The sequence below is a fragment of the Bradyrhizobium sp. IC4059 genome (genome assembly GCF_020193615.1).
Classification (GTDB): domain Bacteria; phylum Pseudomonadota; class Alphaproteobacteria; order Rhizobiales; family Xanthobacteraceae; genus Bradyrhizobium; species Bradyrhizobium yuanmingense.
In genome coordinates this window covers 728,991-779,569 of sequence record NZ_JADYVH010000002.1, presented here as the reverse complement: position 1 = coordinate 779,569, position 50,579 = coordinate 728,991, and the positions used below count along the sequence as shown (strand labels likewise).

The window sequence follows — 50,579 nt, the reverse complement described above, 5'->3', positions numbered from 1 at the left end:
CGCAGTTCTCCGCCATGCGCAAGGGCGCGCTCGATATCAGCCTCTATCCGATGCCCTATGCCGGCGGCGAAGTGCCGGAAACCAATATCGGCCTGATGCCGGGCCTCGTGACCAACTACGACCAGGGTCTGCGCTGGAAGAAGGAGCCCGTCGGCAAGGCGCTGACCGACTTCCTGGCCGACAAGGGCATCATCCTGCTCACCTGGGTCTGGCAGGCCGGCGGCGTCGCCAGCCGTTCCAAGCCGATCGTCGTCCCGGAGGACGCCAAGGGCCTCAAGGTGCGCGGCGGCTCGCGCGAGATGGACATGGTGCTGCAGACCGCCGGCGCCTCGGTGTTGTCGGTCCCGTCGAACGAGATCTACGCGGCGATGCAGACCGGCGCCTGCGATGCCGGCATCACCTCCTCGACGAGCCTGATCTCGTTCCGCCTGGAAGAGGTCGCGAAGTCGCTGACCTCGGGCGCGGGCGCCTCCTATTGGTTCATGCTCGAGCCGCTGATGATGTCGAAGGCGATCTTCGACAAGCTGCCGAAGAACCATCAGGACATCCTGCTCGCGGTCGGCACCGAGCTCGAAGCCTTCGGCCGCAAGGGCGCGCAGGATGACGACGTCGAGGTCGCCAAGGTCTATGAGAAGGCCGGAGCCAAGGTCTCGGCGCTCGACGCCGCCACCGTCGGAAAATGGCGCGACATCGCCCGCGACACCGCGTGGAAGGACTACAGCGCCAAGACCGCGACCGCCGCAAACCTGCTCAAGCTCGCCATCGACGTCGCAGCATGAGCCACGGTCCGCTTCCGGATCGTGACGACCGGACGAGCGTTGCCGCGGGGACCGGCCCTGCGGCGGCGATCGATCGCGGTCTCGCCGTCCTCAACAGCATCATCGTCGTGTTCGCCGCGATCGCACTTGTCGCGGCCTGTGCAATCCTGAGCTACAGCGTGCTCAGTCGCGCCTTATACAAGGCGGCCAATTACTGGCAGGACGAGGCCGCCGTATTCCTCCTGGTCGGCGCGACCTTCATGACGGCGGCCTATGTGCAGCAGAACCGCGGTCATATCGGCATCGAGGCCTTCGTCGGCCTGCTCTCGCCATTCGCGAACCAGGTCCGGCTCTGGCTGGTCGATGCCGCCACGTTCCTGTTTTGCGCCTTCTTCACCTGGAAGTCGTGGACACTGGCGCACGAAGCCTATGTCGACGGCCAGGTCTCCAACTCGATGTGGTCGCCGCCGCTCGCCATCCCCTACTCGCTGATGGCGCTCGGGATGAGCCTGCTCTGCCTCCAGATCCTCGTGCAGCTTGCGCTGCCCTTCACCGGAGCCAAGCGGCCATGAGCGTTTTCGGTATCGGCGTCGCCTACGGCATCGTGACGCTGCTCGTGATGTTCTCGGGCATGCCCATTGCGTTCGCGCTCGGCGCGGTCGCGGTGGTGTTCATGGCCATCTTCATGCCCTCGGCCTCGCTCGATACGGTGACGCAGAACGTCTACGAGGAGATGGCCTCGATCACGCTGTTGTCGATCCCGCTCTTCATCCTGAAGGGCGCGGCGATCGGCAAGTCCCGCGCCGGCCAGGATCTCTATCTGGCGCTGCATGCCTGGCTGCACCGCGTGCCCGGCGGCCTCGGCGTTGCCAACGTGTTCGCCTGCGCGCTGTTCGCGGCGATGGCGGGGTCTTCGCCGGCAACTTGCTCGGCGATCGGCTCGGCCGGGATCCCCGAGATGCGCAAGCGCGGCTATTCCGGCGGCTTCGCCGCCGGCATCATCGCAGCGGGGGGCACGCTCGGCATCCTGCTGCCGCCCTCGATCACGATGATCCTGTTCGCGGTCGCCGCCGAGAAGTCGCTCGGCCGCCTGTTCCTCGCCGGCATCGGTCCCGGCCTGCTGTTGGTCTTCCTATTCGGCGCCTATGCCGTCGTTCGCTTCCGCCAGGAATATGCCGCCGCCGAGGTGGCTTACAAGAACGGCGAACCGGAGGCTCCGATCTTGCATCGTGACGAGTACACGCTCGCCGAACGCTTCAGCGTGCTGCCGCGCGTGATCCCCTTCGTGCTGCTGCTCACCGGCGTCATGGTCGCGCTCTATGGCGGCTACGCCACGCCGTCGGAGACCGCGGGCCTCGGCGGCCTCCTCGCGCTGGCGCTGATCGCTGCAATTTACAGCGTATGGCGGCCGAGCGACCTCGCGCCGATCATGAAGTCGACGATCCGGGAATCGACCATGCTGATGATGATCATCGGCATGTCGCTGCTCTATTCCTACGTGATGAGCTATCTGCACATCTCGCAATCGGTCGCCGAATCCATCGTCGCGATGCATCTGCCGCGCTGGGAGCTGCTGTTCGCGATCCTCGTCATGGTCGTGGTGCTCGGCTTCTTCCTGCCGCCGGTCTCGATCATCCTGATGACGGCACCGATCATCCTGCCGCCGCTCCGCGCCGCCAATTTCGACATCATCTGGTTCGGCGTCGTCATGACCATCGTGATGGAGATGGGGCTGATCCACCCGCCGGTCGGCCTCAACATCTTCGTCATCCGCAACGTCGCGCCCGATATTCCCCTGCGCGAGGTGATCTGGGGTACGCTGCCCTTCGTGCTCTTGATGATGCTTGCAGTGCTGCTGCTGTGCCTGGTGCCGGGGATTTCGACCTGGCTGCCGGACCTCGTGATGGGGCCGGACGGAAGCAGGTAGAAGCGATCGCCGGCCTGTAGGGTGGATTAGCCGAAGGCGTAATCCACGTCTTCTGTCGCAGCGGAGACGAACAGCGGTGGGTTACGCCTTCGGCTAACCCACCCTACGATTTCTCCTTCCGCCGCGACTTCGGCGCGTTCGCCACCACCTGCAGCAGGTCTTTGCGCACGGCCTCGATGTGCCGCTCCAGGAAGCGGCAGGCCTCCTCTACTTTCTGCGCACGACAGAGCGCGATCAGATGGGCGTGCTCCTTTTCGGCAATGCCCATCGCCTTGGTGTTGGATAGCTGTAGCCGCGTGTAGCGGTCGCTGGTCTGCAACAGCGACAGCACGATCGCGCGCGTGCGCGGCTGCGGCGCGTGGACGTAGAGCGCCATGTGGAAGTCGGCATTGAGCTGGCCCCACTCACTGACGTTGCGCGCCTTGATCGCCTTCTCGAAGCTGCGGTGGATGTCGTCGAGCCCATCGAAATCGTCTGAGGTGAAGCGCGGCGCCGACTGCGCCAGCAGCCGCGGCTCCAGGATGCGGCGCAGGTCGAACACGTCGTTGATCTCGTCCAGCGACAGCTCGGAGACGATGGCGCCCTTCTGCGGCACGATGCGCACCAGGCCTTCCGCCTCGAGCTGGAACAGCGCCTCGCGTACCGGGATGCGGCTGACGCCATAGGCTTCGCCCAACGCGTCCTGGCGCAGCTGCGATCCGGCCGGATAGGTGCCGTCGAGGATTGCCTGGCGGAGCTGGTCGACGATCGCGGCCGACAGGGTGCGATGCTTCAGAGGCTGTTTCATCTGATCGTCCGTTGTCCTTCCCGACTCGTGCAGCCGACGCGGTCCCTGTCTTGCATGTCGAGCTATCAGGCAAAAGCCAGGGCGCCACAAGCAAAGTGCCCAGCAAACGCGCGCCCTGCCGCCGAAATGACCGCAAACTCCGTTTGACTCCCAAAATGTATAAATTATACATTTGGCAATCGCACGACAAATCTTCAGGGGGTTGGGGCCTCTTTCATGATCGAGCAGACCATGCCGGCCACGCGCGCACTCAGCCTCCGACGCATGATCGTCCGGATGTCGAGTGCCCTGCTGGCCTGCGAGCGGCTCGCGCTGATGGGCCTGATGTACCTGCTCACCGGTCTGATCCTGGTGAACGTCGTCACCCGCTACTCGCATTTCCCGATCTACTGGATCGATGAATCCGCCGTCTATTGCGTGGTCTGGCTGACCTTCATCGGGGCATCCGCGATGACGCGGCTGCGGCTCGATTTTGCGGTGACGATGCTGACGGAGCGATTGTCCGCTCAGCACCAGAAATTTGCAAAAGTGATCTCGGCCGGCCTCGTCGTGGTGTTCGGCGTCGCCCTGATCGTCACCTGCGTGCTCTGGATGGACCCGGTGGGCCTCGCCCGCGCCGGCTTCGACGGGCGTAAGCTCGCCGCCGAGACCTTCAACTTCCTCTACACCGAGCGCACGCAGACGCTGAACTGGCCGACCTGGGTGCTCTATCTGACGCTGCCGATCTTCGCGGTGTCGATGACCGTACATGGTCTCGCCAACCTGCTGGAAGATCTCGAGCTGGTCCCGCGCACGCCGCCGAAGGGCTTCCAGCTCTCCGAGCGCGACGGGGTCAATTGATGATCACGTCAGCAGCCTTCATGGCCTTCATGCTGGTCGGCGTGCCGATCGGCCTCTGCCTCTGCCTCGCCGGCCTCGTCTACATCGCCGCCTCGGGCAACCCGGTGCTGTTCCAGTCCTATCCGCTGCAGCTGTTCGGCGGCGTCGACAGCTACGGCCTGATCGCAATCCCGCTCTTCATCCTGATCGGCGAGATCATGAATGGCGGCGGCATCACGCGGCGCATCGTCGACATGGCGATGGCCTTCGTCGGCTCGCTCAAGGGTGGGCTCGCCTACGTCAACATCCTCGCCAACATGTTCATCTCGTCCATCCTGGGATCGGCGACCGCACAGGTCGCGATCATGGCCCAGATCATGGTCCCCGAGATGGAGAAGAAGGGCTACGACAAGACCTTCGCAGCGGGCCTGACCGCCTATGGCGGCATGCTCGGTCCGATCATCCCGCCTTCCGTGATGTTCGTGGTCTATAGCGTGCTGGCGCAGGTCTCGGTCAGCGACATGCTGATCGCCGGGATCGTGCCGGGCGTCATCCTCACCGTGATGTTCTGCCTCGTCATCGCGCTGATGGGGTACATCTACAACTATCCGCGCGCCGACCATCAGACGCCGCGCCAGCGCGTCATGACCATCCTGCGGACCTCGCCGACGCTGCTGATCCCGATCGTCATCGTCGGCACCATCCTCGGCGGCCTCGCCAACGCGACGGAATCCGCGGCCGTCGGCGCCGTGGCCGCGGCCCTGGTCGGAAAATTCTGGACCAAGGAATTCAAGTTCTCGCAGCTGCCACAGATGATGCTGCGCAGTGCGATCTATTCGGCGATCGTACTGTTTCTGGTCGCAGCCGCCGCGGTGTTCTCCTGGGTGCTGATCTTCGGCAAGGTGCCGCAGGAGACCGCCGCCTGGATCCAGACCGTCGCCAAGGATCCGGTCAGCTTCATGCTGATCTGCAACGTCATCCTGCTGCTGATCGGCACTGTCATCGACGGCATTCCCGGCTTGATCATGACGGTGCCGATCCTGCTGCCGGTCGCAACCGAGATCTATCACATCGACCCCCGGCAATTCGGCGTCGTCGTGGTGATCAACCTCGTGCTCGGCCTTTTGTCGCCGCCGGTCGGGCTTTGCTTCTTCGTCGCGGCCGCCGTCACCGGCGCCAAGCCCGGCAGGATGTTCATGGTGACGCTGCCCTTCTTCGTCATCGCCTGCATCCTCCTGGTGCTGCTCTCGCTCTATCCCTCGCTCTCGCTGATCCTCGTCAAATAGACCCATCCGAAAGGAGCCGACCATGCCGCTTTCACGCCGCCACTTTCTCGCCGCCAGTGCCGCCGCCTCGGTGTTCGCCCCGTCGCTGGCGCTCGCCCAGGCCAAGGAATTCCGTCTCGGCCTGATCACGCCGAACGGCCATTCCTGGAACAAGGCCGCGCTCAAATTCGGTGACGAGCTCAAGGCCGCCACCAACGGCCGCCTGACCTTGACCGTCTTCCACGCCGGCCAGCTCGGCAACGAGACCGCGATGATGCAGCAATTGCAGTCCGGCGCGCTCGACATGGGCTTCATCCAGGCCGCCGAGCTCGGCTCGCGTGTGCCGCACATCGCCGCAATCAACGCGCCCTACATCGTGCGCTCGACGCCGGCGGTGGCCAAGTTCGTGCGGCATCCGGCGGCGGTGAAGCTGTTCGAGGTGCTGCCGCAGGAGACCGGCACGATCGGGCTCGGCTGGGGCATCACTGGAATGCGCGCGGTGTTCTCCTCCAAGGACCTGAACACGCTCGCCGACATCAAGGGCATGAAGCTGCGCATCAACCCGACCCCGGTCTATCGCGACTTCTATTCCTCGCTCGGCGCGGCGCCGACGCCGATCCCGACGCCGCAGGTGTTCGACGCCATGGCCAACGGCCAGGTCGACGGCCTCGAAGCCGATCTCGAGTTCTCCTGGAACCAGCGCTTCGACAAGGTGTCGAAGGTGATCCTGCAGATGAACGCCGTCTTCATGCCGATGGCCGCGGTCGTCTCCGGCCGCGTCTGGCAATCGCTGCCCGCCGCCGATCGCGAGCTGGTCACGAAAACGATCAAGACGACGCTGGACGCGCAGATCGACGAGCTCGCCGGCAACGAGCCCACGCTGATCGAGAATTTCAAGAAAGCACCGATCCCGATCCGCCAGGTCGACGCCAAGGACACCGAGGCCGTGATTGCCGAGTTCGACAAGATCTGGCTGCCCAAGGCCCCCGTCCTCGCCGAGCTGCGCAAAGTCGGCGCGACGCTCTGACCCCGTTCCCCATCCCTTTCACAAGAGCCGGCGGCTCCAGCCCCCCGCCGGCATATTTACCTGGAGTCAAACCATGAGCCGCCGCGTTGCCTGGGAAGGCGTCTTCCCGGCCGTCACCACCCAATTCCACGACGATCTCTCGCTCGACATCGACGCGACCGCCCAGGTCATGGACGGCTTGATCCGCGACGGCGTCTCCGGCCTGATCGTCTGCGGCTCGGTCGGCGAGAACACCTCGCTCGAGCGCAAGGAGAAGGTCGCGATCATGGAAGCGGCGAAGTCGGTCGCGAAGGGCCGCGTGCCCGTGCTGTGCGGCATCGCCGAATTCACCACCGCGTTTGCGGTGGAGACCGCGCAGGAAGCCGCACGCGTCGGCATCGACGGCGTCATGGTGATGCCGGCGCTGGTCTATTCCTCCAAGCCGCACGAGACCGCCGCGCATTTCCGCGCCGTTGCCTCCGCGACTGACCTTCCCGTGATGCTCTACAACAACCCGCCGATCTACAAGAACGACGTTACGCCCGATATCCTGGCCTCGCTCGCCGACGTCGAGACCGTGGTCTGCTTCAAGGATTCCTCCGGCGACACGCGACGCTTCATCGACACCCGCAACATGGTCGGCGACCGCTTCGTGCTGTTCGCAGGTCTCGACGACGTCATCGTCGAGAGCGTCGCCATGGGCGCTGTGGGCTGGGTCTCCGGCATGTCCAACGCCTTCCCGCGCGAGGGCGAGACCCTGTTCCGCCTCGCCAAGGCCGGGCGCTTCGCCGAGGCGATGCCGCTCTACGAATGGTTCATGCCGCTGCTGCACCTCGATGCCCGTCCGGACCTCGTCCAGTGCATCAAGCTGTGCGAGCACATCGTGGGCCGCGGCACCGCCCTGACCCGCCCGCCGCGCCTTGCGCTGCTGCCGCAGGAAAAGGCCGAGGTCGAGGCCCTGATGGCCAAGGCGCTGAAGAACCGCCCGCGCCTGCCGGATGTCGGGCTGAAGGCGGCTTGAGGGAAAAGTTTCGTAGGGTGGGTTAGTCCTACGGCTGCGCAAAGCGCAGTCGCAGGGCGTAACCCACCACTTTCGTCTCCGCGGATACCAAAGAGGTGGGTTACGCCGAGTGATTGCGCCTCGCGCAATCACAGGGCTAACCCACCCTACGAAGCTACTTCGTCGCCCGCTTCTTCTTCGCGTTCAGCGCGGAGGCCACGCGGCTCACGGGCGGCTTGCCCAGCACGACGCTCATCTCGTTCGTCGCCGCCAGCAGCTTCTCCATATCAACGCCTGTCGTGATTCCCGTGCCTTCGAGCATGTAGACGACGTCTTCCGTTGCGACGTTCCCCGTCGCGCCCGGCGCATAGGGACAGCCGCCGAGCCCGCCGGCAGCGGCGTCGATGACGCGGACGCCCTCCTCCAGCCCTGCATAGAGGTTGGCGAGCGCCTGGCCGTAAGTGTCGTGGAAATGCATCGCGAGCCTGGCTGCGGGAATGTTGGCGGCAACCGCGCGCAGCATCTCCTTGGCCCTGGCTGGCGTGCCGACACCGATGGTGTCGCCGAGCGAGATCTCATAGCAGCCGAGATCGAACAGCGTGCTCGCAAGATCCGCCACCGCCTTCGGCTTGATCTCGCCATCGAACGGACAGCCCAGCACACAGGAGATATAGCCGCGCACCTTGACGCCATCCTCCCTGGCGCGCGCCAGCACCGGCTTGAAGCGCTCGATGGACTCCGCAATCGTGCAGTTGATGTTCGCCCGGGAAAACCCCTCGGAGGCCGCCGCGAACACGGAGACCACTTTCGCGCCCGCGGCACGCGCGGCGTCATAGCCTTTCTCGTTCGGCACCAGCACGTGGAATTCGGCGCCCTTCACATGCGCGACGCCGCGCAGCACGGCATCCGAGCTTGCCATCTGCGGGATGGCCTTGGGCGAGACGAAGGCGCCGACCTCCACGGTATCCAGCCCGGCCGCCACGAGCGCCTCGATGAAGGCGATGCGCGCCTCGACGCTGACGGCGGTCTCCTCGTTCTGGAGGCCGTCGCGCGGCCCCATTTCGATGATGCGGACCGGATCGCTCATCTCATTCCCCTGCAGGTTCGACCATAGCGAGCTCGACGCCCTCCTGCACGATATCGCCGACCTTGCACTTGATGGATTTCAGCACGCCGGCATAGGGCGCGCGCAGCGTCTGCTCCATCTTCATGACTTCCAGCGTGAGGATCGGCGCGCCCTTCTCCAGCTTGGTCCCCTCCTCTGCCAGCACGGCAACCACCGTGCCGGGCAAGGGCGCTGCGATCTTGTCCTCGCCGACATGCTCCTCGCTCTCGCCGCCGAACGGATCCACCCAATGCAGGTCGAAGCGGCCGTTGCGCGTGCGCAGGTACAGCTCATGGCCATCGATGACCGCTGCCACTGACGATTTGACGCCGTCGAGCGTCAGGTCGAAGCCGCCATCCTTCGCAGCGATCGTGAACGCCAGCTCGCGCTCGCCGATCACCAGCGTCGACGGTCCGCTGCCATAGTTCAGCGCGATCTTCTGCTCCGGACCATGGCCGACACGGAAGGCAAAGCTGCGCTGGCGGCGACCGACCGGCTGCCAGCCGAAGGTCTGCCACGGCGAACTCGCCTCCGCATGCGCGGTCTGCCGCTCCTCGTTGACGATGGCGGCAACTGCGGCGCAGAGCTCGAGCTCTCCGGGCGCCGGCGCCGCGGCGGTCAGCACCGCCAGCTCGCGCTCGATGAAGCCGGTATCGATCGCATTCGCCCGCACCTTCGGATGCGTCATCAGCGCCGACAGGAACGGGATGTTGGTGACGATGCCGCGGACGTCGGATTCCTCCAGCCCGCGGTTCAGCCGCTCGATCGCGACGTCCCGCGTCGGCGCCCACGCGATCACCTTGGCGAGCATGGCGTCATAATACGGCGAGACCGTATCGCCCTCGCGATAGCCGGCGTCGATGCGCAAGCCCCCGGTCTCCGCCGGCAACCGCCAGGTCGAGATCCTGCCGACCGACGGCATGAAATTCTTGGTCGGGTTCTCGGCGTAGACGCGCGCCTCGACGGCATGGCCGTTGAGCCTGATCTCATCCTGCTTGAGCGGCAGCGCCTCGCCGAAGGCAACGCGCAGCTGCCACTCGACCAGGTCGATGCCGGTGATCAGCTCGGTGACGGGATGCTCGACCTGCAGGCGCGTATTCATCTCGATGAAGAACACGTCCTTGCCGTCGGAGACGAACTCGATGGTGCCGGCACCGACATAGTTCACCGCGCCCGCCGCTTTTCGCGCGGCGGCGCAGACGGTTTCGCGCTGCGCAGCATTGAGCGTCGGTGATGGCGCCTCCTCGATCACCTTCTGATGCCGGCGCTGGAGCGTGCATTCGCGCTCGAACAGCGAGAGCAGATTGCCATGGCTGTCGCCGATGATCTGCACCTCGATATGCCGGGGATTATCGACATATTTTTCAATCAGCATGCGGTCGTCGCCGAAGGCGGCCTTGGCCTCGCGCTTGGCGCTGACGATCGCCGGCGCCAACTCATCGGCGGACCGCACGATGCGCATGCCGCGCCCGCCGCCACCGGCGGAGGCCTTCACCAGCACGGGAAAGCCGATCTTGTCCGCCGCCTTGGCGAGCGTCGCCTCGTCCTGGGCCTCGCCGTGATAGCCTGATACCAGCGGCACGCCGGCCTTCTCCATCAGCTCTTTCGAGCCGGATTTCGAGCCCATTGCCGTCATCATCCCGGCGGTCGGCCCGACGAAGACGAGGCCGGCGTCATAACAAGCCTGCGCGAACTCGGCATTCTCGGAGAGGAAGCCGTAGCCGGGATGCACGGCCTCCGCTCCGGTCTTGCGCGCGGCCTCGATCAAGCGCTCGATATTGAGATAGCTGTCGCGGGCGCGGGCGGGCCCGAGCAATACGGCCTCATCGGCGAGCGCGACATGCATCGCCTCGCGATCGGCCTCGGAATAGATCGCGACCGTGCGCAGGCCCATCGCACGGGCGGTGCGGATAACGCGGCAGGCGATCTCGCCGCGGTTGGCGACCAGGAGCGTGCGGAAACGCCGGTAGAGTTTTGAGCGGTCCATCACATCACATCCTGAACAGGCCGAATTTCGTCGGCTCGAGCGGCGCATTCGATGCCGCCGAGAGGCCAAGGCCGAGCACGAGACGCGTGTCGGCCGGATCGATCACGCCGTCGTCCCACAGCCGCGCGGTCGCGTAGTACGGGTGGCCCTGGCTCTCATATTGCGCGCGAATGGGCTCGCGGAACTTGTCTTCCTCTTCCCTGGACCAGCTGTCGCCCTTGGCCTCGATATTATCGCGTCGGACCTGGCTCAGCACCATCGAGGCCTGCTCGCCGCCCATCACCGAGATGCGCGCGTTCGGCCACATCCAGAGGAAGCGCGGCGCGTAGGCACGGCCGCACATGCCATAATTGCCGGCGCCGTAGGAGCCGCCGATCACGACGGTGAATTTCGGCACCGACGCCGTCGCAACCGCCGTGACGAGCTTGGCGCCGTCGCGCGCGATGCCGCCCGCCTCGTACTTCTTGCCGACCATGAAGCCGGTGATGTTCTGCAGGAATACCAGGGGAATGCCGCGCTGACAGCACAGCTCGATGAAATGCGCACCCTTCAGCGAACTCTCGCTGAAGAGAATGCCGTTGTTGGCGATGATGCCGACCGGATAGCCCCAGATATGGGCGAATCCGCACACCAGCGTCGTGCCATAGAGTTTCTTGAACTCGTCGAACTCCGAGCCGTCGACGATGCGCGCGATGATATCGCGCACGTCGAACGGCTTGCGGCCGTCGACCGGCACCACGCCGTAGATTTCCTCCGCCGCGAACAGCGGATCGCGCGGCTTATGCATGTTCAGGTTCGGCCGCACGGAAGGCTTGAGCGTGCCGACGATACGCCGGGCGATGCCGATCGCATGCGCATCGTTCTGGGCGTAGTGATCGGTCACGCCGGACTGCCGCGAATGCACGTCGGCGCCGCCGAGCTCCTCCGCACTGACGACCTCGCCGGTCGCGGCCTTCACCAGTGGCGGGCCGCCGAGGAAGATGGTGCCCTGGTTGCGCACGATGATGCTCTCGTCCGACATCGCCGGCACATAGGCACCGCCGGCGGTGCAGGAGCCCATCACGATCGCGATCTGCGGAATGCCCTGCGACGACATCTGCGCCTGATTGTAGAAGATGCGGCCGAAGTGCCGCTCGTCCGGAAAGATCTCGTCCTGCAGCGGCAGGAAGGCGCCGCCGGAATCCACCATGTAGACGCAAGGCAGATTGTTCTGCCGCGCAATGTCCTGCGCACGCAGATGCTTCTTCACCGTCATCGGGTAGTAGGTGCCGCCCTTGATGGTGGCGTCATTGGCGACGATCACGCATTCGCGGCCCGAAATGCGCCCCACCCCCGTGACGACGCTCGCCGAATGCACATCGCCGCCATAGAGGCCATAGGCCGCGAGCGGCGACAGCTCCAGGAACGAGGTCCCGGGATCGACCAGGAGGTCGACGCGCTCGCGTGCCAGCATCTTGCCGCGCGCGGTGTGGCGCTTGCGCGAAGCCTCGCCGCCGCCGCCGGCGACCTCGCTGAGTTTCTCACGCAAGTCCGCGACGAGGCCGCGCATGGCCTCGGAATTGCGTGCAAAATCTGATGACGACGGATCGATGCTGGAATGAAGCGGCATGGTGTTTCCAATGGGGTGAAGGACTTAAGCCGTCTCGGCCATCAGCTCGCGGCCGATCAGCATGCGGCGCACCTCCGAGGTGCCCGCGCCGATCTCGTAGAGCTTTGCATCGCGCCACAGGCGCCCGACCGGGAATTCGGAGGTATAGCCGACCCCGCCCAGCGCCTGGATTGCTTCGCCCGCCATCCACGTTGCCTTCTCCGCGGAATAGAGGATCGCAGCAGCCGCGTCCTTGCGCAGGGTGCGCGCGTGGTCGGCGCGGTCGCAGGCGCGGCCCACCGCATAGACATAGGCGCGCGTGGCCTGCCAGGTCGCATACATGTCGGCGAGCTTGCCCTGCATCAGCTGGAAGTCGCCGATCGGCTGGCCGAACTGCTTGCGCTCGTGCATGTAGGGCACCACTGCGTCCATGCAGGCCGCCATGATGCCGAGCGGCCCGCCCGAGAGCACCGCGCGCTCATAATCGAGGCCGGACATCAGCACCTTGACGCCCTCGCCCACCTTGCCCATCACATTCTCCTCCGGCACCTCGCAATCGTCGAAGAACAGCGGATAGGTGTTGGAGCCGCGCATGCCGAGCTTGTCGAGATGCTGGCCATGGGTGAAGCCCTTGAAGCCCTTCTCGATCAGGAACGCGGTCATGCCGCGCGGGCCGGCCTCCGGATCGGTCTTGGCATAGACCACCAGCACGTCGGCATCGCCGCCGTTTGTGATCCACATCTTGGAGCCGTTGAGCACGTAGCGGTCGCCGCGCTTGTCGGCGCGCAGCTTCATCGAGACCACGTCGGAGCCGGCGCCCGGCTCGGACATCGCGAGCGCACCGACATATTCGCCTGAGATCAGCTTCGGCAGATAACGCTGCCGCTGCGCGTCATTGCCGTTGCGGCGGATCTGGTTGACGCAAAGATTGGAATGGGCGCCGTAGGAAAGGGCCACGGCCGCCGAACCGCGCGAGATTTCCTCCATGGCGACGATATGGGCGAGATAGCCCATATTAGAGCCGCCATATTGCTCCGGCGCGGTCATGCCGAGCAGGCCGAGGTCGCCGAAGCGCTTCCAGAGGTCTGCGGGGAAAAGATTAGCCTTTTCGATCTCGGCGGCACGCGGGGTGATCTCCGCCTCCACGAACGAACGAACGGTGTCGCGCAGCAGGCTGATGTCTTCGCCCAGATCGAAATCGATGCTCGGGATGTTCAAGGCGAGTCCTCCGTATTTTGGGCTCCGAAACTAGCCCGGTCCCGGCCCTCTTGCAGTCGAAAAGGTTGCATTTTCCGCCAAACTTGGCGAGGATTTCCGAAAGGAATTCCGATGCCTTTTCAAGCCGCCACCGCGATTCCGCGCCGCGCCGTCACGCCCGCCGCCTTCGTCCGCGGCGTGGTGGCCGCGTACGAGCATTACGGCCGCGATCCCGCCGAAGCCTTGAGCCGGGGTCAGGTCGCGCCGGAGCTTGTGAATTCTCCTGATGGGCGTGTGACCGCGGCCCAGTTCGAAGCGCTGGCGGGCCATGCCATGCGCGAGCTCGATGACGAGGCGCTTGGCTGGTTCTCGCGCCGGCTGCCATGGGGCACCTATGGCATGCTGTGCCGGGCCTCGATCACCGCACCGACGCTGCAGGTCGCGCTCAAGCGCTGGTGCCGGCATCACCGCTTGGTCACAGAGGATGTGCTGCTCGATCTCGAGGTTGGCGAAGAGACCGCCGTCGTGTCGATCCGTCAGCTCCGTGACCTCGGACCCTTCCGCGAGTTCTGCCTCGTCACGCTGTTCCGCTACGTGCTCGGCTTCTCATGCTGGGCTGTCGACTCCCAGATCGCGCTCCGCGCGGCTGAGTTTCCTTACTCAGAGCCCGGCCACGTCTCGGTCTATCCGACCATCTTTTGCCGGAGCGTCCGCTTCGACGCGGACCGCGCGGCCATCGTCTTCGACAAGCACTATCTGTCGCTACCGCTGACGCGCAGCGCGGCCGATCTCGACAACATGCTCAAGGGCGCGCTCCGGCTCACCGTGCTGCCGTACCGGCGCGACCGCCTGCTGGTCGAGCGCGTCCGCCGCGTGCTGCGAGAAGCGCGCGGACGGGTCCTCGGCGCCGAGGACGTCGCGCGCGAGCTTGCGCTCTCCACCCGCACGATGCATCGCCGTCTGCGCGAGGAGTCCACCTCGCTGCGCGATCTCAAGGAGGAGACGAAATTCGAGCTGGCCAAACAGGAGCTGATGCGCGGCCGCACGCCGATCAAGCGCATCGCCGAGATCGCCGGCTTCCGCAACGAGAAGAGCTTTTCGCGGGCCTTCCGAACCTGGACCGGCACCTCCCCGCGCGAGTTTCGGGGGCGGTATCGCTGAGGCGCTTTTCTGAGATTCAGACTTGATCGTGGAATATTCGGAGCCCTACCCCGCCGGCTCTGCCACCGCGACCTCCTGCAATGGCAGCGGCACGTCCTTGGCAACCCCGAGCACGGGGAAGCTGCGCACGTTCTTGACGTTAGGCATCGCGGCGAAATGCAGGAGCTGCTGCCGCATACTCTCGACACTCGGGGCCACGCATTTGAGCAGATAGTCGGTGTCGCCGGAAATCCGCCAGCATTGCTGGATGCGCGGGATTGCGGCGATCGAGCTCTCGAACGCCTCCAGCACCGGCTGGGCCTGGCTGCCGAGCTGGATCGAGACGAACGACACCACCTCGTAGCCGAGCAGCCGCTCGTCGATCACGGCGCGAACCGCCCGGATCACGCCGCGGCTGAACAGCGACTTCAGCCGCCGCAGGCAGTTCGGCGCGGACACGCCGACGCGCAGCGCCAGCTCGTTGTTGCGAACCCGCCCGTCCTGCTGCAGTTCGGATAGGATTTTCAGATCGACGCCGTCGAGCTGGTCACGCCCCGCCATCCCCCACCTCGTCCTGGTCGTGTCATGCGAGGCAGCGAAGCACGGGGCGGAATTGGTGCCAAGGGTTCTCAGGCGCGGGCGACCAGCCGCTCCCTTCGTCATGGCCGGGCTCGTCCCGGCCATCCACGTTCTTCGTCTACCGCCAAAAACGTGGATGCCCGGGACAAGCCCGGGCATGACGGCACTTTGGATGCTTCGGGTGAGAATGGCCCCTCAATGCGTCCAGGGTTCGCCGCGGCGGAACGAGAAATTGTCGGCATAGGCAACCGGCCGGCGGATCGACTCCTTGGGCTCGATCACCTGGTAGGCGATGCCCTTGCGCTCGCAATAGGCGATCGCCTCTTCCTTGCTGTGGAAGCGCAGCGTTATTTGCTGCTTCATGTCGGCCGACGAGGTCCAGCCCATCAGCGGCTCGACCGAGCGCGGCTGCTCCGGCTCGTAATCGAGCTGCCATTCCCTGGTCTTGGACCGGCCGGATTGCATCGCGTTTTTGGCGGGCTTGAAAATGCGTGCGGTCATGACTGGTCCGGGCCTCTTGGTCTTTCCGTTCGATTTCGATGCGTCACGGTGGCAGTTGGTGGAAATCTCGGGGATAGTATAGAGAAGCCGGTTGGGAACTGATCCTGATTCCGGCCCCGGCAACCCTCGCCAACGGTATAGTCATTATGCTGCACCGTGACAATTGCGTACCCGCGTTTCATCCTCGGACCCCGTTTGGCGGCCCGGTTTCATCGATCTCCGTGCTTCTGTCCTCTCTGAAAGCTCCCGACGCATGGCCTTCCTGAACGTCAGCGCCACACTTCCCGACAAGGGTCGCGACCTCCGGCTCGACCTGTTTCGCGGTGTCGCAAACTGGGCGATCTTTCTCGACCATATCCCCGACAACGTCGTGAACTGGATCACGACCCGCAACTACGGCTTTTCCGACGCGGCCGACCTGTTCGTCTTCATCTCCGGCTACACCGCCTCCTTCGTCTATGCACGGATGATGCTGGACCGCGGCTTCATCGTCGGTGCCACGCGGCTGACCAAGCGGGTCTGGCAGCTGTATGTCGCCCACATCATCCTGTTCGTGATCTACATCGCATCAATCAGCTATCTCGCGCTGCGCTTCGGCGATTCCGAGATGATCAACGAGTTCAACGTCGCCGGCCTCGTCGACAACGCCACCGAGACGCTGCGCCAGGGCCTGTTCCTGCGCTTCAAGCCGCTCAACCTCGACGTGCTGCCGCTTTACATCGTGCTGATGGGCCTGTTTCCGCCGGTGCTGTGGTTTATGCTGCGCAAGCCCGATTTGACGATGATCATGTCGATCGTGCTGTGGCTCGCCGCGCGCCATTACGGCTGGAACCTGAACGCCTATCCGGCCGGCCAGTGGTACTTCAACCCCTATTGCTGGCAGGTGCTGTTCGTGTTCGGCGCCTGGTGCTCGATGGGCGGCGCGCGGCGCTCGGCAACGCTGATCAATTCGCCTGTTACGCTGTGGGTCTGCCTCGGTTATCTCCTGTTCGCGCTGGTCATGACCATGGCCGGCCGTTTCCCCACCTTCGGCGGCATGTTCCCGGAATGGCTGTTCTCGGCCTTCAACCCCAATGACAAGACCAACCTCGCACCGTATCGCTTCCTCCACTTCGTGGTGATCGTGATCCTGGTGATCCGCTTCGTGCCGAAGGAGTGGCCGGGGCTGGAGTGGAAGGTGTTCGACCCCTTGATCGTCTGTGGCCAGCAGTCGCTCGCCGTGTTCTGCGTCGGCGTGTTCCTGTCCTTCGTCGGTCATTTCGAGCTGTCGATGAGCTCAGGGTCGCTGCTCGCGCAGATCTTCGTCAGCGTCGCCGGCATCGCGATCATGACGACGGTGGCTTATTACATCTCGTGGTCGAAGAAGCAGGACAAGCCGCTGAAGCCGCCGCCGGCCAAGCCGGCTGCGGAGGCGAAGGCGGCCTGAGAGAGGCGGCAGTTAGGCCGCCTCTTCGCCGTCGAACTCGGTGAACTTCTTGTAGATCCAGTCGCGGCCGTCATGGCGGCGCCAGACCTTGCCGAGCACGAACTGCCCGTTGATGGAGCGGCGCGGCACGATCACCGTCCAGAGGTGCCAGATCTCGGTCCAGTTTGACTGCGGACCGATGGTCCCGATGTTGCGGTCAATAGACATGGCAGAACTCGCTGGCGCAGAACTTAGGCTGATCCGCGCGCCGCGACGAACAGTCATCTGTGGTGGCACAGAGTCGACAGCCCATCGCGAGCCGGGACCGATCTGATAGCAGCCAGCCAAACGGCCGCAACAGCCGCTCGCCTTTAACCTTGCCGATCAACCTTACTTCTTGGGATGGAGCGGCGCGTTTGGTTGAAAGCCCGCGCCGGTTTTTCTAGAATGCCCGTGATTTGAGGACGGGCGCGCCGTTTCGGCGCAGGGCGATTTTAAGACTGAACTTTGCAGACGATCGGACGTTTGGAAGCAAGTAGATTGCTGGGGGGGGACGACAATGATGAAATTGCAATGTGCGCGTCTGCGCCTCGCGTTGCGCGTGATCCCGCCCGCGCCAATCGTGAGCATGGCGTCGCAACGGCCGCCGCAAGCCGCCAACGACAATCAGATGGCCTGGCCGTACGTGCCATTTCCGCCCGGCTGGTACGCCTCGAACTGACGAGCGCGGCGGACAAAACGCAACGCCGCGCAAGCGGAATATTCATCGCTTGGCGGCGTCCGTTTAGACATTGGGCGCTGAAATCCCCAACACGGATTTGTCTATCGCGACGGGCGAAGGTTCGATGAGGCTTTGCTGATTTCCGCGCGAAGCGGAGGCCGGACGCGTAGATGCCTGGCCATTGCCGGTTGGATGCTGACCTCTAGGCCAGCGCCGCCCGGGACTGGTCGGGGCAGCTGGATTCGAACCAACGACCTGCAGTACCCAAAACTGCCGCGCTACCAGGCTGCGCTATACCCCGAATGTCCGGCGAGCCCCGTCGATACACGCTTCCCGGAGCGCCAGCAAGCTCTCCAAAGCCGCCGGCCTGGGCCGCAATCGCCCCTGCCCGTCCTATTTGCCGCCGAACAGGGGGTGGCCGACGCGATCACCGGGGCGGATGCCGTACTTCTGCGCCGTCCCCGCCACCACCTCCAGCACGGCCCGGGCGGGTCCCCGGGAGGAGATGATCTTCGTCGACAACGGCTCGGTATTCTCCGCAATGCGCAGGATGCGGCCATCGGCGCGGATGAAGATCATGTCGAGCGACACATAAGTGTTCTTCATCCACATCGAGATTTCCTGCTCGGGATTGAAGTCGAACAGCATGCCTTTGCCGTCGGCCAATTCCTTGCGGTACATCAGGCCGGTCTCCTTCTCCTCCGGGGTCGTTGCCATCTCGACCGAGAACACCTGCACGCCGTTCTTGGTGACGATCTCGAGCGGCTGGAAGCTCGCGGCGCCGGCCGGCGCGCCGGCGACGGCCCAGCCGGCGATGACGAGGATGGCGGCCAGCCAGCCCTTCAGAGCGGACCAGGCGGCCTTTCGATCAGAATTCATCGGGGCTCTCGCGGCGTGGGACTTCAATCAGTCCTTACGCGGCGACCGCCGGAAAAGGAAGAGGCGCGCCGGACTTGCAGCGCGCCTCTGCTCACAATTGCTGGAAGTCATAGCCTTAGTGCGACTGCAATCCCGGCGATCCGGTCTCGGGATGGATCTCGGCCGCCATCATGCCCTTGGAGCCGGGCCCGAAGCGGACCAGCACATACTGGCCCGGTCTCAGCTCAGTCATGCCGAAGCGGCGTAGCGTCTCCATGTGCACGAAGATGTCGGGCGTGCCCTCGCCGCAGGTCAGGAAGCCGAATCCGCGCAGCCGGTTGAACCATTTGACCTGGGCCCGTTCCAGCCCGCTGGTCGGGGTGACCGTGACATGGGTGCGCGGCGGCAGCATCTGCGCCGGGTGGATCGCGGTCGACTCGTCCATCGAAACGACGCGGAAGGCCTGGTAGCCCTTGGCGCGCTGGATGCACTCGACGACGATGCGGGCGCCCTCATAAGCGGTCTGGAAGCCGTCGCGCCTAAGCACGGTAACGTGCAGGAGCACGTCCGGCCAGCCGTTGTCGGGAACGATGAAGCCGTAACCTTTGGAGGCGTCGAACCATTTGATGACGCCGGTGACCTCGACGAGGTTGGCGCTGGCTTCGCCCAATCCGGTGAAGGGATTGAGCGCATTGTCGCGGCCGGCTCCGCCGTGCTCGCCCGGCGTCAATCGCCCTGGCGAGGTGCCCTGTCCGGGAACTCCAAGCTTCTTGGACTCAAATCCGTCCGACGACCCCATAACCCCGGACCCCACACTGCCATGCAACCCGCCACATTGGCGGCGCTCGAATCACGCGTCTTAAGAGAATGTTCTCAATTCGACGCGACGCGAATCTTTCGACTCAAAAGATAACACTCCCGGTTGCGACGCATAGACAAAAAAGAGATTCGCCGGAACCTATGAACAGCTTGCACAGCCGCGAATCAAATTGATGCCTCAATTGCCGACAAAGGGCCCGAGAGTCTCGCCGATGTCGTGGTGGATGACGAGGTCGGCGATGTCGTCCTGCTCGGTCGGCTCGCGATTGATGATCACGAGACGTGCACCGGCGCGCTTGGCCATCATCGGAAAGCCGGCCGCCGGCCAGACCACCAGCGAGGAACCGATCGCGATGAAGAGATCGCAGGCCTGCGACAGCGCTGTCGCGCGCTGCATCTCCTCGTCCGGCATCATCTGCCCGAAGGAAATCGTGGCGGTCTTCACCGGCGCGTCGCAGGCGGTGCAGTCGGGCGCGATGCCATCGTCATCGAAACGGCGCTTCACCCAGTCGAGCGGGTAAACCTGCCCACATCCGATGCAGCGCGCATAGGTTGTATTTCCGTGAAGCTCAACCACGTGCTCCGGCGCGAAGCCGGAGGCCTGGTGCAGGTTGTCGATGTTCTGGGTGATGACGGCGGGAACCTTGCCGGCGCGGTAGAGCGATGCCAGCGCCCGATGGCCGCGGCCGGGCTTCGCTGCGGCGAAGACCTCCTCCATCGCAAAGCGGCGGCGCCAGGATTCGTCCCGCGCTGACTGGCTCGCGACGAACTCGTCGAACGGAATCGGACGGTTACGCGTCCAAATTCCGCCCGGCGAACGGAAGTCGGGAATGCCGCATTCGGTCGAGATGCCGGCACCGGTGAACGGCACGATGGTCCTGGCCTCGGCGATCATGTCGCCGAGCCGTTCGATACCGCTCTGCACATCCGATGCGATCAACCGCGCCTCCCGAATAGTTTGGCCTGACAGCAACATGCGCAAGCGGCAAGATCGTTGACGCTCTTATCAAGCGCCAACGCAATGCGCTCGGCAATTTCTTCCGACCTTCGCATATCACAATCCTGCAATGCCTCCTCCCCATTGACGCCCCATTCGGAAGTGCCAATGGATGTGTTGACGCGACTCAACGTGATTGCGGCGGCAGTGCTTGAGTTCGGATGTGCACATACTCAGGTGTAGAGGGGATTTGACATGACCGAAGACGAACAACGCAAAGAGCGCGAACGCGAAGAAATCGCCGCCCGTGTCGCCGCCTTCCGTGCCACGCAGGAAAAGTTCAAGCGCGAGCGCGAGGAATATTTCGTGGCGACGCTGGAGAATGCCCGCAAGGCCGAGCGGCCCTCGCTCTGGCCGTAGGCATCATCGCGCCGGCAAGCGCGAAAATGGGCGAGTAAACAAGACCTGCGAATGAAAAAAGCCCGGAGCACCGCTCCGGGCTTTTCGCTATTCGCCGACTACCAATGACGGTAGTGGTGGTGACGGTAGTACGGCCCGCCGTAATAGGCGTACGGACCCGGTCCGTAATAGGCGGGACCGTCGTAGTAGCGGTAGCGGGGACCGTAATAGCCATAAGGCTGGGAAGCCGCGACTGCGCCCGCGGTGATCGCGCCGGCGGCGAGGCCGAACGCGAGGCCCGGGCCGATACCGCCGCGGCCACGCGCCTCAGCCGGCGCGGGCGCCGCGACCGCGGTCACACCGACCGCCGCGATGGTGGCCAGAACTGCCAGTGTCTTCTTCATGCTTGTCCTCCTTCGCGTGTCGCGGAGACAACGGCGAGCGCCTGCGATGGTTGCGCATGGATGGAACCGGCCCGCAGGCGAGAAATGTCGATGAAGCGGGAACGAAACGGCGAGACGGCGGTTAGCACCTCAAGTGCGGGAGCCTCCGCCATCCGGGTCGAGGCGCCAGCACGAAGACCCCGTCAGCATCTCCGCGGTGCTGGCGGGGTTTTCAGTTTCATGGGAGCAGATGGCAGCAGACCATGACGGTTGCCAGCGGGGACGACAATCATGGAGGAGAGTTTGCCCTTATCCGCTTTGCTGGCCCGTATCCGCAAATTGGTTCCAAAATCCGAGGATGAACATTACGACGAGATCGTCCGCAGCTTCGGTGTCGGCACGCTGCGCCCGCCGCCGACGCCGATGAGCGACCGCGAGCTGGCGCAGGCCATCGCCGAGTTCCTCAAGGAGCAGCCGTCGAGCGAATCCGTCGCGACCCTCGGCCGCCGGCTCGACCCGACCACCCGGCTCTGAGTTTCTTCGCAGGAGTATGGAACCAGGAATGCGCGCGGACGTTGAGTCCGTTCCCTGCTGAGCGGAGAGAAAGAGATATGCCCGCCTGGCTCGAAGTCTTGCTCAACCTGTCCGGCTATGCCGGCTTCGTGGCGCTCGCCTCGCGCGGCGCCGGATCCCCGCAGGCGCGGGCCGATGACCGCCGTTGCGGCGACGAGCGTTAATTGGCGCGCGGCGTTAGTTGGCGCGCGCGGCTTGGCCTGCCGTGCGGACCAGCCGGTCGGCCTTGACCGCAACGCGCGTGTCCTCGGCCTGCGGCCGCAGCGAGAAGCTGATCACAACGAAAGCAAGGCAGAACAGCGTGACGACGACGGCGACGCCCCGGTAGGTGTGCCGGTCGCCTTGGAAAAAGGACGGAGCTGAAAAAGGCATCATGGCAAATTGCTGCTTGCGCAAAGGCGTTTCTTGCTTGTCGTTGCCGAACACCTACCCCAAGGCGCAGCAAGCGCAACGCGATTAGGCTTTTAACCTAACCGAATAGGGTTATCGGCATCCGTATAAGCTATCGTTAGCCAGACGCATCCGGCACCTTCGCGGCGAGAGCGGCGCAAGAACGCCCGGCTTTGTTCCAGCTTCGACTCCGTTTCGTTCGCGAAGAACGAATCGGAGTCGCAAGAATGCGCGGAGAGCAACTCCTAACGATCGATGAAAGCGCGCACGCTCACACCATCGACGCGGCAGGACCCTTCTTCGACAAAACTTCGAGAAGACTCTTCGCCGGCAAGCACTGCGGCGACAGCTCAAGCGCGAACCTTCAGAGCGGATCGCGCTTGCGCGTTGCCGCGTGGCGTCGACAAAGGTCAGGCCGCCCGCTTCGGCTTCTCCTTCGAGAAGCATTCGAGGATCTGGATGCGCAGCTCCTCCGCCGCAGGGCCCTCGACCTTTCTGAGCTCGTTCCAAAGCCTGATCACTTCGCGCTGTTTTTCGACGGTCATGAGCAACCTCCAACGGTCCATCAAGGCGCCTCACTAGAACAAAATGAGAACAAAAAGTCCAGCCCGGACGTAAAATTTTGGTGGGGGCGGCGTTGAACCTTTTCGGCGCGGCAAGCACCTATGGAAGCTGGGGATTTCAGCGCCCAGTTACACGGCAGCGCCGCCTGACGAACATACTCCGTCGTGGCGGCGCTGTTGCTTTTTGCGATTTCAACTTTAGGTTAAAGCCATGGCTGTCGGCCAGGCGCTGAAATCCCAACGCCGTCAGCCAGAAAAGCCTCGCGCGAAAGCGCGGGGCTTTTTCTTGTGAAGCGGATGAGGATGGTGAGGGAACGAAGCTCGTCGTTCAGGACGAAGCGAGTACCGCGTGCTGTTTACCCTGATGGTCGTCTTGGTGTTCGGCCATCGCGATGGCCGAGCACCACCTGGTCCTCGGCCGTTGATTGCTGCGCCGGCGCGTCAATGAGCCCGCCGCACCGACATCGCCGGCACGTCAGACGGCGTCCTTGGCCACCTTCAGCGGCGAGGCCTTGACCGACTTGCTGGCGGGCTTCGCTGCAAACTGCATCGGCTCCTTGGTGAAGGGATTGATGCCCATGCGGGCTTCGGTCGCCGGCTTGTTCACGACCGACATCTTCACGAAGCCGGGAATGACGAACTCGCCGGACTCGTTGAGCTCCTTGTAGCCGACCGTCGCCATGTACTCGATCACCGACTTCACGTCGTTCTTCGAAAGCTGCGTGCCCTCGGCAATTGCATCGATCAATTGGGTCTTTGTCATCTTCGCCATGGTCTGAATTCCTTTGAATGGGTGCGCGGAGCAATTCTGCTGCTGGGGACGCGGCCGGACCCGCGAGTGCGCGCTGCTGATTCATGCCAGAAGTCATGAAGCGATCGGGCTTAGACCCTATCGAGGCCGAAAACGCAAGCACGGGCTCACCGAGGTTCCCAACTTCCTGTGCAAGACGTTGCAGGACCTGCAATTTTAGGATCTGCAATTTTCTCGGCACAGCGCCGCGGCTGCTATAAGCCAGGAAAGGTATCTGATGGGGTTCTGATGAAGGTCGCTATCGTCATCGCAGGTTTGATCGTGGTCGCCGTCGCAGCCCTCGTCGCGATCCAGCCTAGCTTCTTGAAGCCCGCGTCCTTCGCCCTCGTGAAAAAGTCCGACATGTTCGGCTTCTCGCCCGGGATGACATTCGACGAGGCCAACAAGCTCATCGCGCGACGCCACTATCTCTGCCGGCCGAGCCGAGGTCCGTACACGCTGGCGTGCGACATCAACGGCGCCAAGGTCGCCGTCGGCAGCGACGAGACCGACCCCGCGCATCCGATCTGGCGCGTCAATGCGACGCTGAACAATCCGGGATCGCAGGAAGCTGCCGTCAAATCCATCTCCGACCAGTTCAACGCCTCGGCCATCAAGGACCGGGAAGGCTGGATCTGGATCGTCGGCCGCGGTTTCAAGCTGAGCTATGACGGCGCCAGCTTGACTCTCGTCGACGAGGCCGCCGAGGCCAGGCTGCGCAAGGAGGACGCCAAGCGCTAGATCGCATCGCGCTTCCTCGTTCGTGAAACTTGTGGCCGGCGATCCGTTGTTGACGCTTCAGTAACCTAACGCGACCAAGCTTCTGTCAGGTTGGTTGCGTTGGAGTATCCTCAAAGTGCTGGATTTTAACGAGCTGCGTGAACTCGCGGCAGATGTTCGTGTTTTTGTCGATGTCGCCGAAGACAAGGCCGAGGCGCTCAGAGCCGTGATCGCGGCCTACGATGTGGTGCTGGCGATCTTCCCCGTCGATGACGGCATGGGCCTCCACGTCATCAAGGGCAAGGGGATCCTGGACCAGATCGCGACGTCGCGCACACACGCGATGTACAGCCACACGGCGATCGCGGTTCCGGATCTCGCCCACGCCGAAGCGCTCAAGTTCCTGACGGCGCCGGTCGAACAGCGGATTGCGGCCTGAGCATCGTTCAGCCGCTCCGCTCGCGTAGAGCGGCGCGGCGACATGAGCAGTCTTGTCCGGACGCGCGGGCTCAAGCGGTTCGCCGCTTCCGTCGCAGGCCGATGCGCGTGCCCGGCAGATTGATGCCAAGCTCGATCGCGCGCGACCTGATCGATGCAATGGGCCGCTTGAGCTTCACGATCATCAGCGTCAGGCTCTTGCCGGTTTCACACATGGATCGAAGCAGCCGGTCGTCGTCTTCGGACCAGCGTTCGTGGTTGTAAGTGCGGGCAGCCATGGACGTTTGCCTCTGAGGCCAATGAGGCGGGACCTGAGCAGGGAATGTCAAAGGACCCAGCTTCGCCTTTTTCTGAGCGCGGCGGCTGGGTGTCAGTTGAAGGGCGGCTTGTTACGCTGCCGCCTGACGCAGAGATAGTTTTGCGGCGTCGATATTCAACCGACTTACGGATTTGTAATGGCCCGGGGCGAGCGCATCCACCACGTTGCAGCGACGCGGCGCACTTTCGTTTGAACTTTCTTGCCGCTCGCGCGTCTTACAGTTGAAGCGTCCCTAAGCTTCACCTCGACAGAGAACCCCGCTTCCTCAAGGGCGGGGTTTTCGCTTTTGGCGCTGCATCAGCTTGCCCGGGATTTCAAGCGCTCTTTGCCGTTGACCCGGCGGCCGTCCGGCCGCACTTTTTGCGACGGGCAGGGTTTTGAGGAGCCGTGATGCCGAAAACCCTTGTGGAATTCAGAGCGCAGAACCTTCGTTTGCTCGAGCGGCTTTGTCCCGACGACCCGCGATACATCGCGGCCTGGCTGAAGCAGTTCGACGAGCAGAACGGGATCACACCAAAAGCTGGCCCGAAGTCCGGTAAGAGCCGTGCGGCTGCTTCGCCGCGAAGCAAGACCGCTTCGCCCGCGCGCACGAGGTCAGCGCCCTCCTCCGTCTCACCCCGCTAGTCCGGGGCGACGACAACGCGCGTGCTTATGGCTTGCATGCGCGCGCGTGTCACGACCGAGCGACTGCACGCGTCAGGCGGCGCGGCGCTTCTTTCGCGCACCTGCCGGCTTCGCCTTCGGCTTTTCGGCGCCGACTTTCGAGACGCGCGCGACTGCGGCAAGCGAGGCGGAAAGAACCTCGCGCTGGGCTTCGAGCCAATGCCTCTCGGCGTGGCCGTCCGCCCCACCGCTCTCCATCCAAATCTGGTATGTGCGCTCGCGGATCGCTTGTTCCAGGTCTGACATCGATGTCCCTCCAATTCGGAGCGGCATCCTGGGCGCGGTCGGTTAACAAGCTCTCAAGCGACCAACGTTCCCCTGAGCCGGAACATCGCAACGAGCCTGCGGGCCCTGACGTCTTCGCGAAACGCGGACGTCATCGCACGTCGGCAATGATCGCAGCGACGCGGCGGGAATGATGATCGACGATCACGAGGGACTTCCCCGCGATCAGGTACTGATCTCCCCAGAACCCGTTGAGGATCTGCGTCACCTCCGGCGGCAGGTCCGCCGTCTCGGTCTGCCGCGGGACCGAGGTGCCGATCATCATCTCGAAATTCGGCCGATCCATTGCGGGGCCTTGCGATGTCGAAAGGACTGAGCGCAGCTGCTCGCGTTGTTGCGCGGTGAGGTTTGCCGGCTGGCTACCCTCCTTGATCTGGCGAGCGCGAGCGCCGCTCGAATCCTCATTTGCAGCGGGATCTTGTTTGGCAGCGGTGCTGACTGCGTCGCGTTGTGTTGGAACTCCCGTGCCGACCGTGGTCGCAGGCGCGCTGTTGTCCGCGCCGGTCGAGGGGCGTCCAACGTAGTCGGTCACGCCGAACATTTGGGGAGCCGCAAACCACAGCCCGAAGCCCACAAAGAGGATTGCAGCGGCCGCCGATCCCCACATCATCAGCTTGCGTGTGCCTTCTCGCTCTTCGTCCCGAGGAAGATCCTTGACCATCGTGAGATGCCTCCAGTTGCTTCGGGCCAACCCGGGCCTTGCTCCTCCGTTCCTACAGCTTCAGCGACGGCTCTGAATGGAGCACGTCCTTGAAATTGGAACGTTGCGTCCGCACCGGCGTACCGACAGCAACCGCAATTGCGCAACGGCCGGCTGAAGGGCGGTGAGTCAATCGCCCGCCTCGCGCCGCGAACGCTCGCGCTCGAACCAAGTCAGGCAGAAGCAATGCAGAGCAACTCGGAAACCAGGCTGCAGTCGATCCCGGCGGATGCCTCGGCCGAACGCAGGCCACACCCTGCCGGTCCGCACGCCACGCCGGAGCTGACCGACACGGAGAAGACACCCGGTTGCGGCGTGTTGCCTGAACCGGATGATCCGAACATCAGTCCCACGGGCTAGTCGGCACGACGCTCTGCGGCCACGTCGATCCGGCGACGGAGTGCGCATGGCTGCAGCCCAACTTGCATCGACGGCTCCGCCCGACGTCAGCAGCAGAGACCGCAGCGCCAGTCACGGAATGTCCGCGGCCTTGCGGTTGTCCCCGATCGAAACCGGCTTGTTCAGGAAATACTCGCGGTTGCCCGTCGCCGCTTCCGCGTATTGGTCGATGGCGACGATGATGGCCTGGACGTGGGCATAGCACCACCCTTCCCGCGTCGCTCTGCGGCGAACGTCCTCGAGCGCGGTCAGGAAGGGCGACAGGTCTCGCTCGTCATCGAACCACCGCCTGCTCACCACGTCCTCCCGCCGAGCACCCTGCCCTTGGTCTGGCGCGGCTCTGCCGCCTTCAGCGCGTCGCGTTGCGCGCACAGGCTCTCGACCTTCGCCTCCATCCGCGACAGCAGCGCCTCGGCCGAGGCCGTCCCGATCCCCGCCCGCTGCAGCTGGAGGATCTCCTTCCTCTGCCTGCCCATCTGGATGCGCATCCGTTCGATCTCCCGCCTGAGAAAGTCCAGGTCCGGCATTGTTCCGCCTCGCGAATTCGAGATATGGCCCATGAGAACAAAAACGGAACGAAGAGTCGAGTCCGACGTTCTACAGAAAACGGAATAGGAGATGTGCGATGGCCGACAACACCCAGAAGGACCCGAAGGACTGGGTTTCCGGCGACGACCCGATGACCGGAGCCCAGGAATCCTATCTCAAGACCCTCGCCGAGCAGGCTCACGAAGACCCGCCCGAGGAGGATCTGACCAAGGCCGAGGCCTCCGAGCTGATCGACAGGATGCGGCAAAAGGCCGGGCTGGAGCAGTGAGCCGTCCGATTGCGGGAACCCGGCTCCGTGCGTATGCAAACGAAATTGGGAAGCGAGAATGCCTTATTTCGTTTGTGCCCGCGACGGAGCGGGCCAGATCATCCTGAAGAGAGACACAAGGGAAGCGGCCGAGAAGAAAGCCGCCGAGCTCCGCGACATGGGCTATTTCGAAGTCGAGATCGTCGCCAAGGGTGACGAGGAGACGGCGTGAGGGAGTGGGCATGGGCGGCGAAGTTGGCCGCGCATGATCAAAGCAACCCTCGCAATCTTTCCATCATTTGAAGCCAGCGCCTCATGCTTCCCTCAGCACCTTGACGGCGCTGAGAACGATGAAAGCACCCAGGCCGTAGGTCAGTGCATTCACGACCCAGGAAATGGCGATGCCGACGAAGGTTGGTCCTCCGACCGCTCCCCAGAAAAAATACGCTGCGGTGATGCCCGGCCACTCCAGCCAAAGAAACGCGAAGTCGGTCAGCGGCTCCAGCACAAGGAGCACCGTCGAGATGAGCGCCCCCACGGCCAATGCGATGACGAGATGCGTTCTCAGCCAGGGCATCAAAGACCCAGCAGACCGGCGATGACGGGAATGAGGAAGAAGGCGGCGATCCCGAGCAGCCCTCCAACGACAAAGCGCGCCGCGCGGCCGTGAATCTTCGTATCTAGCCACGCACAGATCGCCACCACAGCCTGTCGCAGCCAGCCACCCACGAGGGTTCTGACGAGATCGAACAGGAGTTCTGCAACGAATGCGGCCATGGCGTTTGGTCGGCGCCACGTGTGGCCGGGTTCAAGTGCGCGGGATGACCATTTCCAATTGCAACAGCGCGAGAGTGAGAACTTTGAGGGCTGGTACCCGCCGAACAACCGTTGCGAGCTCGCAAGGATCGCGAGCATCCGCGGTCCCATTCGATCGACTTCATCGGCAAGGGCGAAGGGCGAGCGGTTGAAAGCCTGCACCGCTGGACTGCACCTCCCGAATAACACAAGATAGTTCAGTGCCAGTGCAGCAGATCGGCTGGTGGCCAGCGTGAGTTAAGTGCACCGCAAAAAACAGAAAGCGGCAGGGAGGGACAATGCGGCGAAAAAGAAATGTCGCGCTTGATGATGCGATGGCTGGCCTGGGTCTGATCGCAGCTATCATGGTCGTTGCGATCTCGCCGGCAAGCGCCGACAATTCGGCCAACATACCGCCCGCGCTCAAATGCGCTGACCTGACCGGCTGGAAGATGCCGGGATCGACGGCAACAATCACCAGAGCCGAGCTGGTGCCGGAGGCGCCGCCGGGGACGGTGCAGCCGTCGCCGCCGGCGCCCGCCACAATATCGGTGGCGCTGCCGCCGAACTGCCGCGCGAATGGCGTGATCGATCAGCGCGTCGGCGTCGAGGGCAAGTCCTACGCGATCGGCTTTGCCGTTGCCCTGCCCGATCGCTGGAACGGCCGCTTCTTGTTTCAGGGCGGCGGCGGTTTGAACGGCTCGATCCGGCCGCCGCTGGGTTACCACGCGGCCGGCGAGGTGCCGGCGTTGGCGCGCGGCTTTGCCGTGGTCTCGACCGATAGCGGTCATCAGGGCGCGGTGTTCGATGCCTCGTTCCTGAAGGACCAGGAAGCCGCGCTCAACTTCGCCCATGCTTCCGTCGGCAAGGTGACGATCGCGGCCAAGGCGATCGTCGCGCATTACTATGGCCAGCCCGCAAAGCGTTCCTATTTCACGGGGTGCTCGACCGGGGGCCGCGAAGGCATGCTGGCGTCGGCGCGCTATCCCGAACAATTCGACGGCATCGTCGCCGGCGCGCCTGCGATGCGCACCGGCAATTCCAATATCGGTCTCGCCTGGGCCAACGCTGCCTTCAGCCAGATCGCGCCGAAAGATCCGTCCGGCAAGTCGGAGCCCGCCAAGACGTTTGCCGCGGCCGAGCGAAAGCTGATCACGAACGCGATCCTCGATGCCTGCGACGCCAAGGACGGCGTCAAGGATGGCCTGATCTTCGACGGCAAGGCCTGTCAATTCGATCCCGCGGTCCTCGCTTGCAAGGGCGACAAGCCGGATGGCAAAACGGAGTCTTGCCTGGCGCCGCCGCAGGTCGATGCCTTGAAGAAAGCTTTTGCCGGACCGAAGAATTCACGCGGCACGCAGGTCTACCCGCCGTTCCCGTGGGACAGCGGCGTAGCACCCGAAGGCGTTGCCATTCCCGGCATCCTGGCCACCGGCGCGCGCAGTCCGGTCGGACCGCCTGTTTGGGAAAACATCAACGTCGATCAACTCGAAGACCGGGTCAACGCGAGCGGGATGGATCGCCTTACCAACACCGCCTATTGGACCAACCTTTCGAGCTACTTCAGCCATGGTGGCAAGCTGCTGTTTTACCACGGTGTGAGCGATCCCTGGTTCTCGGCGAACGACACCGTGAATTACTACGAGCGCATGGCGGCAGATTCCGGCGGCATGGAGTTGGTGCGGGAGAAATCGAGCCGGGCCTTCTTGGTGCCCGGGATGGGCCACTGCTCGAGCGGCGCCGCGCTCGATCGTTTCGATCTCCTCACCGCGGTCGTGAACTGGGTGGAAGACGGCAAGGCGCCCGATGCGGTGGTCGCGACGGGACCAGCCTTTCCCGGCCGCAGCCGGCCGCTTTGCCCCTATCCGCAACATGCGCGGTACAAGGGGCAAGGCGATCCGGAGAGCGCAGCGAGCTTTGAGTGCAAGTAGGGAAGATGTCGCAGTTTCGGTGACTGTGCACTGGGCGGGGCTTTTGCATTGCGACAAACCATGGTTGCGTCAAACTGAAGCACGACCCAACGATGTACTTTGGCTCGCAGTCCCCTACCCTCCGCATGTTTGTTTTAGGAGGTAAAGATGGCAGAGTGCGTTATTTTTGAAGACCGGAATTTCGACGGTGCTGCGTACCAGACGTTTGGTGACATCAGGAGCTTAAAGAACGTACCGAAGGGCATGGGTGGTTTAGGTAATTGGAGCGACGAAACAAGCTCCATCAGGATTATGAGCGGCACGTGGAGATTCTTTGAGCACGTGGACTTCGGAGGGCAGTCGTGGGTCTTAGGCCCCGGTGACTATCCTTGGGTACCGGATCAGGGCATTCCTGACAATTCGATCTCCTCAATCCAGAAGATCAGCGACTAGAACAGGCCGTCCCGATCGCCAAATCAAGCTGCGTTAGCTGGTCAAGCATGAAATCCGATATGGTCGGTTCGACCACCGGGGCATACCTACGATAGCTGACGCAGCCGGCGTCGCTGCTCAAACAGCGCAGCCTGTCAGCCCGAGACCAACCACGAGATACAGCAGCGGCTTCATCGGCCTCTGACACCGTGTCCAGGGTGTGTTGGTAGTTACTGTTGCAGTCCAGCACTGTCACCGTAATCGCTGTCACCGTAATCGCAAGTTGCTAGCCCACCAGCCGATTGCGAGCCAGCCACGGCAATCTCAGACAGCTGAAAACTTCAGGTAGTAGCCGACTTCACCGACATCGTTATGGCTTTCCCCGCAGGCGGACCTTCGTGCTATGCCCCGGAGGGGCCAGGACGATCACTTTGAAATCGAGGAAGCCATCTTTGCCCTCGTAGATCGAGTATAATTCTGCAGCAACAGCGGTTCCGTTGGAAACTAAGTCGCTGATTATCTCTGACGCAACATCTCGATCCAGGTAGCCTATATGCCAACGGCCGATGCGCCGACTAAACCAGCCCTTTTGCTCCGACACTCCAATAACCGCGATTGCGTTGGAGTCGTGCGGATTATCTGGTCGGTGCTCAAGCTCGACTCCGTACTGTAGCCCCGATTCTTCCGCCTTTCGCGCTGCACGCGCAAAGGCGATAGCATCTGCTTTCCGATGATGAACACCGACGACGCTTTCGGCGAGCGTGGTTTGTGCCCATTTGCCATCAGGCATATGCCGGTCTTGCGCGTAGCGCACTGATCATGCCCCCTTTTCATTAGTGAGGAGTTGTGGTCGCCTTCGCCGAAACAAAATCAGACCAAGCAGCACCCACCACCAGCTACTGTCAGCCATACGAAAGGAACGTACTTTGCTTCGACCTCCTTATTGATGTCCAGACATCGAAGCCGTCAACGAGGGTGAGGCGCAGGGGTTTGTCTTCCACCATCGTGCAATCTGGGCCGGCGTTCACCTTCTTAGTGCGGGTACCGACCAGCCGCCTGTTGGAACGGTCAACCGTGTAGACGTACTCTACGCAATCAGTGTCAGTGCGGAATAGAATTGTCGTGCTGTCCCATTTAGTCATGTCGTAATTGTATGTCTCCAAGTGTAGCATGTTGCCGACCGCTATTTCTGCCTGAGCAGCGGTGCACGACTTTTCTTCCTTGATGCACCGAATTTTGGATGTCTGAATTGGGAAGGCCTGTCGAGCATTCTCCATCGTCCATGTACCGGACGCCGATACGTACCCGCGATCCCAAGATTCTGTGTACACAGATACGCCCGAACGCAGCACGATAGGATTCTGCGCCGTAATAATCGAGTTAGCCGCAATGATAATCCCGAGTGTTCCTGCGAGACCAATGAAAAGAAATAGTACGCCCAAGCCAATCCATTTGAAAAACCGCACCCGTGCCCCCTGAATTTTTAACCGCCCCGGGATTACCGGAGGCCATTTGGTTTACGTTATGCCGCGATGGCGGGTTGTTCCAGTATGGCGTAGTAGCGTTGCCCGACTTCGACCGGCGGAATCCGCCGGTTGTTGAACCAGTCCACCCATTCGAGTGTGGCGAACTCGACGGCCTCGAAACTGCGCCATGGCCCGCGCCGATGGATAACCTCGGCCTTGTCGAGACCGTTGATGGTTTCGGCGAGAGCGTTGTCGTAGGAATCTCCGACACCGCCGACGGAAGATTCGATACCAACTTCGACCAAGAACTCACTATATGGATACGTATTGGCTGCCCCTGTCGCTATTTTGCACGAGCCCGCCGCGATGAACCGGTCGTGCAGTGTCTGCTCCAGCGCGTCGAGCACGAATCTCGCGTGCGCCGTGCGCGAGGCCCGCCAGCCCACGATCCTGGGGGCATAGGCGTCGATGACGAAGGCGACGTAGACTAAGCCGGTCCAAGTCGTGACATAGGTGAAGTCTGAGAGCCTCAGGACATTCGGCCTCGGCGCTTTGAACTGACGGTTGACGTGATCCAGCGGGCACGGCGCAGCCTGTCGCTAGTCGTGGTCTTACGGGCTTGCCGCGCGGACACGGCCCGCCCCCTGCCCCTCCTCCCCGTTTCCTGCTATCTCCTACACCCGCCGTCCAGGCCCAAGACAAAACCCTCCGTCCGTTCCAGGGAGCAACAACCATGCGATACCTCCACACCATGCTGCGCGTGCGCAATCTCGATGTCGCGCTGAAATTCTATGTTGATGCTTTCGGCTTGAAGGAGGTGCGGCGGATCGAGAACGACAAGGGGCGGTTCACGCTGGTGTTCCTGTGCTCAGCGGACGATCTCGAGGCGCTGAAGAAGCAACCGCCGACGCGGGGGGCGCCGCTGGTCGAGCTCACCTACAATTGGGACGAGGAGAAGTACGGCGAGGATCGCTTCTTCGGCCATCTCGCCTACGAGGTCGACGACATCTACGCCACCTGCGAGAAGCTGATGAAGGCGGGCGTCACCATCAATCGTCCGCCGCGCGACGGCAACATGGCCTTTGTCCGCTCGCCGGACCTGCACTCGATCGAGCTGCTGCAGAAGGGCGATCCGAAGCCGCCGCAGGAGCCGTGGGCGTCGATGCCGAACACCGGCCATTGGTAAGCCATAGGCAGGAACTAGGCCCCTCCCCCGGCGTTCTCCTTTCACGAAACCGATTTGGAGGAGGATGCGATGGCAAGAGGGCTGTTGCTGTGGATGCTTGGCGTGCCGATCCCGGTGATCATTCTGTTGTGGCTGTTCTTCGGCCGCTGAGCGTCAGATTGAACTATTGCAATGAAGGCTCCGCCGCGTGCGGAGCTTTTTGCATGAGGGGCACGATGCAATCGCGCATCGCTCGGCGCGCCGAATTCCGCTATCAGCTGGGAAAGGTGGATCTGTAGCCCGGATGGAGCGCAAGCGTAATCCGGGACTGTCAGCCCTGGATTGCGCTTCGCTCCATCCAGGCTACGACACCGAACAATGCCGCGGGGAGAGCTTCATGGCCGATACCAAGCTGACGATCTGGGGCCGCGCCAATTCGGTCAATGTGCAGAAGGTGCTGTGGTGCTGCACCGAGCTCGGCCTGGCTTACGAGCGCATCGATGCCGGCATGCAATACGGCAAGACCCGCGAGGCCGATTATCTGGCGATGAATCCCAACGCGCGGATTCCGACGCTGGTCGAGGGCGACTTCGTGCTGTGGGAGTCAAACTCCATCATGCGCTATCTCTGCCTCGCGCATGGCCGCGGAACGCCGATCTATCCGGAGGCGCCGAGACAGCGCGCCTCGGTCGACCGCTGGCTCGACTGGACTCTGTCGACGGTGCAGCCGGTCGACCGCCCGGTGTTCTGGGGCGTCGTGCGCACCGCGCCCGCCGAGCGCGACATGATCCAGGTGCAGCGCGATGCCGATGCCGCCGCCGAGGTCTGGGCCATCGCCGACCGCCTGCTCGCCACGCGCCGCTTCATCGATGGCGATGCGTTCACGCTCGCCGACATCGCGGTCGGATCCTATGCGCGGCGCTGGCTCGGGGTCGAGGGCATCAGCCGGCCGGCACAGCCGCACCTCACCCGCTGGCTCGCCGAGCTCGGCAAGCGGCCCGGATTTGCGCAATTCGTCGCCCCGCCGATGTCGTGAACCCCTCGCGCGCCTTAAGCTGCGGCGATCGCGCGGGGAATCCTCGTTCCGGCGCGCTTCCCGCGGCGTCACGGCCGCGCTTGACGGCTACTGTGCATGGGGTTGTTTTCGCGGTTTTGTTTCAGGCTTTAGCGCCAGCCGCGCTCGACCAGCAGCACAACGACGATCAGCACCAGAGTCACGGCAGCCGTGGCGAGCCGCGCGGTCCAGCTGAGGCCGCGGCCGACCCACCACAGCAGCGCGCAATACATCAGCACGGGGACGATGATGTCGAGCCGCACCAGATCCGCGGGCATAGGCTTCAGCGCCGGATTTTGGTGTCGAGGCTGGTCGAGCCACCGAGCTTGACGCAGGTCCCGGTGCCCTCGGCCATCACGAAGCCCCGGCCGTAGGCGGCGCAGGCGCCTGCCCGCGCCTTGCCGGCCGTGCTGCCGTTCAGCGGCAGCACCTTGCCCGCCTGTGGCGGCTCGGCAGGCGGCAGGCGCAGGCTCTCGGCCGCGGTCGCGGTCGCGGACGTGGCCAGCAAGGAGAGCAGGATGAGGAGCTGCGTGCGCATCGCCGCCTTGTAGCCCGGACCGGACCCGCGCGCCATCGGCGGCCGCGGCTAGAGGAACTTGACGCCGGCCGACTTGCCGCGGCGCCAGACCACCTGGCAGCTCCGCCCGGTGCGTGCATCGCGCGCGAAGGCCATCCGGATCACGCCGGGAAGCTGGCTCGCATCCTCGTCCAGGGTGATCCTGGCGCCCGAATCCGAGATGTCCTGGACCAGGCAGTGCCGCGCGGCAAAGCCGCCGTCCAGCGTGATCCAGGCATGCTGCGACAGCAGCTTGCGGGCTGCGCGCTTCTTCGGCGGTGGCATCGGCAAAATCTCCCCGTCCAGCGCTACGCAGGGAACGCTAACAAACCGTTGAAATCGCCTCCGAATGATCCCGCGCCCCGGGGCTATCCACCGGGCCGGAAAGACCGTTCCCGAACGGCTTGCCCGGGAGCGCAAAGGCCACTATACGTTCGCCCGCTGCAAGCCGCCGGGCCCTGTTCGGCCGGCCAGCGGCCGTGCCGGGACAATCGGCAGGGCCCTGCGTTTGCTCCCTTCGTCTATCGGTTAGGACGCCACCCTTTCACGGTGGAGAGAGCGGTTCGATTCCGCTAGGGAGCGCCAGCAAAATCAATCACTCAAAGATCCACTCTGCCGCCGTGTCCAACGTGTGGCCAATAAACCCGTGCGAACACCCATGGACGTGGGGCTCGATCGCCGCCCCGCTTCGCGAGCGTGAACCGGCGGGCCATCGTGCTTACCGCCTGAGCCCCGGGGCGGTGCGTCATCAGCCGCGGTCGCGCCTCCTGTGCAGCCTGCGGTCACCGCGAGGCAAGCCGCCGGCATCGCTCATCTATTTTTTTTCGAAGCAGCCAGCGGCTACCCTGTTGCCGATTGAGTAGCAATCAGGAGGATTCGGCTTTGTGACCACGTGCTGGGGCGTTTCAACTCGTGGGCTCGACCACCCCCAAAGCACAGCAAGCAGGGCCAGACCCCCGAGGATCGCGAGCGCAACCATTTCAGGCGTGACGAGAGCGGGGCGCCGACAGAGCCCCTGGGGTGCAATCTGCTTCAATGAACACAACTCTGAACTGTAATAATTCAACTGTAATAAAAATATCATATGTTAATTCCGGTTCCATTGCAAATGGCAGTTGTTCCACGCAGAAATGCCTGAAACGAACGGCCCGCCAGCGTGAACCGGCGGGCCCTGCTCAATGGTGCTTCATTGGTCGCGCTCCGCCAGGATGCGGTTGATCTCGGCCGTCACGATCAGCTGGTGCTCAGGCGTGAGCTGGGCATACCTCGCGAAAGGGCTCGCTCAGCCCTCTGGTGCCCTCGGCGTTCGTCGATCATCCTCTTGAGGCCCCTTAGATCGCCGTCGAGTATCCAGTCGACGTTGATCCCGTGCTTCCGGCAGTAGTCGCACAGCTCGGCGCCGACCTTCGGAGCTCGCTCCAATCCCCATTCGATCGCGAGCCACAACAGGCGCCGGTTGTTGTTCTGCGCTGACGACGCGCCGTCGGCGTCGAGCCGCCCCCAACGGTGTCCGGAGGCGTAGCCGCCGACGCTTGGCGGCGTTGCGGCGCCGCGTGATGCCAGCGCGGGTGATGGGCTTCTCCTTTGCCACTGCCCGCGGATCTTCCTGAGCTTCGTTTGTGCCTTGTCGATGTCTATTTTTACGGACGTGGACGGCCATGGACCTATTCTCATCTCTTTCACGGTGGAGAGAGCGGTTCGCTTCCGCTAGGGAGCGCCAGAGGCGCAAGCCGCCGCGGCAGCATGAACCTCCTCGCCTCCCGTCTCCGACCAATGTCAGGTCGTAACCGGTCGAGGCCCATGCCGCACAAAGCCGACATTGCAGACGCACCGCCGATGCCGGCGCTTCCCACATGGCTGCGCCACCCGCGCCAGCATGCGCCGGACCGGCGCGCCAAGATGCTGGCGCACATGGCCCACCTCCAATCACTGCCGGAGCGCCAGGCGGCGTTGACGCCGCCCTCGCCGGAGCGGTCAGGCCAGGCCGTCGCTGACATTCTCGGCGATGCCTTCGGCTACATCGTGCTGTTCGGTGTCATCGCCCTGCTCTTCCATTCGCGCGTTCCGCTCTACCTCGGTGCCTTTCTCTTCCTGACCGATGGCGAGCGCATCGAAAGCGCGCTGGCAAGCATCGGTATCCGCCTCGAGCCCGAAATGATCGGCCAAGACCTCGTCAAGCGCTTTGTATTCTGGTTCGGATGGTTCGCGTTGCTCGGCCCCCTGAAAGCCTCGGTTCCCGCCTGGCTCGCGTCTTGGCTGCCTCCGACCCAGTCATGGTCTTCCCTGGCCGGCATTGCCATTCTGCTCGCCCTCGTCGAAGCATTGACCGGGCTCGCGCTGCGGCGCGCATTGCCGCGCCTGCGATGGGAGATCCGTCCGAACGGACTGATATGGACGATGATCCAGTTCGCCTTTGCCGCATTGGCTATCCTGGTGCTGTTCGGACCTCGCTAGCCGTCGCTTATGCCGCGCTTCCCGCTGCTCTGCCGACCCGCGCCATTTACCGAAAATTCACCCCAGCTATTAGGCAGCAGTATCATTTGCTTAGAATTTGCTCGCTACCGTGGAACTACGGCAATCACCCGAACCCCCGGTCAGCGCTCATGTCCGTCGCAGACTTCCTGAGGCAGCGAGCAGTGGATGTTACGGTCAGCGGCAGCTACTCGCTGCCCCGCTGGTACGATTGCGAGGGCAAGCTCCGCAGCTTCGCCTGCCGCACCAAGCGCGTCTCGCCGTTCCGGATGATCGTGGACGTGCCCGTGGTCGGCAAGGTCGGCGAGCGCTTGACCTCCTACTTCGAGGATTTCGGCGAATTCCAGGGCACCATCAGCGCGACGCTGAAGGCGGGCTTCCTGATGGAGCTCGAGATGACGCGGGCGCGGCGCGCCTGGATGTCGGAAAAGCTGACATGGCTCGAGAAGAAGCAGAAGGATGTCAATGTTCGGGACCTGCGGCGTGACGCGCGTTTCGTTCCACAGGTCTCGCACACCGTGCTGACCCTCGCGGACGGCAGCTGCCATCCCTGCTTCATCATCGACGTCTCGACGGCCGGCGTCGCGGTGTCCTCCGAGTATGATCCGGTGGTCGGAACCCCGCTTGCGATCGGCGCCTGTGTCGGGCGGGTGATCCGCAAGTTCGAGCACGGCTTTGCGGTCAAATTCGCCGAAAAGCTGGACCGTGACGACCTCGTCCGCCTGATCGTCCGCACGCCCTTGCTGAAGTCGGCCTGAATTCGCCGCCCTATAGCGGCCCCAATGCCGGATCAGCTTTTGCAGGTCTGTGCCTCGGGCCGGACGTCATTTTGCAGACTTGCGATCGGGGGACCGAATGGCAGTCGACAAGATCACCTGGGACAGGGTCGGCCGGGTCACCGAGCCCGGACGCTACATGTACACGTTCGGTTGGCTCACCATCACCGCCGGCGATCTCGAAATCTGGAAACGATACCCGCAGGCCGCGTTCACGCTGCTGGCGCAGAGTTCCGGGTCGCCCGAGTCCGCCGGCGAGGAATTCCATCTCGGCGCCTTCGACGTCGCACCCGACGCGCCGCCCGCGATCACGACGCACTGACTAGACTAAGGCCAGCAGCCGGCACGCTGCGCAGATGCGCCAGGAATCGAGGAATCCCGCGCATTTCCTTGAGCTCGCTTGCAAATCTCGATCCGCAGCGCACCGGGCAATCGTTGCGGTGACTGGCGAGCTTCTGCCATCATGCGATTGATTGCGCTCGTATTCTACTCCCCACAATGAGCCCGGATGAACGGCAGCTGTCGCGCACCTTCAGGGAGCCGACAGCCGGCGCATGACACATGGTCGCATCGGAGAACGTAGATAAGCGGATCAAGGGAACTTATTTTCGGCGCCAATGTACCTGATCGAAGCGCTCCCCACCGTCATCGGAACTGCCGCTATCGCCCCGGCGCTGCTGTTGCTCTGGCTCGTCATCGCTGCCGAGGAACGCCCGGGGCCGCCGGCCCAGGTCTGGACCGCATTCCTGTTAGGGGCGGCGAGCATTTCGCTCCTGGGCCTCGCCCGCGCCCCCTTCGCCAAGATGATCGCCGCCCCCGACGATCCCTGGGCGGCGCTGGCGATGCATTCGATCTTCGGCGTCGCGCTGCCCGAGGAAGCCGTCAAGGTGCTCGCCATCGTGCTGGTCTCCTCGACCAAGCGACGCACCTTTGCCAATCCGATGGACACCGTGGTCTACGGCGCCGCGGTCGGCCTCGGCTTCGCCGCCTACGAGAATCTCGCCTACCTGGTCCAGCACGCCGACATGTGGCGCTCGCTTGCCGCGCTGCGCAGCGTCCTGACCGTGCCGTTCCACGGCGCGCTCGGCATCATCGCCGGCGCCTACCTGACCATCGCGCGCGCCGGCACGGCGCTTGGCGCAAACCGCCACCATCGCGATTGGGCCCGTCTTTCCAGCCGGCTGTTGATCTTCGGTGGCCCGCTCGCGCTTCATACGGCCTTCGACTTCCCGCTGCTGACGCTCCAGCGCATGCCCGATCTCGATCCGACACTCCGCATGTGGTTGGGCGCTGCGAGCCTGTTGATCGGCTTCGGCTCGATCGCCTTCGCCATCCGCCTGGTCCGGCGCGTCGCGCGCCACCACGCGCCGCGAACCGATGTCGCGCGCGAGCGGCTCAGCCAGCTGCGCCGGATGTGGGCGCTGCTGCTCGCCGGCGGCGGCATCGGGTTCGTCGGGCTCGCCTTCGTCCTGACCTCGATCCATCACTGGCTGATCAACCCCGAGCGCAACCTGACGCTGGCGCTGATTCCGATCGGTTTCGTCTCGATCCTGCTCGGCCTTGCGCTTCTGATTGTCACATCGGCTATCTACATTCTCGGCCGCAACCGCATTCGCACCAACGCGGAAGGCTTTTCGTCGGCGCCCGGCGGCACTTGATCCAACGCATGGCGAACGCGCGACAGGCCCACTAGATTGGGACGCAATCCTCTCGTTCCGGAGCCAGACGATGACATCGCCCGAGGAATTTGCCCGCCTCCAATCCGAGATGAACCAGACGGTCAAGGCGCACTGGAAGGCTTTTCTGTTCGAAGGGATCCTGCTTGCCGTCCTCGGCATTGCCGCGCTCGTCCTGCCGCCGCTCGCCAGCCTTGCGAGCGCGATCTTCCTCGGCTGGATGTTCCTGATCGGCGGCATCGGCGGACTGATCGCGACCTATTGGGCGCGCAGCACGCCGGGCTTCTGGTGGTCGCTGATCTCGGCTGCGCTCGCTGTGCTCACCGGCCTGCTGCTGCTGGCCCGGCCAATGCAGGCCGTGCTGACGCTGACCATCGTGCTCGGCGCCTATTTCCTCGCCGAGGGCGTCGCCACCATCATGTACGCGCTGGAGCACCGCCGTGAGCTCAGCGGCCGCTGGTCGTGGCTGCTGATCTCGGGCCTCGTCGACATCGCGATCTCGTTCATGGTGATCACGGGACTGCCGAGCTCGGCGGAGTGGGCCATTGGCGTCCTCGTCGGCATCAACCTGCTGTTCGGCGGCGCCACCCTGATCGGCATGGCGCTGGCGGCACGCAATGGCAACACCTGAGGCGCCTCGTCGCTCCAAATTCTGATTGGGGGGTGACAAGGCGCCAGCGGCACGCTATATGGCCTTTCCATGATCACCGTCGCCACCAGCTATTTTTGGTACTTTAGCTACGACAGCTCGCTGGCGGCGGGAGGATCGCGCTCAATCTGAAACATTGCAGCAAACGTCCGAACAGCCGCCCGACCTGGCGGCTTTTTTATTGCCGGCAGGTTCTAGAACAGACAGGAGCCCGCCGTGCTGAGCACGACCGACGATCTTCGTATCCGCGAACTGAAAGAGCTGAGCACGCCGGAAGAGGTGATGCGGGAAGTCCCGCGCACGCTCACCGCGACGCGTGTGGTGATGGCCGCGCGCAACGCCATCCATGCCATCCTGAGCAATCAGGACGACCGCCTTCTGGTCGTCGTCGGCCCCTGCTCGGTGCATGATCCCAAGGCGGCGCTCGACTATGCCGAGCGGCTAGCAAAGCTTCGCGAGGATCTCGCCGATCAGCTCGAGCTCGTGATGCGGGTCTATTTCGAGAAGCCCCGTACCACGGTCGGGTGGAAGGGCCTCATCAACGATCCCGACCTCGACGGCAGCTTCGACATCAACAAGGGGCTGCGGCTCGCGCGCAACGTGCTCGCGGCGGTGAACAATCTCGGCCTGCCCGCCGGCACCGAGTTCCTCGACATGACGACGCCGCAATACATCGCCGACCTCGTCTCCTGGGCCGCGATCGGCGCGCGCACGACCGAGAGCCAGATCCATCGCGAGCTGGCGTCGGGGCTGTCCTGCCCGGTCGGCTTCAAGAACGGCACCGACGGCAATGTGCGGATCGCGGCCGATGCGGTGAAATCAGCCTCGCATCCCCATCATTTCATGGCCGTCACAAAGCTCGGCCGCTCGGCGATCGCCTCGACCGCCGGTAACGAGGACTGCCACATCATCCTGCGCGGCGGAGCTGAGCCGAACTACGACGCGGCAAGCGTTGCGTCGGCCTGCAACGAATTGACCAAATCCGGCGTTGCCCCGCTGGTGATGGTCGATGCCAGCCATGCCAATTCGAGCAAGAAGCCGGAGAACCAGCCGCTGGTGATGGCCGATATCGCCCGTCAGATCTCGGGCGGCGAGAGCCGCATCATGGGCGTGATGATCGAGAGCAACCTCGTCGCCGGCCGGCAGGATGTCGTACCGGGCAAGCCGCTCACTTATGGGCAGAGCATCACGGACGGTTGCATTGACTGGGCAACGACGTCGAAGACGCTCGAGCAGCTCGCCGACGCGGTCGAAATCCGCCGCAACATCCGGCGCGCCGGACTGCACGAGCGATCAGCCTGACGGATGGCGAGCTTGGGATGGCTCATTCCTCACCTCTCCCCGACGGGGAGAGGTGAAAGCCTCAGCAGCCGCGGCAGATGCTCTTGATCTTCTTGTCGAGCGCCTGGTTTTCCTTGCTGAGCGGATCGTTGGGATCGCTCAGATTCTTCTCGCTAGGCACATCGCTGGCACGCGGCTGGCGATGACCGACCGGCGCCGGCAACACCGACCCGGACGATGCGCCGCTTGAGGTCGATCCCTTGGAGCTGCCGGTCTGCGCAACAGCCGCGCCGCCAAGCAAGACCACGAGCGATACTGCCAGCATGATCTTCGTCATGTCCATTTCTCCATTCTCGAATCAGCGTCCAAGCCCAGCACTCAAGTCAGCGTCGATGCCATCGCCACTCATGCCTCGGGCGGATAAAGATGAACGTCGCCGCAATAGTCGACGATACGATAGCGCGTTTCTGATTCCGCTTCACTTGTCTCGTTTGCGGTATTTGGCACCGCCAACACGTAATTGGGACCCACCGGCGACTTGCCGGCACCGCCGGGAATGTCGATGACATAGTCCGGCTGACACAGGCCGGACACCCGCCCGCGCAACTGCCGCATCAAGGCCTGCCCCTCTGCCAACGTCGTGCGCAGATGCGCCGTTCCCGGGGCGAGATCGCCGTGGTGCAGATAATAGGGCTTGATCCGGCATTCGACGAAAGCTCGCATTAAATCCGAGAGAGCGGCGATGTCGTCATTGACGCCGCGCAAAAGCACGGACTGGCTCACCAGGGGAATTCCAGCATCGACGAGCCGCGCGCAGGCATCGCGCGCGGCCCCCGTCAGTTCGCGCGCGTGATTGGCGTGTACCGCGACCCAGGTGGCCGCGCCCGCAACCTTCAGGGCTGCAACCATCTCCGCGCTGACGCGCGCTGGTTCGGCCACCGGGACACGGGTGTGGAGACGGATGATCTTGACGTGATCGATGGCCGCAAGGTCAGCCATGATCTCACTCATCCGCCGGGGCGACAGCATCAGGGGATCGCCGCCGGTCAGGATCACTTCCCAGATCTCGTCATGCGACCGGATGTAGTCGATCGCGGTGCGATAGGCGCTCTCCGACAGCGCATTCTCCTTGCCGGGCCCGACCATCTCGCGGCGGAAGCAGAAGCGGCAATAGACCGCGCAGACGTGCACGAGCTTGAACAACACCCGGTCGGGATAGCGGTGCACGATTCCCGCCACCGGCGAATGCGGGTGATCGCCGATCGGATCGGCATTCTCGCCCGGCTGCGCCTCGAGCTCGGCCGAAACAGGAACGAACTGCCGCGCGATGGGATCGTCGGGATCCGTCGCGTCGATCAGCCCGACCAGATCCGGCGTGATCGCCACGGCATAGCGCGCGGCGACGCGTTCGAGCGCCGGCAGCGCCGATGCGGGGACCAGGCCCTCGGCTACCAGCTCGGCAGGTTCGCGCAGAGTGCGTGCAAGGTTCGTCTTTGTCATCTCTCATCCGCAGGCGGTGTCCACACCACCTGATCAATTCGTGTGGCGCCGCTCGCCAGCATCACCAGCCGGTCGAAGCCGAGCGCGACACCGCTCGCCTCCGGCATTGCGGCGACCGCCGCCAGAAAATCCTCGTCGAGCGGATAGGCTTCGCCGTAGCGGCGCTGCTTCTCCGTCATGGATTCCGTGAAGCGTTTGCGCTGCTCCCCGGCATCGGTCAGCTCTCCAAAGCCGTTGGCGAGCTCGACGCCGCAGGCATAGACCTCGAAACGTTCGGCGACCCTCGGATCGTCCGTCTTCACCCGCGCCAGCGCCGCCTCTGGAGATGGGTATTCGAACAGGATGGTCAAACGCCCCTGCCCCAGCTGCGGCTCGACGTGTTCGACCAGCACCTTGCTGAAGATGTCGGACCAGGTGTCATCCTCGGCGACACGGACCTTCCCGGCTGCCGCCTCGGCGAGCGCCGCACGGTTACCCTCGCCGCCCGAGATTGTCGACAACAGGTCGACGCCGGCGAACTGCGCGAAGGCGCCCGCGACCGTCAGGAGCTCCGGCTCGGCGAAGGGATCGGCGGTTCGGCCGCGGAAGGAGAAGGTCCCGATCCCGGTCGCCTGCGCCGCCCGGGCGATCACGACGACGCAATCGGCCATGATGGCATCATAGGGCGCTCCCGCCCGGTACCATTCCAGCATGGTGAACTCGGGCAGATGCAGGTCGCCGCGCTCGCGGTCCCGGAACACCCGTGCGAACTCGAAAATCCGCGTCTCGCCCGCCGCCAGCAGTTTCTTGCAGGCGAACTCGGGCGAGGTGCGCAGGTATCGGCTGGCCCGGCTGCCGTCGGGCCGCATGATCTCGGTCCTGGGGGCGTGCAGATGGGTCTCGTTGCCCGGAGAGACCTGGAGAACGGAGGTTTCCACCTCCACAAACCCCTGTTCGGCGAAAAAACCCCGCAAAGCTCCGGTCACGGCGGCCCTGGCCTGGAGGAACGGCCGTCGGTCGAGGTGGCGCGCGGGCGACCAGGACGGCGACATCGGCTTGTCCCCAGCCATCAACCGACCGCCCCGGCCGGCAGCAAAATGCTGGCATCCAACGGCAAAATCAGTATGTTGCGGCCCGAAACGGGTGCCGAGGTCCGGTTTGAGGCCCCAAGTCCCCCAGCAATTCGACCACGTCCTGGCTGGTGCCGGGCCAAGCAAGCAGGAAATACAGCTTTGAGAGTCATCGCCAGTTCTATTCGCAAGGGCAACGTGATCGAGCAAGACGGCAAGCTCTATGTCGTCGTGAGCGCCGAGAACATCCATCCCGGCAAGGGAACCCCGGTCAGCCAGATCGAAATGCGCCGAATCTCGGACGGGGTAAAGATCTCGGAACGCTACAAGACCACCGACCAGGTCGAAAAGGCCACCATCGAAGAGCGCAACTACACCTTCCTTTACGAAGATGGCGATGGCTACCACTTCATGAACCCCGAGACCTACGACCAGGTTCAGGTTTCCAAGGACGTCGTCGGCGACGCGGCCGCGTATCTTCAGCCGGACATGACCGTCAAACTGTCGATGCATGACACCAATCCGGTGTCGATCGCACTGCCGCAGCGCGTGACGCTGGAAGTGGTGGAGACCGAGCCGGTGACCAAGGGCCAGACCGCCTCCTCCTCCTACAAGCCGGCGGTGCTGTCCAACGGCGTGCGCACCACCGTGCCGCCGCACATCTCGGTCGGCACGCGCATTGTGGTGATGACCGAAGACGGCTCCTACTCCGAGCGTGCTAAGGACTAAACGAGCCATCGAGGATCGGAACAGGTACCGCCGGGGGGCGAAGCAGTGGGCAGGAACAGTCTCCGCTTCGTCTCGCTTCTCCTGGCGTTGCCGTCGCTCCTCGTTGCTGCACCGATCGCTGCGGACGAGTTCCGCAGTCCCTCGCTGACGGCCCTGCGCATCGAGTGGCGCGCGGCGCTCGATCAGCTTCGCAGCGAGATCAACAGCCGTCCGCAAATTGCGGGCGACTTCATCTTCGCACCGCGCCGTTCGGTGCCGCGCTACGATCCGCGCGCGATGCCGGCACTGGTGCAGCTCAACGCGGTCTCCTCGCGCTTCTTCACCGGCATTACCCGAAGTCCCGTCCCCGTGCTGCTGCCGTTCGACGCCGCCGCGTATCTCGACGCGCAGCGCAGCGGCGCGCCGGCGACGCTCGCGCTGTCGCGCTACCAGGCCGACTTTAATCCCGCCGACATGTTCGATGCCGGTCCTGCCGGCTACAGCGCGACCTTCTCGCTCGATCCGGGTGCCGGCGACGGCATGCCGAGCCGGGTCTACGCAAGGCCTGTCGAGGTGCAGATCACGGGCTCGGCGCTGGTCTACGACATCGCCGATCCGGCCGGGGGCAAGGGCGAGCCAGTCAAGCCGCTCGCCGCAACCTACCCGGATCTACGCAGGTTCATCCGGGAAGGCTATGTGCGCTACGCCTTCACCCGCTTCGGCGCCGCCTATGTGGTCTCGATCCAGTGCCTCGACAGTGTCGCGAGGCCACGGCGGCTCGCCTGCAAGGAGGCCTATCCAGTCGCCGAGCGCTTCCTCAAGGCACTGCGCGTCGCAGGGGGCCAGCGCATGCGGCCCCTGGCGGACGTTGCCTCCAACATTATCGACCGGCCCGCGGTGCGTTCACCGGATTTCAGCTACCGGCCGAGCGGCGACATCATTCCGAACACCGGCTACCGCAAGCAGGGCGGTCATCCCGACGCCATGGCCTATGCCCAGATCCGCTTTCCCTTGGAGAAGGCGCCCGCCTTCGTGCGCTCCCAATCCTTCGGCAAGCGCGACAAGAGCGAAGGCCCGACCGCTTATCCCTGGCGCGACAATTTCTGCGAGTCGCGTAGTTTCGAGGTGTGGCAATGCGGCGGAGGTTACGGCCACCAGGGCGAGGACATCCGCGCCGCCGACTGCCCGCCGCCCGGCGAAGGCCGCGAGCCCTGCGATTCCAAGCGGCGCGGCGTCGTCGCCGTGCGTGACGCGATCGTTATCCGTGGCGCCAAGGACCAGGCCGCAACGCTTCAGGTCAATAGCCGCACCGAGCACATCCGTTTCCGCTACATGCACATGAATCCGCATGCGATGAACGCCGATGGCGTCATCAACGGCCGCATCGTCACCGAAGGCGAGAAGATCGGCGTGATCTCGAACTACCTCGACCGTCCCGCCGGCACCTCGATGCACCTGCATTTCGACGTCCAGGTGTTCACCCGCGATGGCTGGATCTGGGTCAGCCCCTACGCGACGCTGGTCTCGGCCTATGAACGGCTGATCCGCGCGCGCGGCCGCGAGATCGGCCCGGAGATCGCGGTCACGGCGCAGCCGGTGGCCCATGCGCTGCCGGAAGACGTGCTCAAGCCTGACTTGCGCGAGGGAGCGGGCGGCGAGGAGAACTGACAGCGTGCTGGTTCGTTGCTGGAGCGGGCAGGACAGCATCTGGTTGCGCACGCCCCCCCCCCGCTCGAACGAAGAAGGATAGGTTGATGAGTGTCGGACTGATCGGTCTTCTCGACGACATCGCGGGGATCGCAAAGGTAGCTGCGGCCTCGCTCGACGATGTCGCCAGCCAGGCTGCCAAGGCAGGCACAAAGGCGGCTGGCGTGGTCATCGACGACGCGGCGGTCACGCCGAACTACGTGATCGGATTCGCTTCGAAGCGCGAGCTGCCGATCGTCGGCAAGATAGCGGTCGGATCGCTACGCAACAAACTGCTGATTTTGCTGCCGATTGCCCTGCTGCTCGGCTATTTCCTTCCCGCTGCGGTCACGCCGCTGCTGATGCTGGGCGGCGCCTTTCTCTGCTATGAAGGCGCCGAAAAGGTGCTCGAAGCCGTGATGCCGCATCATGCGCACCAGCACGAAGCTCAGCTCGAGCCGATTGCGTTGAATGCCCAGTCGGTCGAGGACGAGAAGGTCGCTGGCGCCATCAAGACGGATTTCATCCTGTCGGCGGAGATCATGGCGATCACGCTGGCGGCCCTCCCGGCGGGCAGCATCTGGACGCAGGCGCTGGTGCTGGCGCTGGTCGGCCTCTTCATCACCGTTGGTGTCTATGGCGTGGTGGCCCTGATCGTGAAAGCGGACGATGCCGGCATCGCCCTCGCGCGGTTCGACGGCGCCTCGCTCGCCGGCGGCGCGATCCGATTGCTTGGGCGCGCGCTCGTCCGCGGCATGCCCGTTTTCCTGGCGGTGCTGAGCACGATCGGCACCGCCGCCATGATCTGGGTCGGCGGTGGCATCATCCTGCACGGCATCGAGAAATACGGCCCACCCGCGATCGGCCACACGGTCCATGCCATAACCGAGGCTGCCGCACATCTCCTTCCATCCGTTGCCGGCATCGTCGAATGGTCGGTCGAGGCAGCCATCTCGGGTGCGCTTGGACTGCTCGTCGGCGCAGTCGCCATTCCGGTCGTCCAATACGGACTCGCGCCGGCCTGGAAGCGGTTGAGGCGATCGCGATCGGCCTGAGCGCAGCCATTGCGGATGACGCGCGCAGCCTATTCCAGGAACGTCGTCAGCTGCGCGCCCTCATCCGCCACGAACACCGCGATCAGTTCCGCCGGCTCGGTCATGCTGGCATTGGCCGAGACCAGATGCGTCGAGCCCGGCGGTTCGAAGAAGGACTGGCCGACGCCGAACGTCTCGACCGGGCCGCCGCCGAGCTGCGAGCGGATCTCGCCCTTGGTGATGTAGGCGGTGACGGAGCCGGAGTGACGATGCGGCCGCGAAAACCCGCCTGGACCATAGGACACGCGCACGATGGTCACGCGCTTGCCGGGCACGTTCGGAAGCGCGTAGGAGCCGATCGGCTCGACCTTGTCGAGCGGCGAGCCCTCCGCCGCCGTGGCGCAGAGCGGCGCGAGGGCGCTGGACACACTATCGATCGTCACCGGCAGGGCTTTGCCGATCGCCAGCGCGCAGACAAATCCCGCGACGACCGCAAGCGCTGTCGAACGTGACGGCGCCGGACACTGCACGGCAGAAAGGCTCATGACTGTCATCGTGATCCTCCCCTCTCTCCGTCAGGACGAAGCTGCGACGGCGGCCGCCGGCCGCTGTGCAGGCGTCCAGCGAAACGCCGCGCCAAACCGGTTCCAGACGTTGATCGAGGCGACCGCCGAGGTCAGATACGTCAGTTCAGTCTCGGAGAATTCGCGGGACGCCTCGGCGTAAACCTCCTCGCTGACGCCGTCGGGCAGACAGGTCAGCGCCTCGGCCCAGGCGAGCGCGGCCCGCTCGCGCGGCGAAAAGATCGGCGCCTCGCGCCAGACCGCGAGCAGATGAAGCTTGTCGAGGGGAACGCCGATCCGTTCCGACAGCAGGACGTGGTGTTGCACGCAGAACGCGCAGCCGTTGATCTGCGAGGCGCGCAGCTTGACCAGCTCGAGCAGCTGCTTGTCGAGGCCGGCCTTGGCCGCAAGCTGGCCCAGCGCCAGCACCAGATCAAACGCATCGGGCGCGATCCGCTTGAAATCTTCATATTCGCTGCGGGCGTGTGACATTGCCATTCACCTCGGCATATTATAAGAGCACGGACATCTTATAAGAGCTCTTATATGTCGCGCAAGACGAATGTCACGAAATCGCAATCGGGACCCAAGGCCGTTGCAGCCGGTGCGGTGCACGTTCCAGCACCGGGCGAAGGCAAGCGCGGCGAGCAAGGCTATCTCGGTTACCTGCTGCGCCAAGCCCACGCCGCCGTTCGGCTGACGATGGAACGCACGCTCGCCGATCTCGGCGTGACCTCGCCGCAATTCGCGGTGCTGACGATGCTGAACGCCTATCCGGGCCTGTCGGGAGCCGATGTCGCCCGCCTCACCTTCCTGACGCCCCAGACCGTCGGCGTCATCATCCGCAATCTCGAACGCGACGGCGCGATTGCGATGACGCCTCATCCCGTTCACGGCCGCATCCAGCAATGGACGCTGACGCCGCGCGGCGCGACGCTTCTGAAGGCGTGCCGGCAGCGTGTGCTCGAATTGGAGAAGCGCCTCGCTCGCAATTTGGATTCAAAGGCGGAAACCACGATCCGGCGTTGGCTTTCCGGAATCGCGGCTGAGCTTAAGGAGGACTAGGCGGCCGGCATTCGCGGCTGTCGTGGCCGCTGGTGCTACCCGCCTTTCAAGGCGTTCTTGACTGCGCCGTCCGGCCAGCTCTCGTCGGCCGCGATCACCCGCACGCGGGTCTGGTCGGCGGGATTGACCAGCACGTGCGAATTCACCCGGTCACCGCTCGGCTCCAGACGCAGATCGGTTTCGGGCTTCCAGCTCAGCGTCGTCGCGAGGTCGCCGGGAAAGATCTTCCATTGCGATCCGTCGTCGAGTTCGACGATATGGCTTTCGGCATGCGTGCGTATCTTCATTCCACCCCGACGATTCGATGAACAGGAAGGCCGGCCGTACCAGGACCGACTCTTCTCCTCCTCGCGTGGGAGGAATGCGGGAGTGCGGCACTTGTTCCGGTGGGAACGACCGACGGGGTCGGGCCGAGTTGCCGCACGCGGCCGTTTCGGAACCGACTCACGCGTGCCATGTTTCCGGCTAGAATGTGCCCATGAAGTACACTGATTCCTCGCCCCGTCACACACGCCGCGCCCTGCTCCAGTCGACGCTCGGTGCAGCCGCTTTGCTCGCGCTTCCCACCCGCGCTTTCGCCGCGCCTCCCGGCTTCGACGAATGGCGCGAGAGCTTCCGTGCGCGCGCGATGGCAAAAGGCATTTCCGCCGCGACATGGCAGCGCGCGATGGGACGGGTCGAACCGGACATGAGCGTGTTCGCGCAGATGCGCAACCAGCCCGAATTCCGCGAGCAGGTTTGGCAGTACATCAACCGCCGCGTTTCGGACTGGCGCATCATCAACGGCAAGATCGCGCTGAAGAACAATGAGGCGCTGTTCGCCCGCATCGAGCGCGATTTCGGGGTCGAGCGCGGCACGCTGCTGGCGCTTTGGGGCGTCGAGTCCGCCTATGGCGATCCGCTGGTGCAGCAGAACCACATGAGG

Annotated in this window: 67 protein-coding genes and 2 tRNA genes (2 of these 69 cut by a window edge); 34 read left to right on the top strand and 35 right to left on the bottom strand. The window is 64.0% G+C overall.

All coding sequences use genetic code 11. From position 1 onward, the window contains the following. The 3 genes in view from dctP to I6F12_RS09750 are tightly spaced (each overlapping or abutting the next) and all read left to right on the top strand, a layout consistent with a single transcriptional unit that may run on beyond the window. On the top strand, nucleotides 1–779 hold the 3' portion of the coding sequence (gene dctP / locus I6F12_RS09760; protein WP_225156065.1) for a TRAP transporter substrate-binding protein DctP. Its footprint begins 244 nt before the window's first position; only the last 779 of its 1,023 coding nucleotides appear in the window; its start codon lies off the left edge, out of view; the stop codon is at nucleotides 777–779. Beyond that, nucleotides 776–1,330: a TRAP transporter small permease gene (locus I6F12_RS09755; RefSeq protein WP_035999618.1), complete on the top strand. Its 555-nt coding sequence runs from the start codon at nucleotides 776–778 to the stop codon at nucleotides 1,328–1,330. The genes dctP and I6F12_RS09755 overlap by 4 nt, the downstream gene beginning before the upstream one ends. Then, nucleotides 1,327–2,685, top strand: a complete 1,359-nt coding sequence (locus I6F12_RS09750) for a TRAP transporter large permease (protein ID WP_057029144.1) — start codon at nucleotides 1,327–1,329, stop codon at nucleotides 2,683–2,685. Before I6F12_RS09755 ends, I6F12_RS09750 begins: the two co-directional genes overlap by 4 nt. A 103-nt stretch (nucleotides 2,686–2,788) precedes the next feature. On the opposite strand, the gene I6F12_RS09745 is transcribed toward I6F12_RS09750, so the two are convergent. Further along, a complete protein-coding gene (locus tag I6F12_RS09745) occupies nucleotides 2,789–3,472 on the bottom strand; it encodes a GntR family transcriptional regulator (protein ID WP_225156064.1) in 684 nt (227 codons plus the stop codon). 231 nt (nucleotides 3,473–3,703) lie between these two features. Between I6F12_RS09745 and I6F12_RS09740 the strand changes: the two genes are divergently transcribed. The 4 genes from I6F12_RS09740 (at nucleotide 3,704) to I6F12_RS09725 (ending at nucleotide 7,583) form a co-directional block, all read left to right on the top strand. Further along, a complete protein-coding gene (locus I6F12_RS09740) occupies nucleotides 3,704–4,312 on the top strand; it encodes a TRAP transporter small permease (protein ID WP_225156144.1) in 609 nt (202 codons plus the stop codon). Next, nucleotides 4,312–5,577, top strand: coding sequence for a TRAP transporter large permease (locus I6F12_RS09735; RefSeq protein WP_225156063.1), 1,266 nt, complete (start codon nucleotides 4,312–4,314; stop codon nucleotides 5,575–5,577). Before I6F12_RS09740 ends, I6F12_RS09735 begins: the two co-directional genes overlap by 1 nt. Nucleotides 5,578–5,599: 22 nt before the next feature. Next, nucleotides 5,600–6,583, top strand: a complete 984-nt coding sequence (locus I6F12_RS09730; RefSeq protein ID WP_225156062.1) for a TRAP transporter substrate-binding protein — start codon at nucleotides 5,600–5,602, stop codon at nucleotides 6,581–6,583. A 73-nt stretch (nucleotides 6,584–6,656) separates the two neighbouring features. Then, nucleotides 6,657–7,583, top strand: a complete 927-nt coding sequence (locus I6F12_RS09725; protein ID WP_225156061.1) for a dihydrodipicolinate synthase family protein — start codon at nucleotides 6,657–6,659, stop codon at nucleotides 7,581–7,583. 154 nt (nucleotides 7,584–7,737) lie between these two features. Here I6F12_RS09725 and I6F12_RS09720 read toward each other — a convergent pair whose 3' ends face one another. Genes I6F12_RS09720 through I6F12_RS09705 form a run of 4 tightly spaced genes read right to left on the bottom strand, consistent with a single transcriptional unit; the run spans nucleotide 7,738 to nucleotide 13,460 of the window. Beyond that, nucleotides 7,738–8,649 (bottom strand): hydroxymethylglutaryl-CoA lyase, encoded by a 912-nt coding sequence (locus I6F12_RS09720; RefSeq protein WP_225156060.1) that lies wholly within the window; start codon nucleotides 8,647–8,649, stop codon nucleotides 7,738–7,740. 1 nt (nucleotide 8,650) lies between these two features. Then, nucleotides 8,651–10,654 carry an acetyl/propionyl/methylcrotonyl-CoA carboxylase subunit alpha gene (locus tag I6F12_RS09715; RefSeq protein WP_225156059.1) on the bottom strand — a complete coding sequence of 668 codons (2,004 nt, stop codon included), beginning with the start codon at nucleotides 10,652–10,654 and terminating at the stop codon, nucleotides 8,651–8,653. Between the two features lie 4 nt (nucleotides 10,655–10,658). Then, entirely contained in the window at nucleotides 10,659–12,263 is a 1,605-nt protein-coding gene (locus I6F12_RS09710; protein ID WP_036027958.1) for a carboxyl transferase domain-containing protein, read from the bottom strand. A 24-nt stretch (nucleotides 12,264–12,287) separates the two neighbouring features. Continuing rightward, a complete protein-coding gene (locus I6F12_RS09705; RefSeq protein WP_035999647.1) occupies nucleotides 12,288–13,460 on the bottom strand; it encodes an isovaleryl-CoA dehydrogenase in 1,173 nt (390 codons plus the stop codon). A 111-nt stretch (nucleotides 13,461–13,571) separates the two neighbouring features. Here I6F12_RS09705 and I6F12_RS09700 point away from each other — a divergent pair, with 111 nt between their 5' ends. Beyond that, nucleotides 13,572–14,600: an AraC family transcriptional regulator gene (locus I6F12_RS09700; RefSeq protein ID WP_225156058.1), complete on the top strand. Its 1,029-nt coding sequence runs from the start codon at nucleotides 13,572–13,574 to the stop codon at nucleotides 14,598–14,600. A 45-nt stretch (nucleotides 14,601–14,645) separates the two neighbouring features. On the opposite strand, the gene I6F12_RS09695 is transcribed toward I6F12_RS09700, so the two are convergent. Beyond that, entirely contained in the window at nucleotides 14,646–15,140 is a 495-nt protein-coding gene (locus tag I6F12_RS09695) for an Lrp/AsnC family transcriptional regulator (RefSeq protein ID WP_057029137.1), read from the bottom strand. Between the two features lie 213 nt (nucleotides 15,141–15,353). Continuing rightward, complete coding sequence (locus I6F12_RS09690; RefSeq protein WP_024337795.1) at nucleotides 15,354–15,659, bottom strand: ETC complex I subunit; 306 nt, start codon at nucleotides 15,657–15,659, stop codon at nucleotides 15,354–15,356. Between the two features lie 253 nt (nucleotides 15,660–15,912). Here I6F12_RS09690 and I6F12_RS09685 point away from each other — a divergent pair, with 253 nt between their 5' ends. Next, a complete protein-coding gene (locus tag I6F12_RS09685; RefSeq protein ID WP_225156057.1) occupies nucleotides 15,913–17,085 on the top strand; it encodes an OpgC domain-containing protein in 1,173 nt (390 codons plus the stop codon). Nucleotides 17,086–17,097: 12 nt separating this feature from the next. Here I6F12_RS09685 and I6F12_RS09680 read toward each other — a convergent pair whose 3' ends face one another. Next, entirely contained in the window at nucleotides 17,098–17,292 is a 195-nt protein-coding gene (locus tag I6F12_RS09680) for a hypothetical protein (RefSeq protein WP_036027955.1), read from the bottom strand. Between the two features lie 331 nt (nucleotides 17,293–17,623). Here I6F12_RS09680 and I6F12_RS09675 point away from each other — a divergent pair, with 331 nt between their 5' ends. Further along, nucleotides 17,624–17,785, top strand: a complete 162-nt coding sequence (locus tag I6F12_RS09675) for a hypothetical protein (protein WP_225113623.1) — start codon at nucleotides 17,624–17,626, stop codon at nucleotides 17,783–17,785. A 224-nt stretch (nucleotides 17,786–18,009) separates the two neighbouring features. On the opposite strand, the gene I6F12_RS09670 is transcribed toward I6F12_RS09675, so the two are convergent. The 4 genes from I6F12_RS09670 to I6F12_RS09655 form a co-directional block, all read right to left on the bottom strand. Next, a tRNA-Pro gene (locus tag I6F12_RS09670) sits at nucleotides 18,010–18,086 on the bottom strand. Between the two features lie 92 nt (nucleotides 18,087–18,178). Continuing rightward, complete coding sequence (locus I6F12_RS09665; protein ID WP_035999663.1) at nucleotides 18,179–18,664, bottom strand: DUF192 domain-containing protein; 486 nt, start codon at nucleotides 18,662–18,664, stop codon at nucleotides 18,179–18,181. Nucleotides 18,665–18,779: 115 nt separating this feature from the next. Beyond that, a complete protein-coding gene (locus I6F12_RS09660; RefSeq protein ID WP_157284234.1) occupies nucleotides 18,780–19,442 on the bottom strand; it encodes a cold-shock protein in 663 nt (220 codons plus the stop codon). Between the two features lie 198 nt (nucleotides 19,443–19,640). After that, the gene (locus tag I6F12_RS09655; RefSeq protein ID WP_225156056.1) at nucleotides 19,641–20,402 is read right to left on the bottom strand and encodes an NAD-dependent protein deacetylase; all 762 of its coding nucleotides are present in this window, start codon (nucleotides 20,400–20,402) and stop codon (nucleotides 19,641–19,643) included. A 252-nt stretch (nucleotides 20,403–20,654) separates the two neighbouring features. Between I6F12_RS09655 and I6F12_RS09650 the strand changes: the two genes are divergently transcribed. Continuing rightward, nucleotides 20,655–20,819: a hypothetical protein gene (locus tag I6F12_RS09650; protein WP_225140731.1), complete on the top strand. Its 165-nt coding sequence runs from the start codon at nucleotides 20,655–20,657 to the stop codon at nucleotides 20,817–20,819. A gap of 98 nt (nucleotides 20,820–20,917) precedes the next feature. Here the strand turns inward: I6F12_RS09650 and I6F12_RS09645 are convergent, their stop codons facing one another. Then, nucleotides 20,918–21,202: a hypothetical protein gene (locus I6F12_RS09645; protein ID WP_036045604.1), complete on the bottom strand. Its 285-nt coding sequence runs from the start codon at nucleotides 21,200–21,202 to the stop codon at nucleotides 20,918–20,920. Between the two features lie 282 nt (nucleotides 21,203–21,484). Here I6F12_RS09645 and I6F12_RS09640 point away from each other — a divergent pair, with 282 nt between their 5' ends. Then, nucleotides 21,485–21,715 (top strand): hypothetical protein, encoded by a 231-nt coding sequence (locus I6F12_RS09640; protein ID WP_036022988.1) that lies wholly within the window; start codon nucleotides 21,485–21,487, stop codon nucleotides 21,713–21,715. A gap of 77 nt (nucleotides 21,716–21,792) precedes the next feature. After that, a complete protein-coding gene (locus I6F12_RS37290; protein ID WP_035999737.1) occupies nucleotides 21,793–21,918 on the top strand; it encodes a hypothetical protein in 126 nt (41 codons plus the stop codon). Between the two features lie 13 nt (nucleotides 21,919–21,931). On the opposite strand, the gene I6F12_RS09635 is transcribed toward I6F12_RS37290, so the two are convergent. From I6F12_RS09635 to I6F12_RS09630, 3 genes are all read right to left on the bottom strand, one after another. Beyond that, nucleotides 21,932–22,129, bottom strand: a complete 198-nt coding sequence (locus I6F12_RS09635; RefSeq protein ID WP_345944151.1) for a hypothetical protein — start codon at nucleotides 22,127–22,129, stop codon at nucleotides 21,932–21,934. Between the two features lie 425 nt (nucleotides 22,130–22,554). Then, a complete protein-coding gene (locus tag I6F12_RS37285) occupies nucleotides 22,555–22,689 on the bottom strand; it encodes a hypothetical protein (protein ID WP_260347228.1) in 135 nt (44 codons plus the stop codon). A 493-nt stretch (nucleotides 22,690–23,182) separates the two neighbouring features. Beyond that, complete coding sequence (locus I6F12_RS09630) at nucleotides 23,183–23,479, bottom strand: HU family DNA-binding protein (protein ID WP_008558895.1); 297 nt, start codon at nucleotides 23,477–23,479, stop codon at nucleotides 23,183–23,185. 267 nt (nucleotides 23,480–23,746) lie between these two features. Between I6F12_RS09630 and I6F12_RS09625 the strand changes: the two genes are divergently transcribed. Both I6F12_RS09625 and I6F12_RS09620 read left to right on the top strand, forming a co-directional pair. Then, entirely contained in the window at nucleotides 23,747–24,238 is a 492-nt protein-coding gene (locus I6F12_RS09625) for a hypothetical protein (RefSeq protein ID WP_225156054.1), read from the top strand. Between the two features lie 115 nt (nucleotides 24,239–24,353). Next, nucleotides 24,354–24,656: a hypothetical protein gene (locus I6F12_RS09620; protein ID WP_036022979.1), complete on the top strand. Its 303-nt coding sequence runs from the start codon at nucleotides 24,354–24,356 to the stop codon at nucleotides 24,654–24,656. 70 nt (nucleotides 24,657–24,726) lie between these two features. Here I6F12_RS09620 and I6F12_RS09615 read toward each other — a convergent pair whose 3' ends face one another. From I6F12_RS09615 to I6F12_RS09605, 3 genes are all read right to left on the bottom strand, one after another. After that, on the bottom strand, nucleotides 24,727–24,933 hold the full coding sequence (locus I6F12_RS09615; RefSeq protein ID WP_036022978.1) for a hypothetical protein: 207 nt from the start codon (nucleotides 24,931–24,933) through the stop codon (nucleotides 24,727–24,729). A 737-nt stretch (nucleotides 24,934–25,670) separates the two neighbouring features. After that, nucleotides 25,671–25,883, bottom strand: coding sequence for a DUF2934 domain-containing protein (locus I6F12_RS09610; protein WP_225156053.1), 213 nt, complete (start codon nucleotides 25,881–25,883; stop codon nucleotides 25,671–25,673). Between the two features lie 130 nt (nucleotides 25,884–26,013). Further along, entirely contained in the window at nucleotides 26,014–26,583 is a 570-nt protein-coding gene (locus I6F12_RS09605; RefSeq protein ID WP_225156052.1) for a DUF1236 domain-containing protein, read from the bottom strand. A 138-nt stretch (nucleotides 26,584–26,721) separates the two neighbouring features. Between I6F12_RS09605 and I6F12_RS09600 the strand changes: the two genes are divergently transcribed. Beyond that, complete coding sequence (locus I6F12_RS09600; protein ID WP_036022977.1) at nucleotides 26,722–26,982, top strand: hypothetical protein; 261 nt, start codon at nucleotides 26,722–26,724, stop codon at nucleotides 26,980–26,982. Nucleotides 26,983–27,093: 111 nt separating this feature from the next. On the opposite strand, the gene I6F12_RS09595 is transcribed toward I6F12_RS09600, so the two are convergent. After that, nucleotides 27,094–27,318, bottom strand: coding sequence for a hypothetical protein (locus I6F12_RS09595; protein ID WP_085974320.1), 225 nt, complete (start codon nucleotides 27,316–27,318; stop codon nucleotides 27,094–27,096). Beyond that, complete coding sequence (locus I6F12_RS09590) at nucleotides 27,315–27,548, bottom strand: hypothetical protein (protein ID WP_036022975.1); 234 nt, start codon at nucleotides 27,546–27,548, stop codon at nucleotides 27,315–27,317. The genes I6F12_RS09595 and I6F12_RS09590 overlap by 4 nt, the downstream gene beginning before the upstream one ends. A gap of 98 nt (nucleotides 27,549–27,646) precedes the next feature. Here I6F12_RS09590 and I6F12_RS09585 point away from each other — a divergent pair, with 98 nt between their 5' ends. Both I6F12_RS09585 and I6F12_RS09580 read left to right on the top strand, forming a co-directional pair. After that, nucleotides 27,647–27,838, top strand: a complete 192-nt coding sequence (locus I6F12_RS09585) for a DUF3072 domain-containing protein (protein WP_225147906.1) — start codon at nucleotides 27,647–27,649, stop codon at nucleotides 27,836–27,838. 58 nt (nucleotides 27,839–27,896) lie between these two features. Further along, on the top strand, nucleotides 27,897–28,049 hold the full coding sequence (locus I6F12_RS09580; RefSeq protein WP_157783960.1) for a hypothetical protein: 153 nt from the start codon (nucleotides 27,897–27,899) through the stop codon (nucleotides 28,047–28,049). A gap of 81 nt (nucleotides 28,050–28,130) precedes the next feature. On the opposite strand, the gene I6F12_RS09575 is transcribed toward I6F12_RS09580, so the two are convergent. Continuing rightward, complete coding sequence (locus tag I6F12_RS09575; protein ID WP_225156051.1) at nucleotides 28,131–28,394, bottom strand: hypothetical protein; 264 nt, start codon at nucleotides 28,392–28,394, stop codon at nucleotides 28,131–28,133. Next, entirely contained in the window at nucleotides 28,394–28,594 is a 201-nt protein-coding gene (locus I6F12_RS09570; protein WP_035999700.1) for a hypothetical protein, read from the bottom strand. Before I6F12_RS09570 ends, I6F12_RS09575 begins: the two co-directional genes overlap by 1 nt. Nucleotides 28,595–28,947: 353 nt before the next feature. Here I6F12_RS09570 and I6F12_RS09565 point away from each other — a divergent pair, with 353 nt between their 5' ends. Together I6F12_RS09565 and I6F12_RS09560 are read left to right on the top strand one after the other, a co-directional pair. After that, nucleotides 28,948–30,543, top strand: coding sequence for a tannase/feruloyl esterase family alpha/beta hydrolase (locus tag I6F12_RS09565; protein ID WP_225156050.1), 1,596 nt, complete (start codon nucleotides 28,948–28,950; stop codon nucleotides 30,541–30,543). Between the two features lie 147 nt (nucleotides 30,544–30,690). Further along, nucleotides 30,691–30,975, top strand: coding sequence for a beta/gamma crystallin family protein (locus tag I6F12_RS09560; RefSeq protein WP_225156049.1), 285 nt, complete (start codon nucleotides 30,691–30,693; stop codon nucleotides 30,973–30,975). Between the two features lie 349 nt (nucleotides 30,976–31,324). Here the strand turns inward: I6F12_RS09560 and I6F12_RS09555 are convergent, their stop codons facing one another. The 3 genes from I6F12_RS09555 to I6F12_RS09545 all read right to left on the bottom strand — a co-directional run bounded on the left by I6F12_RS09555 (nucleotide 31,325) and on the right by I6F12_RS09545 (nucleotide 32,953). Next, complete coding sequence (locus tag I6F12_RS09555; protein ID WP_225156048.1) at nucleotides 31,325–31,744, bottom strand: HIRAN domain-containing protein; 420 nt, start codon at nucleotides 31,742–31,744, stop codon at nucleotides 31,325–31,327. A 112-nt stretch (nucleotides 31,745–31,856) separates the two neighbouring features. Then, nucleotides 31,857–32,420: a hypothetical protein gene (locus I6F12_RS09550; RefSeq protein WP_225156047.1), complete on the bottom strand. Its 564-nt coding sequence runs from the start codon at nucleotides 32,418–32,420 to the stop codon at nucleotides 31,857–31,859. 56 nt (nucleotides 32,421–32,476) lie between these two features. Continuing rightward, nucleotides 32,477–32,953, bottom strand: a complete 477-nt coding sequence (locus I6F12_RS09545) for an integrase core domain-containing protein (RefSeq protein ID WP_345944150.1) — start codon at nucleotides 32,951–32,953, stop codon at nucleotides 32,477–32,479. A gap of 200 nt (nucleotides 32,954–33,153) precedes the next feature. On the opposite strand from I6F12_RS09545, the gene I6F12_RS09540 reads away from it, so the two are divergent. Together I6F12_RS09540 and I6F12_RS09535 are read left to right on the top strand one after the other, a co-directional pair. Beyond that, nucleotides 33,154–33,606: a VOC family protein gene (locus I6F12_RS09540; RefSeq protein ID WP_035703627.1), complete on the top strand. Its 453-nt coding sequence runs from the start codon at nucleotides 33,154–33,156 to the stop codon at nucleotides 33,604–33,606. Between the two features lie 376 nt (nucleotides 33,607–33,982). Next, nucleotides 33,983–34,621 (top strand): glutathione S-transferase, encoded by a 639-nt coding sequence (locus I6F12_RS09535; RefSeq protein WP_225156046.1) that lies wholly within the window; start codon nucleotides 33,983–33,985, stop codon nucleotides 34,619–34,621. Nucleotides 34,622–34,749: 128 nt separating this feature from the next. On the opposite strand, the gene I6F12_RS09530 is transcribed toward I6F12_RS09535, so the two are convergent. Genes I6F12_RS09530 through I6F12_RS09520 form a run of 3 tightly spaced genes read right to left on the bottom strand, consistent with a single transcriptional unit; the run spans nucleotide 34,750 to nucleotide 35,480 of the window. Further along, nucleotides 34,750–34,917, bottom strand: coding sequence for a hypothetical protein (locus I6F12_RS09530; protein WP_036022969.1), 168 nt, complete (start codon nucleotides 34,915–34,917; stop codon nucleotides 34,750–34,752). A gap of 5 nt (nucleotides 34,918–34,922) precedes the next feature. Next, a complete protein-coding gene (locus I6F12_RS09525) occupies nucleotides 34,923–35,177 on the bottom strand; it encodes a hypothetical protein (protein WP_225156143.1) in 255 nt (84 codons plus the stop codon). A 48-nt stretch (nucleotides 35,178–35,225) separates the two neighbouring features. Further along, a complete protein-coding gene (locus tag I6F12_RS09520; protein WP_057029117.1) occupies nucleotides 35,226–35,480 on the bottom strand; it encodes a PilZ domain-containing protein in 255 nt (84 codons plus the stop codon). Between the two features lie 225 nt (nucleotides 35,481–35,705). On the opposite strand from I6F12_RS09520, the gene I6F12_RS09515 reads away from it, so the two are divergent. The 7 genes from I6F12_RS09515 to I6F12_RS09485 all read left to right on the top strand — a co-directional run bounded on the left by I6F12_RS09515 (nucleotide 35,706) and on the right by I6F12_RS09485 (nucleotide 42,070). Beyond that, a tRNA-Glu gene (locus I6F12_RS09515) sits at nucleotides 35,706–35,780 on the top strand. Nucleotides 35,781–36,995: 1,215 nt separating this feature from the next. After that, nucleotides 36,996–37,649 (top strand): hypothetical protein, encoded by a 654-nt coding sequence (locus I6F12_RS09510; RefSeq protein ID WP_225156045.1) that lies wholly within the window; start codon nucleotides 36,996–36,998, stop codon nucleotides 37,647–37,649. 149 nt (nucleotides 37,650–37,798) lie between these two features. After that, nucleotides 37,799–38,425 (top strand): PilZ domain-containing protein, encoded by a 627-nt coding sequence (locus I6F12_RS09505; protein ID WP_225156044.1) that lies wholly within the window; start codon nucleotides 37,799–37,801, stop codon nucleotides 38,423–38,425. Between the two features lie 97 nt (nucleotides 38,426–38,522). Beyond that, nucleotides 38,523–38,765, top strand: a complete 243-nt coding sequence (locus I6F12_RS09500) for a hypothetical protein (protein ID WP_035999767.1) — start codon at nucleotides 38,523–38,525, stop codon at nucleotides 38,763–38,765. 295 nt (nucleotides 38,766–39,060) lie between these two features. Continuing rightward, complete coding sequence (locus I6F12_RS09495; protein WP_036022963.1) at nucleotides 39,061–40,101, top strand: PrsW family glutamic-type intramembrane protease; 1,041 nt, start codon at nucleotides 39,061–39,063, stop codon at nucleotides 40,099–40,101. Nucleotides 40,102–40,171: 70 nt separating this feature from the next. Next, nucleotides 40,172–40,750, top strand: coding sequence for an HdeD family acid-resistance protein (locus I6F12_RS09490; protein WP_225156043.1), 579 nt, complete (start codon nucleotides 40,172–40,174; stop codon nucleotides 40,748–40,750). A gap of 234 nt (nucleotides 40,751–40,984) precedes the next feature. After that, nucleotides 40,985–42,070: a 3-deoxy-7-phosphoheptulonate synthase gene (locus tag I6F12_RS09485; RefSeq protein WP_057029112.1), complete on the top strand. Its 1,086-nt coding sequence runs from the start codon at nucleotides 40,985–40,987 to the stop codon at nucleotides 42,068–42,070. A 61-nt stretch (nucleotides 42,071–42,131) separates the two neighbouring features. Here I6F12_RS09485 and I6F12_RS09480 read toward each other — a convergent pair whose 3' ends face one another. The 3 genes from I6F12_RS09480 to epmA form a co-directional block, all read right to left on the bottom strand. Beyond that, entirely contained in the window at nucleotides 42,132–42,386 is a 255-nt protein-coding gene (locus tag I6F12_RS09480; protein ID WP_225156042.1) for a hypothetical protein, read from the bottom strand. A 68-nt stretch (nucleotides 42,387–42,454) separates the two neighbouring features. Next, nucleotides 42,455–43,549: a lysine-2,3-aminomutase-like protein gene (locus tag I6F12_RS09475; RefSeq protein WP_225156041.1), complete on the bottom strand. Its 1,095-nt coding sequence runs from the start codon at nucleotides 43,547–43,549 to the stop codon at nucleotides 42,455–42,457. Then, complete coding sequence (gene epmA, locus I6F12_RS09470; protein WP_225156040.1) at nucleotides 43,546–44,598, bottom strand: EF-P lysine aminoacylase EpmA; 1,053 nt, start codon at nucleotides 44,596–44,598, stop codon at nucleotides 43,546–43,548. The genes I6F12_RS09475 and epmA overlap by 4 nt, the downstream gene beginning before the upstream one ends. A gap of 162 nt (nucleotides 44,599–44,760) precedes the next feature. On the opposite strand from epmA, the gene efp reads away from it, so the two are divergent. The 3 genes from efp to I6F12_RS09455 all read left to right on the top strand — a co-directional run bounded on the left by efp (nucleotide 44,761) and on the right by I6F12_RS09455 (nucleotide 48,047). Then, nucleotides 44,761–45,327 (top strand): elongation factor P, encoded by a 567-nt coding sequence (gene efp, locus I6F12_RS09465; protein ID WP_028136595.1) that lies wholly within the window; start codon nucleotides 44,761–44,763, stop codon nucleotides 45,325–45,327. Nucleotides 45,328–45,372: 45 nt separating this feature from the next. Next, on the top strand, nucleotides 45,373–46,974 hold the full coding sequence (locus tag I6F12_RS09460) for a M23 family peptidase (protein ID WP_225156039.1): 1,602 nt from the start codon (nucleotides 45,373–45,375) through the stop codon (nucleotides 46,972–46,974). 86 nt (nucleotides 46,975–47,060) lie between these two features. After that, nucleotides 47,061–48,047: a DUF808 domain-containing protein gene (locus I6F12_RS09455; protein WP_035999800.1), complete on the top strand. Its 987-nt coding sequence runs from the start codon at nucleotides 47,061–47,063 to the stop codon at nucleotides 48,045–48,047. Between the two features lie 29 nt (nucleotides 48,048–48,076). Here the strand turns inward: I6F12_RS09455 and I6F12_RS09450 are convergent, their stop codons facing one another. Further along, nucleotides 48,077–48,580: a cupin domain-containing protein gene (locus tag I6F12_RS09450; RefSeq protein WP_225140695.1), complete on the bottom strand. Its 504-nt coding sequence runs from the start codon at nucleotides 48,578–48,580 to the stop codon at nucleotides 48,077–48,079. Nucleotides 48,581–48,601: 21 nt separating this feature from the next. Further along, entirely contained in the window at nucleotides 48,602–49,081 is a 480-nt protein-coding gene (locus I6F12_RS09445; protein ID WP_225140693.1) for a carboxymuconolactone decarboxylase family protein, read from the bottom strand. Nucleotides 49,082–49,135: 54 nt separating this feature from the next. Here I6F12_RS09445 and I6F12_RS09440 point away from each other — a divergent pair, with 54 nt between their 5' ends. Further along, nucleotides 49,136–49,654: a MarR family transcriptional regulator gene (locus I6F12_RS09440; protein ID WP_036022956.1), complete on the top strand. Its 519-nt coding sequence runs from the start codon at nucleotides 49,136–49,138 to the stop codon at nucleotides 49,652–49,654. A gap of 35 nt (nucleotides 49,655–49,689) precedes the next feature. On the opposite strand, the gene I6F12_RS09435 is transcribed toward I6F12_RS09440, so the two are convergent. Next, complete coding sequence (locus tag I6F12_RS09435) at nucleotides 49,690–49,941, bottom strand: hypothetical protein (protein ID WP_225156038.1); 252 nt, start codon at nucleotides 49,939–49,941, stop codon at nucleotides 49,690–49,692. 191 nt (nucleotides 49,942–50,132) lie between these two features. Between I6F12_RS09435 and I6F12_RS09430 the strand changes: the two genes are divergently transcribed. After that, nucleotides 50,133–50,579 carry the 5' end (the start) of a lytic murein transglycosylase gene (locus I6F12_RS09430; protein ID WP_225156037.1) on the top strand. Its footprint extends 783 nt past the window's final position, so the window shows 447 of its 1,230 coding nt (coding positions 1–447); it begins with the start codon at nucleotides 50,133–50,135; the stop codon falls past the right edge of the window.

Bases quoted from the DNA above. Each gene is read 5' to 3' on its own strand.
- I6F12_RS09635 (WP_345944151.1), bottom strand. From the start codon at position 22,129: ATGATGCCTTTTTCAGCTCCGTCCTTTTTCCAAGGCGACCGGCACACC.
- I6F12_RS09685 (WP_225156057.1), top strand. From the start codon at position 15,913: ATGGCCTTCCTGAACGTCAGCGCCACACTTCCCGACAAGGGTCGCGAC.
- I6F12_RS09650 (WP_225140731.1), top strand. From the start codon at position 20,655: ATGACCGAAGACGAACAACGCAAAGAGCGCGAACGCGAAGAAATCGCC.
- I6F12_RS09630 (WP_008558895.1), bottom strand. From the start codon at position 23,479: ATGGCGAAGATGACAAAGACCCAATTGATCGATGCAATTGCCGAGGGC.
- I6F12_RS09675 (WP_225113623.1), top strand. From the start codon at position 17,624: ATGATGAAATTGCAATGTGCGCGTCTGCGCCTCGCGTTGCGCGTGATC.
- I6F12_RS09750 (WP_057029144.1), top strand. From the start codon at position 1,327: ATGAGCGTTTTCGGTATCGGCGTCGCCTACGGCATCGTGACGCTGCTC.
- I6F12_RS09730 (WP_225156062.1), top strand. From the start codon at position 5,600: ATGCCGCTTTCACGCCGCCACTTTCTCGCCGCCAGTGCCGCCGCCTCG.
- I6F12_RS09710 (WP_036027958.1), bottom strand. From the start codon at position 12,263: ATGCCGCTTCATTCCAGCATCGATCCGTCGTCATCAGATTTTGCACGC.
- I6F12_RS09690 (WP_024337795.1), bottom strand. From the start codon at position 15,659: ATGACCGCACGCATTTTCAAGCCCGCCAAAAACGCGATGCAATCCGGC.
- I6F12_RS09505 (WP_225156044.1), top strand. From the start codon at position 37,799: ATGTCCGTCGCAGACTTCCTGAGGCAGCGAGCAGTGGATGTTACGGTC.
- I6F12_RS09580 (WP_157783960.1), top strand. From the start codon at position 27,897: ATGCCTTATTTCGTTTGTGCCCGCGACGGAGCGGGCCAGATCATCCTG.
- I6F12_RS09560 (WP_225156049.1), top strand. From the start codon at position 30,691: ATGGCAGAGTGCGTTATTTTTGAAGACCGGAATTTCGACGGTGCTGCG.
- I6F12_RS09590 (WP_036022975.1), bottom strand. From the start codon at position 27,548: ATGCCGGACCTGGACTTTCTCAGGCGGGAGATCGAACGGATGCGCATC.
- I6F12_RS09695 (WP_057029137.1), bottom strand. From the start codon at position 15,140: ATGGCGGGGCGTGACCAGCTCGACGGCGTCGATCTGAAAATCCTATCC.
- I6F12_RS37285 (WP_260347228.1), bottom strand. From the start codon at position 22,689: ATGACCGTCGAAAAACAGCGCGAAGTGATCAGGCTTTGGAACGAGCTC.
- I6F12_RS37290 (WP_035999737.1), top strand. From the start codon at position 21,793: ATGCCCGCCTGGCTCGAAGTCTTGCTCAACCTGTCCGGCTATGCCGGC.
- I6F12_RS09755 (WP_035999618.1), top strand. From the start codon at position 776: ATGAGCCACGGTCCGCTTCCGGATCGTGACGACCGGACGAGCGTTGCC.
- I6F12_RS09445 (WP_225140693.1), bottom strand. From the start codon at position 49,081: ATGTCACACGCCCGCAGCGAATATGAAGATTTCAAGCGGATCGCGCCC.
- I6F12_RS09610 (WP_225156053.1), bottom strand. From the start codon at position 25,883: ATGTCAGACCTGGAACAAGCGATCCGCGAGCGCACATACCAGATTTGG.
- I6F12_RS09745 (WP_225156064.1), bottom strand. From the start codon at position 3,472: ATGAAACAGCCTCTGAAGCATCGCACCCTGTCGGCCGCGATCGTCGAC.
- I6F12_RS09645 (WP_036045604.1), bottom strand. From the start codon at position 21,202: ATGAAGAAGACACTGGCAGTTCTGGCCACCATCGCGGCGGTCGGTGTG.
- I6F12_RS09735 (WP_225156063.1), top strand. From the start codon at position 4,312: ATGATCACGTCAGCAGCCTTCATGGCCTTCATGCTGGTCGGCGTGCCG.
- I6F12_RS09715 (WP_225156059.1), bottom strand. From the start codon at position 10,654: ATGGACCGCTCAAAACTCTACCGGCGTTTCCGCACGCTCCTGGTCGCC.
- I6F12_RS09680 (WP_036027955.1), bottom strand. From the start codon at position 17,292: ATGTCTATTGACCGCAACATCGGGACCATCGGTCCGCAGTCAAACTGG.
- I6F12_RS09500 (WP_035999767.1), top strand. From the start codon at position 38,523: ATGGCAGTCGACAAGATCACCTGGGACAGGGTCGGCCGGGTCACCGAG.
- I6F12_RS09535 (WP_225156046.1), top strand. From the start codon at position 33,983: ATGGCCGATACCAAGCTGACGATCTGGGGCCGCGCCAATTCGGTCAAT.
- I6F12_RS09625 (WP_225156054.1), top strand. From the start codon at position 23,747: ATGAAGGTCGCTATCGTCATCGCAGGTTTGATCGTGGTCGCCGTCGCA.
- I6F12_RS09660 (WP_157284234.1), bottom strand. From the start codon at position 19,442: ATGGGGTCGTCGGACGGATTTGAGTCCAAGAAGCTTGGAGTTCCCGGA.
- I6F12_RS09700 (WP_225156058.1), top strand. From the start codon at position 13,572: ATGCCTTTTCAAGCCGCCACCGCGATTCCGCGCCGCGCCGTCACGCCC.
- I6F12_RS09525 (WP_225156143.1), bottom strand. From the start codon at position 35,177: ATGCGCACGCAGCTCCTCATCCTGCTCTCCTTGCTGGCCACGTCCGCG.
- I6F12_RS09575 (WP_225156051.1), bottom strand. From the start codon at position 28,394: ATGCCCTGGCTGAGAACGCATCTCGTCATCGCATTGGCCGTGGGGGCG.
- I6F12_RS09740 (WP_225156144.1), top strand. From the start codon at position 3,704: ATGCCGGCCACGCGCGCACTCAGCCTCCGACGCATGATCGTCCGGATG.
- I6F12_RS09605 (WP_225156052.1), bottom strand. From the start codon at position 26,583: ATGGTCAAGGATCTTCCTCGGGACGAAGAGCGAGAAGGCACACGCAAG.
- I6F12_RS09475 (WP_225156041.1), bottom strand. From the start codon at position 43,549: ATGACAAAGACGAACCTTGCACGCACTCTGCGCGAACCTGCCGAGCTG.
- I6F12_RS09495 (WP_036022963.1), top strand. From the start codon at position 39,061: ATGTACCTGATCGAAGCGCTCCCCACCGTCATCGGAACTGCCGCTATC.
- I6F12_RS09540 (WP_035703627.1), top strand. From the start codon at position 33,154: ATGCGATACCTCCACACCATGCTGCGCGTGCGCAATCTCGATGTCGCG.
- I6F12_RS09585 (WP_225147906.1), top strand. From the start codon at position 27,647: ATGGCCGACAACACCCAGAAGGACCCGAAGGACTGGGTTTCCGGCGAC.
- I6F12_RS09450 (WP_225140695.1), bottom strand. From the start codon at position 48,580: ATGACAGTCATGAGCCTTTCTGCCGTGCAGTGTCCGGCGCCGTCACGT.
- I6F12_RS09720 (WP_225156060.1), bottom strand. From the start codon at position 8,649: ATGAGCGATCCGGTCCGCATCATCGAAATGGGGCCGCGCGACGGCCTC.
- I6F12_RS09555 (WP_225156048.1), bottom strand. From the start codon at position 31,744: ATGCCTGATGGCAAATGGGCACAAACCACGCTCGCCGAAAGCGTCGTC.
- I6F12_RS09480 (WP_225156042.1), bottom strand. From the start codon at position 42,386: ATGACGAAGATCATGCTGGCAGTATCGCTCGTGGTCTTGCTTGGCGGC.
- I6F12_RS09490 (WP_225156043.1), top strand. From the start codon at position 40,172: ATGACATCGCCCGAGGAATTTGCCCGCCTCCAATCCGAGATGAACCAG.
- I6F12_RS09530 (WP_036022969.1), bottom strand. From the start codon at position 34,917: ATGCCCGCGGATCTGGTGCGGCTCGACATCATCGTCCCCGTGCTGATG.
- I6F12_RS09615 (WP_036022978.1), bottom strand. From the start codon at position 24,933: ATGGCTGCCCGCACTTACAACCACGAACGCTGGTCCGAAGACGACGAC.
- I6F12_RS09665 (WP_035999663.1), bottom strand. From the start codon at position 18,664: ATGAATTCTGATCGAAAGGCCGCCTGGTCCGCTCTGAAGGGCTGGCTG.
- I6F12_RS09570 (WP_035999700.1), bottom strand. From the start codon at position 28,594: ATGGCCGCATTCGTTGCAGAACTCCTGTTCGATCTCGTCAGAACCCTC.
- epmA (WP_225156040.1), bottom strand. From the start codon at position 44,598: ATGGCTGGGGACAAGCCGATGTCGCCGTCCTGGTCGCCCGCGCGCCAC.
- I6F12_RS09565 (WP_225156050.1), top strand. From the start codon at position 28,948: ATGGCTGGCCTGGGTCTGATCGCAGCTATCATGGTCGTTGCGATCTCG.
- I6F12_RS09510 (WP_225156045.1), top strand. From the start codon at position 36,996: ATGCCGCACAAAGCCGACATTGCAGACGCACCGCCGATGCCGGCGCTT.
- I6F12_RS09435 (WP_225156038.1), bottom strand. From the start codon at position 49,941: ATGAAGATACGCACGCATGCCGAAAGCCATATCGTCGAACTCGACGAC.
- I6F12_RS09520 (WP_057029117.1), bottom strand. From the start codon at position 35,480: ATGCCACCGCCGAAGAAGCGCGCAGCCCGCAAGCTGCTGTCGCAGCAT.
- I6F12_RS09725 (WP_225156061.1), top strand. From the start codon at position 6,657: ATGAGCCGCCGCGTTGCCTGGGAAGGCGTCTTCCCGGCCGTCACCACC.
- I6F12_RS09455 (WP_035999800.1), top strand. From the start codon at position 47,061: ATGAGTGTCGGACTGATCGGTCTTCTCGACGACATCGCGGGGATCGCA.
- I6F12_RS09440 (WP_036022956.1), top strand. From the start codon at position 49,136: ATGTCGCGCAAGACGAATGTCACGAAATCGCAATCGGGACCCAAGGCC.